Genomic DNA, 57671 nt, shown 5'->3' on the forward strand with positions numbered 1-57671 from the left:
ATCGCCCGGATGCAGGCTGCACAATGAACCGCCGGTACTGAAAGATCGGTCTGATACAGGTCGCCGCCCAGCGAACGGCTCGCCAGTTTGACTTCTTGGCTCGACGGCAAAACGGATGCGGCGCCAGCGACATCCAGCGCCATTTCGGCGCCCGGTGCACAGCAGCTCATTGCAGCACACCTTGGGAAATGATGATACGGTGAACTTCCCGATAGGGCTCCGCGAGACCGGCGTCGGCATCGACTTCGACGATCCAGACGCCGTCCTTGGGCGTGTGGTACGCAGCAAATTCCTGATCCGTTGCGAAAGTTAAAATGATGGACTTGTCCTCGGCCTCATAGGCAGGATGACGGAACAGGACGCTGACGCCGTGCAACGGGACCGGCTTGCCGACGGCGTCGCTGAGGCTGTAACGGACTTCGCCCGCCGCGATCGTCAGTTTGCCAGTCCAGCCGAGCGCGGCCTGCGCGCGCCCTTCCTCGGCCCTCCTGTTGAATTGCTGGCTGGCCACATAGGTGTTTTCGACGACGAGGCCGGTCCAACTCGTATTGGCGAGTGTCGCCATGGTCAGATTGACGCCGATGACCACAGCGAAAAAGGCGAGAATGGTGACCAACATATGCCTGCCGGTGAATTCGCGGGATTTCTGCGGATTGGCGCTCATCTGACGATCTCCGGTGCGTTGAAAGTGGCCGTGTATTCGTCCGACTCGAAGCTCGCCTTGTCTTCGACCCGGAATTTGAATGTTTGCGCTTGGCCCTTGATCTGTTCCGCCGGCTGGCGAACGAAAACCTTCAGCATCTTCAGCCGGTCGGGTTCGACCGGAATGGCAAAGGAGCGATCCGCAGGCAGGTCGATCCCGACGACGCTCATCTCGGCCTCCGGCAGGCCCTGCATGGTGACGACGATCGTCCTGGGCTCGGGGATCATGTTGAGCAGCTTGACGGTGTAGCCATTGCGGATCGAACCGTCGGACAACGCGACGAACTGCGGATTGCGGTCGTGCAGAACGTTGACCTCGAGCCGCTCGCGCGTCAGCAGCGAATAGAGCAGGGCGAGACCGACCGCCGACCACGCACCCATGTAGACGAACGTGCGCGGCCTGAAGATCTTGCGAATGTGGAAATGGGCCAACCTGTCGGCGAAAGCGCCGTCGGCAGTGCGCACCAGCGAAGGCTTCACCGCGCTGGAGCCGCCCCCGGTCGCCACCGCCATGTTGGCGTTGTAGTCGGACAGCGTCGCATAGGAGATCAGCCCGCGCTCCTTGCCGAGCTTGGCCATGACGCTGTCGCAGGCGTCGATACAGAGTGCGCAAGTGATGCATTCGAGCTGCTGGCCGTCGCGAATGTCGATCCCCATCGGGCAGACCGCGACACAGGTGTTGCAATCGACGCAGTCTCCGACCAGCTGCCCAGCGGCCTGAACCTTCTTGGCGTGACGCGAACGAGGTTCGCCGCGCCAATCATTGTAGGTCACCGTGAGAGAATTCTCGTCGAGCATGGCCGCCTGAATGCGCGGCCACGGGCACATATAGGTGCAGACCTGCTCGCGCATCAGTCCACCGAATGTGTAGGTAGTCGCGGCCAGCACGGCGATGGTGATGTAGCCGACGGGTGCGGCGGTGCCGGTGAAGACTTCGCCGATCAGCTTTGGCGCGTCGGCGAAATAGAAGATCCAGGCCCCCCGGTCGCCGTCCCTATGACCAGCCATATGGCGTGTTTCGATACGCGCAGCATAAGCTTGCGCGCTGTCCAAGGTCCGGCGTCGAGTTTCATGCGCGCGTTGCGATCTCCTTCGATCGCGCGCTCGACGACCAGAAACAGGTCGACCCATACGGTCTGCGGGCAGGTATAGCCGCACCAGGCCCGACCAACTGTGGAGGTGACCAGGAAAAGGCCGATGCCGGCCATGACCAGCAGGCCAGCCACGTAGTAGAATTCCTGCGGCCAGATTTCGATGAAGAAAAAGTAGAAGCGCCGGTTGGCAAGATCGACCAGCACGGCCTGATCAGGCGCGAACGGCCCTCGATGCCACCGCAGCCAGGGCGACAAGTAGTAAATGCCCAACGTGATTGCCATCACCAGCCACTTGAAGCGGCGAAAGCTGCCTGAAGCGCGCTTCGGGTATACCTTCTTGCGCGGGGCATAAAGCGGCTGACGGGCCTTGGCGGAGTTGACCGATTCGGCTTCGAGCCGTTCAATTTGCGTGTTTTCAAGCACGAGAAGCTCCAGTCACCAGCGACGATTTCGCGGCGGAAGCCCGACCGATCGGTTCTGGCTGATGGCCACGTTGAGCACGCTTTGCCGCATGGCGAATTGCACAGCGTTGATGCAAGTCATTCGCCGGACGCCGGAATGGTGTCGAGGCCCGGCGCAAGCCGGGCCCCGTCGCTTGGCGGGGAGGGCCGAGAATAGGCTTCCGTTCCTATTCTCCGCCGCCAAGCGAATGGACATAGACTGCGAGTTCTTTGACCTTGGCCTCGCCGAGACGCCCGATCCAGGCCGGCATGACGCCGTGCTTCGGCGCGCGGACCTGCGCAGCAATAGCCGTCTCGCCCGGTCCATAGAGCCAGATGGCGTCGGTCAGGTCGGGCGCGCCGAGTTCCCTGTTGCCCTTTGCTGTGTCGCCATGACAGGCGACGCAATTTTCCGCGAAAACCTTGGCGCCGGGCTCGATCAGACTTGCGTCCCGGACCAGGCCGGACAGGCTGGCAACGTAAGCGCTGACCTGTGCGATCTCGTCCGCCGTGATGATGTCGCCAAAAGCCGGCATTTCCGACAGGCGCGTATCCGGGTCTGACGCGAAGCGGATGCCGTGGGTGATCGTCTGCTGGATCTGCTCAGCGCTGCCGCCCCACAGCCAATCGTCGTCGTTGAGGTTTGGAAAACCCTTGGAGCCTTGCGCGCCGGAGCCATGGCACTGCACGCAATTGACCCTGAATGCCGCACCGCCGGCAGCGACGGCGAACTCGCGCAATGCGTCGTCGGCAGCAATCTCCGAGGCGGTTTTCGATTCCACCGCTGCGACATATTTGGCCTTGGCGGCTTCGGCGGCCGCCAGTTCATTCTTGACGTGGTTGCGGCTCGAATAGCCGAGCACACCTCTGGTCGCGGAAGTAAGCATTGGCCATGCCGGATAGGCGATGGTGTAGCCGATCGCCCAGACAATGGTGATGTAAAACGTCGTGACCCACCAGCGCGGAAGTGGGTTGTTGAGCTCCCGGATGCCATCCCACTCATGGCCGGTCGTTGAGATGCCCGAGACCTCGTCGATGTGCTCGCTGCTCATGATCAATCGTCCTTGAGAGGAATTCGAGCGGCTTCGTCAGCTTGCCTGCGGCCGCCGGGGCGAAGCGCGAAGGCAACGCATCCGACGAAGAAGAGCGCCATGGCAAGCAGGCCCCAGCTGTCGGCGAATTCCCGCATCAAATTGTAGTCCACGATCACACTCCTCAGCGGTAGCCGGCGGCTTCGTCGTAGGTCTTGAAATCGACCAATGTGCCAAGCATCTGGAGGTAAGCGACCAAGGCATCCATTTCGGTAACCTGCTGCGGATTGCCGTCGAAGTCGCCGAGCTTGGCCTTGGGGTAGCGCGCTTCAACGCCGGACGTATCGATGTTGGGATCCGCCTGCGCCATCAGATCGACATTGGCGTTTGCGATCATGTCATCGGAGTAAGGGACGCCGACACGCCTGTTTGCGATAAGATGCGTCGAGAAGTCTTTCACCTCGATCGGCGTATTCTTCAGGAACTCGTAGCTCGGCATGATCGATTCCGGCACCACCGAGCGCGGATCGGCAAGATGCTGTACGTGCCATTCGTTCGAGTAGCGGTCGCCAACCCGGGCGAGGTCCGGTCCGGTGCGCTTCGATCCCCACTGGAAAGGGTGATCGTACATCGACTCGGCCGCCAGGCTGTAGTGCCCATAGCGCTCGACCTCGTCGCGGAACGGTCTGATCATCTGGCTGTGGCAGAGGTAGCAGCCCTCGCGCACATAGATATTTCGTCCAGCAAGTTCGAGCGGCGAATAGGGCCGCATGCCTTCGACCTTCTCGATCGTATTGTCGAGATAGAAGAGCGGCGCGATCTCGACGATGCCGCCGACCGTCACCACCAGAAGGGAGCCAACGAGAAGAAGCGTGGCGTTCTTCTCGATGATGGCGTGTTTGTCCATCAAGCCCATTTTCTGGCTCCTGATCGCGCACGCTGGAGGGCGGGGATGGAGCCCGGCATCGGATCCTCCTCGCGTTGGTAGCCAAAGATGGTCATGGCGATGTTCCAGGCCATGATAAGGGCGCCGGACAGATACATCGCGCCGCCGATGGCACGCATGATGTAGTAGGGATGCATGGCGGCGACGGTTTCGGCGAAGGAGTAGATCAGGAAGCCCTGCTCGTCGTATTCCCGCCACATCAGGCCTTGCATGACGCCGGAGACCCACATCACCGCCGCGTAAATGACGATTCCGAGCGTCGCCAGCCAGAAGTGCCAGTTGACCAGCCGCAGTGAATAGAGCCGCTCGCGATTCCACAGCTTCGGCACCATGAAATAGATCGCGCCGAACGAGATCATGCCAACCCAGCCAAGCGCGCCGGAGTGGACGTGCCCGATCGTCCAGTCGGTATAGTGCGACAGCGAGTTGACCGTCTTGATCGCCATCATCGGGCCTTCGAAGGTCGACATGCCATAGAAGGCGATGGCCATCACCATCATGCGGATGATCGGATCCGTGCGCAGCTTGTCCCAGGCGCCGGACAGCGTCATCAGGCCGTTGATCATGCCGCCCCAGGAGGGCATCCAGAGCATGATCGAAAACACCATGCCAAGCGTCTGCGCCCAGTCGGGCAGAGCGGTGTAGTGCAGGTGATGCGGACCAGCCCAGATATAGAGGAAGATCAGCGCCCAGAAATGGACGATCGACAGGCGGTAGGAATAGACCGGTCGGTTCGCCTGCTTGGGCACGAAATAATACATCATGCCGAGAAAGCCGGCGGTCAGGAAGAAGCCGACGGCATTGTGGCCGTACCACCACTGCGTCAGGGCGTCCTGTACGCCGGAGAAGGCGGAATAGCTTTTTGAGCCAAAGAACGAGACGGGCATCGACAGATTGTTGATCACATGCAGCATCGCGATGGTCACGATGAATGACAGATAGAACCAGTTGGCGACGTAGATATGCGGTTCCTTGCGCTTCAGGATCGTGCCGAGGAACAGGATGAGATAGGCGACCCAGACGATGGTCAGCCACAGGTCCACATACCATTCGGGTTCGGCATACTCGCGGCTCTCGGTGATTCCGAGCAGGTAGCCTGTCGCAGCCATGACGATGAAAAGCTGATAGCCCCAGAACACGAACCAGGCGAGATCGCCGCCAAACAGCCGGGCGCGGCAGGTGCGCTGCACGACATACAGGGATGTGCAAAGCAGTGCATTGCCCCCGAAAGCAAAAACGACGCCCGACGTATGCAGCGGCCGCAAGCGACCGAAATTGAACCAGGGCTCGATGTTGAGATCCGGATAGGCGAGCTGCAGCGCGATGACCACACCAACCAGCATGCCTACGACCCCCCACATCACCGTTGCGACGGCCCCGTAGCGTATCGGCCCATCCATGTAAGCGGCGGGGTGGATCGGAACTGCTGGCGTGAACTCAGTGTTGCGCAACAGGATCGCAGTGAAGCCAGCCACGGCGAAGAACAAAACCCACATATGCTGGCGAAAAGGTTCATCTACGCCGAAGCCGGCAGCCACCAGGGCCGCAAAAGCAAACAGGCTTAGAAGGACGATCTCTGTGCCGAATTTCATCGCAAGTACCGATCTCCAATTCCGGCGGACCCAAATCCGCAGTGCATTAATTGCGCAGCCGCCGCCTGCTCGCACTGATCCATGTCAGATCGCACGATTTTGCTTCGGGCAGCATCGAGTTCGGTGCGATCAGAAGGTGGCGATTGAACGAGGAAACGCAGCACGGGCCGCCCCGCTCATGGACAAGTCCGGCGTCCGCGGGCCGGCCGGCGTGGAGGCGATTCCGTGTGATGTGATGAAGCGCGCGCACAGGGAAAACTGCAGCTCTGCAATGCTTAGTAAAATATCGCTGATGCGCTGCCGAGCGTCGATCGCCTGAAGTGCCTCGGCACGGCCAACGCAATCCTCCCATTGTTGCGCAAGCGTTCATCAATATGAAGAAACGATCGCCTTTCCCGCCTACGAGGCCGCTGTCGTTGGCGGCGACGCCAGCCTCGCTTCTACCCGGCGGTTGCGCGCCGAACACGTCGAAGACGAGTGCTTTGCTGGTGAGGTGACTGAATTCTGCTAGCGATCGGCCATGGCGAGACGGTGGAGAATGCGGACGCCGTCGGTTTCATTCTGCGCGGCTTCTTCGAAGGCTTGCGGCGACACACATCGCTTTCGAACGCGAACAAATCCTGCTGCGGGTCGGAGTAGGCGACGGCCCCGCGCGCTTAGGTCTCATCTAAAGGGCGGTTGCGCCTCGGCCGCCGCAGCGCTGCTCCAGCCGGCTGACGCTGTCCACCGTGACACGGCGATTGTTCTCGATCCGGATCACGCCGTCCATTCTCAGTCTGGTCAGCTGGCGGCTCACAGTCTCGTTTGTAAGTCCAAGGAAATCAGAGATCTCGGCACGCGTCAGCGGCAGATCGAAGCACGCCGACCTGGCCGCCGGGCCAACACTGGAATCGATATTCCGGGCGATCATGAGGAGAAAGCTGGCCACCTTCTCCGGTGCGGTCTTGCGCCCCAGAGTCACCATCCATTCGCGTGCCTCGTCGAGTTCGTTCAGCGTCTGCTTGAGCAAGCGATGCTCAAGTTCCGGTGATTCCTTCATCATCCGTTCGATGGCCGCCCTCGGAAACGAGCACAGCGAGACAACGGTTGCCGCTTCCGCATTGATCGCGCTTTTCACCTTGAAGGGCCGTCCCAGAAAATCCGGTGCGAATTGGAGGCCGACGATTTGCTGGCGGCCGTCCGAAAGGCTCTTCGTCAGCTTCACCACGCCTGAAAGCACGTTTGAATAGCTGTCGACGGCCTCGGCGTCGCCGATCAGTTCGACCCCCGGCTCGATCTTGTGCCGCGACGAAGTCTTGGCGAGCCGCGCCAAATCGTCTGGATCGAGCGCACCGCAGACGCCGCGGTGCCGTACCTCGCAAGGTAGGCAAAGAACGGGAATGCCGGAACTATGAATATCTTGCCGTACTGTCATTCCATCGCTCTACCGATCCCAAGTGCCGGCAGGGTAGCAATCGACGGTAGAAAAATCGTTGCGGCAGTTTGTCCGTGCTGGAGGTTGACCGAAATCAGGGCTTTGGCTCTTCGACGCGTCCAGAGTTCCGGCGACTCAAAACACGGTGGACCACGACATGCGACCGGAATTAACTGCCAGACTTGGCGAGAACGTCCCCCGCTACACCAGTTACCCGACCGCGCCGCATTTCCATCCGGGCGTCGATGCGGCGGTCCAGAAAGGCTGGTTGGAGGCCCTCGAAGGCGGTGACGAGATATCGCTTTACCTGCATATTCCCTATTGTGACAGACTCTGCTGGTTCTGTGCGTGCCATACCAAGCAGACGCGCCACTATGAGCCGGTGACCGCTTATCTGCGCTCGCTACGCGCGGAGATCGCGACGGTTGCCGCCCTTATCAGCGGCAAGGTCTTCGTCCGCGCAATCCACTTCGGCGGCGGCTCGCCGACAATGCTGAAGCCTGAGGATATGGTGGCTTTAGGCGCGTTCATGCGGGACAGCTTCGATTTTGTTCCAAATACGAAAATCAGCATCGAGATCGATCCGAACGATATGGATGAGGCACGCCTTGATGCACTTGCCGAAATCGGCATGACGCGGGCGAGCCTCGGCGTGCAGGATTTCGATCCGAAAGTGCAAAAGGCGATCAACCGCGAACAAAGCTTTTTGCAGACCAAGGCAGTCCTCGATGGAGTTCGTTCCCGCGGCGTCGAGTCCGTCAATCTGGATCTGCTCTACGGCCTGCCGCATCAAACCAGCGAGAGCCTGTGTTCTACCGTCGCGCAGGCGCTCACCCTGGAACCGGACAGGATGGCGCTGTTCGGCTACGCTCACGTGCCCTGGTTCAAGAAACATCAGACGATGATCGACGAGGCCTGGCTCCCCGGTCCCACGGAGCGGTTCGCGCAATCGCAACTCGCCGCGCGGGCGATTTTGGACAAGGGATATGAAGCAATAGGCCTCGACCATTTCGCTAAGCCGGGCGATGCGCTGGCGGTGGCGGCCTCCACAGGGGCCCTGCATCGCAACTTCCAAGGCTACACAGAGGATCGCTGCGAGACGCTGATCGGTGTCGGTCCTTCGTCCATCAGCCGGTTTCGCCAGGGCTACCTGCAGAACAATCCTTCGACCGCTGAGTACGGACGTATGGTCGCCAATGGCGGGCTGGCCGCCGTCCGCGGCATCGCCTTTTCCGACGACGATCGCGTCCGTGGCTGGATCATCGAGCGGCTGATGTGCGATTTCGCCTTCTCGGCGATCGACCTGGTGGAGAGCTTCGGGGAAGCCGGCCAAAAGCTCCTTTTTCAGGCAAGCTCAATCGCTCTTCGGGATCCTGCTCGACTGCTTGAACTCCAAGGCGACAGTTTCGTCGTGCTGGCGGAAAGCCGTCCCTTCGTGAGGAGCGTTGCGGCGAAGTTCGACAAATATCTTGAAAGTGGAACGGCCAGGCACTCGGTGGCAGTCTGAGCACCACAGAGGAACGGTCACGGTTTTCAATCGATCGTGAACCGATTGCGCTACGTTTTGACCATTCACCGGCTACCGTCGCATTGCGGACCAGATACGAAGGTCTTTGGCCATAAGCGTCCGGGCTGGCGCGAGGTCAAGGGCGATAGCAACTATATGTTCCGCCTCCAACAGGGTGAGAGGAACTTCTTGTCTCTAGGGGAGCTGGAGTTGTGGGCTAGCGCCGAATGGCCTGATCGCGCTGGTGGGTAGTGGGTCAGTTTGAAATTTGCCGGGATGCAATATGCATTTCACATATCGGCTCGGCCTCCTATATGCTGACCTGAAGCATGGGAGGTTTCATGTCATATGCCGTCGCGACATGCCCGGACGACGTTGAAAGGCTAAGAACGCTTCTCCACAGCCTGGGCGAAGAGGGAAGCCGGATCATCAACGTGATCTGGCAGCCAACGCGGGATATTTCGACGGAGAATGGACCATTAACAGAGCCGTCTGGCTACGTCATCGTTTTGGAGTACCCACGCTGATGCCAACCCCTAAGCGCCCGCGCGACGCAAACCAATTGGCAAAGTCGATTGTCTCGCTCGCCACGGGTGAGACAGAAGATAAGAAGCCGCTCGCCAGCGCCCGCAAGGGTGGGCTCAAAGGCGGCGTGTCGCGCGCCAAAGCGCTTACGCCAGAGCAGCGAGCCGAGATAGCGCGGGTCGCCGCCGCCGCCCGCTGGAAGAAGGGCTAGGCGGCCTCCTCAAGGCCGTTGGCGATCTTCAACTCCTCAATGTCTTCAGAGAAGTCAAAGGGCACCTGAATCGGCTCTTGGCCGGGATGGGCATCGTTGTAATGATCGACCTTCATCGCCAATGCGTAGCAGTCGCTGGCAATAGAGCGGCGTTCCTGTTGCACGCTCCTTTCAACATGCACAAACGGGGCATCATCGATGTCAGCCCACTTGAATAGAGGCACGCCATCCTTGCCGCGCTCTTTGACGGGAATGTTTGCCCGGTAGCGCCGGCCCTTGGCATCTATCCTGACCTCTTCCCGTAACACATCGGCGAGGTCTCGCGCAAAGCTGGTGTTGAGGTCGGCGGGCTGGGGAGCCCAAAGCCGATTCTTGATCGCCCACGCCGCGACTTCCTTCAAGTCCACCGGGTCAGGGGAGACTTCGTCACGATAGCGCTGCCAAAGCGTGCGCATCTGTTCTTTGTAACCAGCCATTATTTGGGGTTCCTATTTGTCCACGGGGATTGTGTCGCCCCAACCGTCCATCATCATCGCGCGGGCGAGTTGATCGCGAATGGTGACAAGGTGCCTGCGTAGCAAATCATATCGATTGAGCATTCGCTGCAGTTGGGCAACAACAAGGCCCGGGTGCGCGCCTACGCGCTTTGCAAATGCCATCACTTCGATTTCAGCGAAGAAGGGTTTTTTGCGAAGGAAGAATGATTGAAGCTTATCCGGGGGCACGCAAAATGCAGCCGCCTCTCTGTTTGCAATCGCCTCTTCCTCGTTCACTGAGGTCAGCATGTCGAGTTCAGAGTCGACGATTGCGGCGTCGCGACCATGGCCGTGCAGCACGTGTGCGCATTCGTGCATCAGGACAAACCAGAAATTGTCGATCCTGTCGAAACGAAGGGACATGCCGATCACCGGAGAGCTGTCATCAAGCCAAAAGCAGACGCCATCGATTTTGCTCCCGGGTAGGCTCTCTACGACTACAAAACGAACGCCAGCTTCATTCAAGAGACGTGGCACGTACCTCACGTCTGTTTCGTCGGCTCGCTTTTCGCGCATCGCCTCCACGGCACGCTCTAGCCCAACTTTACTGAACGGGACGACGGGCATCTCGGATGCAATTTGACGAACCCGAAAGAGCCACGCCAATTGCGATGGCGGCATGTCTACATCGTAGTCAGTCTTCTTCGCGGAATGGCGAATGCTCGGCACTGCCTCAATCGAATCAACGTTGAAGAAGCGACAGACTTGTTCCTCCACAGAACCCTTGCCGTGTTCAAGATCGATCCATCCGCGTTTGATCATTTCGCGAAGCGGGTATTTCGTGAGGACACGGGAACGGGCGGCAACATCGTCGGCCGGCGGTTCGGCGTTTCTCACATCCCATTCCGCCTGAACGCGCGCAAACGCCTCTGGGGCGCAGTCCAGAGCTGTTCCAAGCGCTCGCGCCATGTTGGCGCTGATCCCGCGCTTGTTGCTCAAAATCTGATTTACGGCAGCGGTGGTAGTGCCAAGCGCAAACGCCAAGTCAGTTTGTGTCCAGCCCTTTGCTGCCATAGTTGCCCTGACGAATTCACCAGGTGTTTGGTAGTCGGTCATGCTCTGCCTCATTCGATTTGGTCTAAATACAGGATGCCGGCGGAATCGTCAATATCGCGTTAACGCTTCCGTTAAACTGACCTTTATGCTTGACTATACGGTGGGGAAAGCGTAGTGTCGGCTCATGAACAAGCTCGACACCAAAACCCGCTCGCAAATCTTGCATATGCTCTGTGAAGGCCAATCGATCCGCGCCATCACGCGCGTCATGGGCATGAGCAAAAACACCATCGCGAAGCTCCTCTCGGATGCGGGCGCGGTATGTGCCGACTATCAGGACCAAGCCCTTCGTAACCTGACCAGCAAGCGCATTCAGGTCGATGAAATCTGGTCGTTCACCTATGCCAAGCAGAAGAACGTCAAGATGGACAAGGCTGCCCCGGAAGGCGCTGGCGACACATGGACATGGACGGCTATCGTTGCCGACACCAAGCTTGTCATGTCTTGGCTGGTCGGCGGGCGCGATAGCGAATACGCAATGAGCTTCATGGACGATCTTTCGCGCCGCCTTGCCAATCGCGTCCAACTGACCAGCGATGGCCACAGGGCTTATCTGGAGGCTGTTGAAGGCGCATTCGGTGGCGATATCGACTACGCCATGCTGATCAAGCTCTATGGCGCTTCACCTGACAGCGCCAAGGGCCGCTACAGCCCAGCCGAATGCACCGGCGCGCGGAAAGAACGGATCGAAGGCAACCCAGACATCAAGCATGTTAGCACGTCATTTGCCGAGCGCCAGAACCTCACCATGCGGATGCATATGCGCCGCTTCACGCGCTTGACCAATGGCTTTTCCAAGAAGGTCGAAGCCCACGCCAATGCAGTCGCGCTGCACTTCATGTACTATAATTTCGTTCGCATTCATGCTTCGCTGCGCATGACGCCGGCAATGGCCGCTGGCGTATCGGATCGGCTCTGGGAGGTCGCTGACATCGTGGCGCTGGTTGAGGCCAACGAAGCGCGGGCGGATCGGAAACGCGGTCCTTACGCAAAACTCAGTGCAGCTTGATTGGGTTAGGGACGCCAAATGCGGGCAATGGCGGAAGAAATCTGGTTTCGGGTTTTCTTCCATTTCCTACGAATTTTCGGGATCGCGTTTCGCGCTATCGCGGCCCTGATCGGCCTTTGCGCGTTAGCTGATTTGTTGCGATTGACGCACTTCGGCTACCCTGACGTTTCTCTGATCCTCTTATGCGGGTTCTATGCAGCCGGTCATTACATTTCTAAGTTTGCCCGCCTTATGCTTCGTTCCCAAGCCTAGACCTGGAATTTCAAACTGACCCACTACCCGCTGGTGGACCGCAACGTCTGCAGAACCTCAAGAGACGCCGTACCATCCATGCTTGGAAATCCGGCCCAAAACGATCTCCCAAGGGCTGCAAATGGCCGCTAAGACGCAAACTCGCATTTCCCGTCGACCAGAGGGAGTGGCCGGCTGCCAAAGGATCATCGAGGAACTCGGCGCGGGCGTCTCATGCGCCCGCCGGCGTTCCCTAGCATCGCCTCATGCAGCTAGTTGCCGGAAATCATTCGTCCCCCACAGCTCACGCTGCGCGAAATCGCCAACCAGCACGAAGGCTTCATGACGGGCACCGCGCGGCGCAAGGAAATGGGCGCCCTCATCCGTCAAGAACCTCCTCGACCGGGCGGGGCGGAACGGCTTGCTCAGTCAAGGCCTCGCTGCAAGGATCGAGAAGTGTTATGGCGCGAACGCAGTACCCATCGCGCATCTCAACCCTAGCCCGAATTGGGCAAACAAATCGTAAACGCGGGAGCGCGCATTGATGGAAACCAGGATCATTGACAGCCGGGACGATTTTGCGCAATGGGCGATCGATCGGGCCAATGCGATCCTGACGGATGAGGGTTCGGAACTCGCCACCGCCGCGCGCAACAGAAACGAAGCCCAAATGGGTGAGACGGCACAGGCGCTCGGCCAAGCGATCGTCGAGGCGCTGCTTGAGGCGTTCGACGGTCTCGTAGGCGACGAATAAGCCACCGGCTTGGCCTGCATGACTGGCTGCGCCAACGGAAACGGCCGGTACGCGGGCTCACACATCGATCCAGCATCATGATTCCTGCGCAGGCTCGGGACAAGCGTTTCCGAGACCCTCGAACCGCCCTTCCCTCCGATTGCCATCATCCGGCGGCCCATCGGTCTCCGCGGGCGTCTTTTCGGCATCGAGTTTGGCCGAAGCAGCGACGCCAAGATCATCGGCCAGGCCGAGGATTTCCCGTCCCCAGCGCGGTCCGTCAGGCAGCGCAAATAACCGCCGGCGCTGTTGAGCTGATCAGCGCGTTGATAGATCACGGCCAACGTGATCGCGGCCTGTTGCTCGCCCTGCACCTCGCAGGCCTCCCGCCACGCGCTCGGGGTGATCCCAACATGGGCCGGACAAGCTCGGCCGCGGCCAGAAAATCCCGCCGGTAGCGAATTTCGTCGCCGCAGGCGAGTTCCCGCATGCTCGGGCAGGCGGCCAGCAGGATCCCCATCGAGGCCGAAAGCCTGCTCGATCTCGCCTCCCCGACGCTACCTCGCATGTCTTTTGCCGTTGGGGGGTGTCCTGGCGAATGATCAGGCCGCATTCGACCAGAACCGCGAGATGACGGCGAAGGGTGGTCTGCGGCATGCCGTTGGCGCGCCATCGGGTTGCCGACCATATAAGAGACATAGCCCGGCACGACAGGCAGCACGCATGGCGAGAGGAACGAGATTGCACCGGCCGCCAGTGCTGTCAAAATGCCGATATTGGAATTTCAAACACCGTCTCAACCCTCCGGCTTTGCTCGCGCATTGGCGATGGAGCGTTGCAGCGTGGCAACATCGACCATCCCAGGGATCACTTCATCGCCGACCACCAACGCCGGCGTGCCGGTGATGTACAGATCGCCGGCGAGCGCGCCATTGCGCGCAATGGCGTCTGCGATGGCCGGGTCTTCCATGTCCCGCTTGAGCTGCTCAACGTCGAGGCCCACATCTGCTGCGATGGTCAAGGTGGACCTTTCGTTGACGAGGTCGTGGAAACCCATGAGGGCACGGTGGAACGCCTCGTATTTTCCCTGTTTGTGGGAGGCGAGCGCCGCCACCGCGGCGAATTTGGAAGCCGGTCCCAGGATCGGAAACTCTTTGAACACAAGCTTCAGACTCCAATCGTCCTTGATGGCTTGCTGGATATTGAGGGCTGCGTTCCGGCAAGGTGGGCAGTTGTAGTCAAAGAAGGTGACCAGAGCGACGTCGCCTTCCGGATTGCCAGCGGTTGGCGCAGCGGGGTCATTGAACAGTGCGTCGCGCCGCGCGGCAATGAGCATCTTCAATTCCGCGGTGAGCTGGCGTCGGTCTTCGAGCTGCTGCAGGTAGTCTATGACAGCAGGATGATGTAGCGCCCCCAGCGCGGAAAAAAGCAGGGCGAGGGCTAAAAGAGCGATCGTGACGACAAGGCCGGGGGTTGGCTTGGACATGGGGCGGTCTCCGATTAACAGTGAACAGCAGGGCAGCAACGGTGCCTTTGGCGTAAACCCGGGCATCGCTTTTTGATCGCTTGCCCGGCACTTCCCGGAGTACGGGAAGTTGCGGGGCTCTCTCGGTGCCGATGCCAGCTGGCAATGCCTCTAGGACGGCTTCACGCCCTGCCCCCAATGGCTGAGCGGCGCTCGCGCGAGCTGGCCGGTCGCAACCGCCCTTCGCCGGGCCAGACGTCTCGATCCTCCACCCTCAAAGCGTCGAGGGGCCGCTCGCGACGGCCTTTGCCGATCGAACTTCATCCGGCTCGCCCCCCAGCGGGCGAGGACGAGCGAAGCCACCGCGTTGCCAACGACATTCGTCAGCGCCTGGCATTCGGACATGAAGCGGTCGACGCCAAGGATCAGCGCCATGCCGGCGAGCGGGGCGGTCGGGATGACAAAGAGCGTTGCAGCCAAAGTGACGAAGCCTGCAGCGGTAATGCGAGTTGCTCCTTTCGAAGGGAGCATGGCGACGAGAAGCAGCAGGATCCGATCGCCAATCGAGAGATCGAAGTTCGTCGCCTGGGCGATGAAGAGGGCCGCCAGCGTCATGTGGATATTGGTGCCGTCCAGGTTGAAGGGATATCCGGTCGGGACGGCTAGTCCCACGACGGAACGCTTGGCGCCGGCCTTCTCCATCTTCTCCATGATCGAGGGCAGCGCGGCCTCCGAGGAGGACGTTGCCAGGACAAGCAGCAGCTTTTCCTTGATGTAGCGAATGAGAGAAAAGATCGAGAACCCGTTGTAACGGCAGACCGCGCCGAGAACGCCGAACACGAAAAGGAAGGCGGTGAAATAGAACGTCCCGACCAGCATCGCGAGGTCAACGATCGACCCGATGCCATATTTGCCGGTGGTGAAGGCCATCGCGCCGAAAGCCCCGATCGGGGCGGCCTTCATCAGCAGGCTGACGAGCTTGAAAATGGGGGCGATCAGTGCCTGAAGGAAGCAAACGACAGGCTTGCCCGTCTCTCCTACCGTGGCCAGGGCGATGCCGAACAGAACCGAGAAGAACAGGACCTGCAGGATGTCGCCTTGCGCGAAGGCGCCGACGATCGGCGACGGGATGATGTTCATCAGGAAGCCGGTGACGGACTGCTCGTGGGCCTTCGCGGCATAGGTATTCACGGCCTGGACGTCGAGCGAGGCCGGATCGATGTTGAGGCCGGCGCCCGGCTGAACGACATTGGCGACGACAAGGCCGACGATAAGTGCGAGCCTCGAGAAGGTGAGGAAATGGACCATCGCCTTGCCGGCAACTCGGCCGACCTTCTGGAGATCGTTCATGCCGACGATGCCGGTCGCAATTGTCAGGAAGATGACAGGCGCGATGATCATCTTGACAAGCTTGATGAAGGCATCACCGAGCGGCTTCGCGCTTTCGCCGATCCCCGGATAGAAATAGCCGAGTGCGACACCGAGGGCGATGGCGGCAAGCACCTGCACATAGGACTTGGCGTAGAAGGCCTTGCGAGGCGCCGCGTCCGCGCTGCGGACATGTGGAGCTAACACCATTTCTCTCCCCAACCGGATAGGGGCCGGGCGCTTCGTCCCATCCCAGGCTTCTCGCATCGCGGCACTCCGGTCGAACGCCACTGCCATGTCGGTCGCACGCGCCGTGCCAAATTGCGGCGGCGCGAGACACGCGCCGGACCTCACGCCGTGCTTGTGCGGATTTCTGCAGACGCCGCTGGCGCGTGACCTTATCGAGAGAAGGGCCGAGTGTCGGGGATTGGAGGTCGCTCTGGGCGTTACAGGCAGCCTGGCAGCGGCCAAGCGATTGCTGCTGCGACCCCGTATAGTCTGGCGCTCCACAAAATGACGGAAGTCGACCGGCCGTGTCGCGACATAGGCCCCAAGGCTGCGCTCCTGGCGCGCGATCGCTGTGCTGCCGCCGCACCGCGGTAGCGCCGCGCCAACCTTTGGGTGGGCGCAGTGGTTGTCATCACCGCTTGCAGGTCCACGACCGACGACATGGAGTTCTCGCGCCAGGTTGCCAACGGTCTTGTGATTTGTGCCGTGGCGTCGGCCCGCGTCCTCAGGCCGTCTTGACCATGATGTATTGCTCGATGGATCACCTCTGTCGTCGTGATGCTCCCATGCACAATCTGGCCCATCGCGCATCCCTGAATTCGGACCACAAGGATGCCGCATCAAAGTCGGATCAAACTCGGCTGGCCACGCTCTTTGTGCCGGTATCATAAGTCCGCAAGTACCCCGACAACGCCGTCAATGGGGGCCGACCCGGCTAACCGAAGATCCGCAGACGCAGTTCCAGTGCGAAAGACGCAGGCTAGACGGCCCTCTTGTTGCCCCACAGCAGAACGTGCAGCTGCGGCAGCACGCGGGCGTCGAACCACCTGTCGCCGGTTACCTTTTCAACCAGCCACTCCATGCGTTTCATTATTCCGTCCAGATCGACAGACGCGTCTTCGTTGCCAGGACGGGGCGGCGTGTGATTGCCGGGTTGCAGGTAAACCGGAAGGCGCGGAAATCGCTCCGCGGCGCCTTTCGCGTAGGCGTAGTCGCTCTCGTCGAAAACAACGAGCTTGAGCACGATCTGCGGCTTCTCCTGCGCCGCATCGACGCACGCCTCCAGAGTGGCCCAATCGGTCCTCATTTCGCTTGAAGGCGGCTTAGGGCTGAGGACCAGCACGTCAAGGTCGGCAAACCAGTCCCTGACCACCGAACCTTGGGTCTCGAGCGCAAAACGGTAACCTTCACCATGGCCTCGCTCGATGAGCGCACGAAACGGCTGAATGGCCGGATTGCCGCCTGACAGCGACACCATCACTGGCCGGCCACCGGAAAGCGTAACGACGGTTTGCCATACCGCGTCGATTGGCATCATCTCCCATTCATGGCGGAATTGATTGTCCACCGCATGGAGACTGTCGCACCAGGAACAGCGATAGTCACACCCGCCGGTTCTGATGAAGACCGTCGGCAAACCGATGAGCACGCCCTCGCCCTGGATCGTCGGCCCGAAAATCTCGCTCACGCGGATTGCGGGATGCGTATCGGTCATGGCCGGTATTCCGCCCAGGTTTTCGGCGTTTCGCTCACCCGCACGGCCGAGGTTTCGGGCAGGCGTGCCTTGCACCATAGATAAAAATGTCTGGCCAGGCATTCCGCGGTGACTTGCTCATGTCCGAGCACGTCGTTGAGATGTCGGTGGTCGAAGCTCTCGTCGATATAGCGTTTGAATGGCGCCAAATCGTGATAGTCGCGCACGAAACCGTTGTCGTTCAGTCCATTCGCTGAAAGCTCCACTTCGACGATGTAGTTATGCCCGTGCAGGCGCGCGCATTGGTGATCGGGCGGCAACGAGGTGAGCTGATGCGAGGCCGAGAAGTGGAACTCCTTGGTGATGCGGAACATTATGCGGTCCTCCTTCGCAGCGCATCGAGCCAGAAGTCGGAGTCCTCGTAGTCGGTGGGGTCCAGGTGCCCAGAGAGATGAAACGCCTCGCGCCGCTCGACGCAGGTCCCGCACCTCCCGCAGTGACGCTCGGCGCCCTTGTAGCAGGACCAGGTCTGTGCAAATGGCGTGCCGTATGTTGCTCCATCCCTAACGATGTCCGCCTTCGTGAGATTCACATAGGGCGCATAAAGGCGAACCTTCGCGTAGCCGTCGAGCGCGCGGTCTTGCATCATCTGGAAAGCGTCGAGGAAGGCCGGACGGCAGTCGGGATAAATGAAATGATCCCCACCGTGCACGGCAGTCGCCACCGCTTCGACCTTGTGTGCGGCGGCGAGACCGAAGGCGGTGGCCAACATGATGGCGTTCCGGTTCGGCACCACCGTGACCTTCATCGTGTCTTCGGCGTAGTGCCCATCCGGCACATCCACACCGTCGGTCAGCGCGGAGCCGGAAAGGCCGCGGCCGATTTGGCGGATGTCGATGCTGCGATGCGGGACGTTCAGTCGTTCAGCGCAAAGGGCGGCGAATCCCAATTCCTTCCGGTGCCGTTGGCCGTAATCGAAAGATAGGAGGCCGGCGAGCTCGTACTCCGCTGCCACCTTGTGAGCAAGAGTAACGGAGTCCAATCCGCCGGAGCAGACGACGAGAGTTTTCATGTTAGGTCCTTGTTTTAACCGGGTAGGCTGCGACCGGAGATTTCTCTGCGCTCCCAGTACTTCAGGAAATCCATTTTGTGAAGTGAACGGGGGACAAGTTTCATGCGCGGACGTGCCGCTGTGTGCAAGGCGCGCTCAGGCGGTGAGCCTACATGGAACACGGACTAGAAACGGACGCTTCAGTGGATGTTCAAAGGCGAGCGTACCAGAATATGCTCTGAAGGACGTCCCGGATCTTCGGAAAACAGGGTTTTCGACGCTTCGATCAAGCGCCTGGCGGTGCCGAGCTTCGAGGGACGCCACGCGAGGGTTTCATGTACAAGACGGCCCGAGGATGGGCTTGCCGCAAAGAACGGATTTACCAGGTGGGATTTTTTCGCAGCCGCGCCGAAATGCAGATGTCTGGAATGATCGACATCAATTGTCGCGGCAACTTGGCTGGCCGGCTCTTCGGGTTCCGTAGATCCCGCGCATTCCGCTTCAGGATCGGTTCGAACCGGAGCACTCCCTCGGTCAGTGGCCGACCGGCAAACCCAAACTAAATGATCGGTCGTGAGCCGACATCTGTGAACAAGCCGTGTGCGTCGATTGCAATGACCCCTGTGTTGCGCGCAGTTACCTTATGGCTGTGGATGAACTGGATTTGATGGTTTTCCAGATGGCGGTCGAAAGCGTCCGCTCTCTCTCCTTAAGCTTCGCTGAAAAGGCCGCGGAGATAGCCACCAGGAGCCGCGGTATCCTGCTTTTCGACGTGCGCGTCGACGGTGACGCGGAGGTCCAGCGGGTCGCAGCCATCCGATATCAGGGCGACCAAACCGGCGTGCTGGCGTTGGACAGACAGGGCCTTGTTACCCACCATTGCATCGTCAATGGTACTTTCTCACATTTCATTGCGCCATTGGAAAACTGGAACAGCATGCCTTTGTCGATGCAGGCCAAGATCGATGCCAACGGCCATGCCAGTCTCTTCCTAGGGGCCTTGCGAAATGCCGGACATATGCTGGGCAGCTAGCATTTGGCTAGAACCATCTGTGGATTTTTGCATGCGGCATCGTTGCCGGCACTGCCGGCATGATTGTCGTGCTCGAAAACGGCTCCGGCGGCCTATTTTTTTGTAAAGTCGAATGTCCCGATTCCGAGCCAAGGAAGGCACCAACAGCGGCGACGCAAGCTGCCCTGCCCTTTTCAAGCAGGGAGGTGCTTCCGGTGCTCTCACCGACACGAGATCGCAAATGCCCCGCGGGTCACTTCAAATTCCCCCGGGTAGGGTCAGTCAAAATCCCCCACCCGCAAGACAGGACAGAAGTGGACTTGTTAGTTTGACTTTGTTTCCCGAGCAAGGGCTTCAGCGGCCTCTTTGAGGCGATAGCTGCGTCCATCGAACTCAAGCAGATGGCAATGATGCATCAGCCGATCGAGTATCGTCGTGCTCATGGTGTTGTCTCGCAGATATGTCCCCCAGTCCTGCACGACCCGATTGGAGGTGACGATGACGCTGCGGCGCAGTTTGTAGCGCTGATGGATCAGGGTCTGCAGCCATGCGCCGGCGTCGTCGGGGATGGCGCGTGCGAGGAACAGATCGTCGAGCACGAGGAGATCGCAGTCGATGATTGTTCGCATCCGGGCCTCGCGTTGCGCGGGGGCGTTCAGAGCGTGGCGGTGGAAGAAGTCATCGGTCTCGAGATACTGGACCTTGTGGCTGTGCAGGATCGCCTGATAGGCAATCGCCTTGGCGATGTGGGATTTCCCGGTGCCCGGTTTGCCAACCAGCATCGCGTTCTCGCCGGCGGCGACGAACGCCAAGGTGTGGAGCTGGAAGCAAGTTTGGCGCGGCAATTTGGGATTGAAGGACCAGTCGAATTCGGCGAGCGTCAGTTTTTCATCGAGCCCGGATTGCTGATATCGCCGCTCGATAAGGCGGGATTGGCGACGATCCAGTTCGTCCTGCAGGATCAGGGAGAAGGTCTCGAGGAAGGGTTGGTTTGCGCCCTGCGCCTGCAGCACGCGCGTCTGCAGCGTGTCGCGGACGCCCGACAGGCGCAGCTGTCGCAGGCAGCGTTCAATTTCGGGTATGGTCATCATGGGGTTGGGTCTCCAGTTTGAGGTGAGAAGGGGTAGCGGGAGCGCTCGTGGCGGCGAAGCTGGTCGGGGTTGCGCAGGCGCCACGAGTGCGGGGTGGAGAGGCGCGGTCGTCGTCAGCCCCGGCCTGCCGGCCATTGTTGCCGGCATCGTGTCGCACAGCACGGCTGAAGAGGTCGCCATATTCGGCGGGGGCGCGGATCAGTGGATGATCCTGGGTGAGCTGCGATGCCGGCTGTGGGACTTCTTCAACCTGTTGGAGCGCCTGCTCAAACAGCCGCTCGACAGTCGCGCGTACGTGCTTGTAACGGTAGATGCGGTTGCTGATGGCATGAGCACAGGCCTGCTCGACCATCCGTGTCGGATACTTCCGGCTCAGCCCGACAATGCCCCACATCGCGCGCTGTCCGGGGCGTCCCTCGGCATCGAACATGTGTTGGCACAGGGCCTTGGTTTGTGGGCCGATGCGACCGGCGTTCGCCAGCAGCACGGCGGTTTGCCGTGACGGATTGAACGGCCGTTCGTTGATCGGCAGGACGACAGAACCGGGGTGCGTCATCCGGGGATGAATCCGCAGCAGCGCATGGGTGTGGCGATCACGGATCTCGATCGTGGAAGTGTAGATGCGCACGACGACCAGACTGCCGATGGCCGCGGGCCGCGCGGCGTAATAGCTGCTGTCGACGCGTACGGTGGTGTCGTCGCAGACGGTCCGAACGACTTCAGTGAAGATGCGGAAGGGTGCGACAGGCAGCGGCCGCAGGTGCGGCTTCTCTTCCTGGAACATGGCCTCGACCTGACGGCGAGTGCTGCCGTGGATGCGCTTGGAAGCCCAGTTCTCCTCCCAGTGCCTCAAGAACTCGTTCTGGGCTTCCAGCGTCTCGAAGCGCCGTCCGGCCAGCGCGGTCCCCTGGGTATGTTGAATCGCATTCTCGACGCTCCCCTTTCGATTGGGGTCCGCCACGCGGGCCGGATCGGCGACGACGCCGTAATGAGCCAGCATCGCACTGTAGATCGGATTGAGCTCGGGCTCGTATAGATCGGGCTTGAGGACGCCTTCCTTAAGGTTGTCGAGCTTTTGTGTCCCGCGCGGTTATGTGCCCTGCCGCCTGCTGATCCAGTGTTCTCGCCGACGGCGGGGCACATAACGATTAGAGGCCGGCGAGCCATTCGAGAAGTTTTGGCTCGCTTTGCCAGACTGGTCTTCGGGGCGGTCCCACCGAAGAAGTTGAAGGCACTTGGCAAGCCTCAAGCGCCTCCTGCTTCATCTTGATGTTGATCTCGGCATATCGGTTGGTCGTATCCAGGCTGACGTGGCCAAGCCAACCTCTTATGACGTTCACGTCGACACCGGATTCGAGTAAATGGACGGCTGTCGTGTGTCTCCAGACGTGCGGAGAAATGGACCTCTGCCCGTTACCGATGCGAATGTCCGAACCATGACGCCGGACGAGCTTGTACAGGCCGAATCGCGTCAGCGGTTTGCCGACGTTATTGAGGAAGACCGAACTTTCCGGCGTGGCCGGCTGGCGTCGGTCACGCAGCATCTTGCCAAGCAGGTGGGCGGTCTCGGGCCACAGTGGGCAGGCCCGCCATTTGTCGCCTTTGCCGTGCAGGTTCACCCGCGGCGAGGAGGTCAAAGCCAACTGATTGACGGTCAGTCCGATGACTTCTGTTGCGCGAGCTCCGGTATTGTACATGAACATGAGCAGCGCCTTGTCACGGGTGGCCAACTTCCCGTCGCGCGGCAGTCCGTCAAAGAGTCGTTCGACCTCGTCGCGCTCGATGTAATAAGTGGCCGCTGGCTGCGTACGCTTCCTCGGAATGGCGGCGACGCGTTCGGCCTCCGGCAGCACCATTGGTTCCTGGCCCGCGGCATAAGCAAAGAAACCATGCAACATTGCGAGCCGGTGATTCCGTGATCGGATGTTGTTGCCGCGCTCGGCTTCAAGATGGGCGAGAAAGGCCCGCACATTGTCGGCGTTGAGATCGGTCAATTCGAGCTTGCTGATGGGACGTCGGTTCTTCGTGGCCAGGAAGAGAAGGAACAGTCGGATCCCATCGCGATAGCTCCGGATCGAGGTCGGCGCCAGACCTTTCTCGGCTTTGAGATGGTGTTCAAAAAACTGGTAAATGAGACTGCCGACGGTCTTCATGGCCGACCTCCACGCGATAGCGGCGCAGCAAAGCGCTCGAAGCGCTGACCGGCGGCTTCCAATAGATCGGCGGTAATGGTGAGGTAGACCGCGGTGGAGGCGGGATCGACGTGCCCCATGAAAGTCGACAGCTTGACCAGCTTGTCGTTGGCATTGCTTCCGTCGCGATACCATCGCAGAAGTCGCCCGACGGCAAAGCTATGCCGAAGATCATGTACGTGAGCCGGAGTTCCTCCTGGCGGGATCGCTATGTCCAGTTGATCGGCCAGCGAGCGGAAAATGATACTGATCGTGCCCGGGTTCACAGGCCGACCTCGCAGGAAAGAGAACAACGGTGTGTCGGCAGTCACCGCAACCAGGTGCTGTGATCGCAATGCCATGAACGCATAGAGGCGCTGCGCCAGGTGCGGCCCGATGGGAATGAGCCTCGACTTGGAAAACTTCGTCTCACGGATAGTTAGGACGTTACGACCCTGATCGACATCCCGCCAGCGCAGGCGCGCAACTTCGCCTACGCGCAGACCAAGCCCGAACAGTAGGCTGAAGATGGTGGCATAGGCGGGACCGCGAAGCGGGGCGTTGTTCTGATCCGGCAGCTCGGCGGCGCGATTGATGAGCTGTTGAGCGGTCCGCAGATCCAGGATGCAGGGAGGTCTTGGATTACCTCGCCGGCGTGGCTTCATCGTCACAGGAGAGCGATCGATAACGTCATGTTCGACCATCCACTCGAACAGCCGGCCGACGACGCCGATAAGATGGTTGAAGCTTCTCGGCCGCGAGCGCGGACGGCTCAGGAAAAAAGCATCGAGGAGCGCCGGCGTGATCTCGGTCATGCTCGTCACCCCTTGAACGTTCAGATAGCCGTCGAGCATCCGCAGGACCTTGTCTTCGACGTCGTAGCGCCGGTTGAGCGCGCGCTTGTGGCGAACGAAAGCGACGATATGGCGCGCGATCGGGCTTGAGGGCTCGGGAAGACGCGGGCTCATTGCAGATCCTCCCCGTCACCCAGAGCTACTTCACGCAAGCCATCGACCTGGACCTTCGCGTAAATCATGGTCGAGGAGGCAGCGCGATGCCCGACATAATCGCCGATGGTCTTGAGCGGAAAGCCACTATCCACCAACCGTTGAACGCACGCATGTCGGAGCGTATGGGAACCAGGGCGAGATACAGGGATGCCTGCTCTATGCAAATATTTAGTGGCCATGCACGACACCGCTGACTGTGTCAGCGGCGATCGTGGGGCCAGATGGCGCCAGAAAAGCTGCCGGCCTGGCACCTCGGGGCGCCCGTTCTTGAGATAGTCTACGATCGCTTCGCCGACCACGGGCGCCAGCGGATAGGTCGTGCTGTGCTCGGCCTTGCGCTCGCGCACATGCAGCCGGTCTCGCTTCCAATCGAGGTCGTCGAGCGTCAACATCGCGACCTCGCGGGCGCGCAGGCCATATGAGATCATCAGCAACAGCATGGCGTAATCGCGTCGGCCAACGACGGTGCGGCGATCGACCTGGTCGAGCATCTTCTGGACGGAATCCCAGCTGATCGATCGGGGGATGTCAGCCAGCCGATAATGCTGGGGTATCTCGACCAGCTTGCTGATGTCCCGCGGCAGAACACCCTCTCTGTGTGCGAATCGCAGGAAAACCCGCAGCGTGCCAGCCAGGTTGATCATCGACCTTGGCCCGAACTGTTGGGCCATCGTGGTGACGTATCCCGTGACCACGGGCAATGACAGTGCTCCAAGGTCGTAGCATCCAATCTGGTCGAGATACACTTCGAATCGGCGCAGATAGTGCCGGTAGTGACGAAGGGAACCGGGGCGCAGGCCGCGCTCGTCACTGAGATAATCGAAGAAGCCGGGCACCCGCCTTGCGAATGGGTTGTCCAGTGCAGTCCTGTCAGGGTGGTACTCGGACTTCGATATGGCCAGGCTGAAGAAATGCCGCACAGTAACACGAGCGAGGTTGCGGTCGCGTCGACATGCATCAGCGGATCGGCCCGCGCGCCGAGCGGATAGCCAGTCGGCAACGAATGCATCAATGAGGGCTTCCGCCTGCTCGATCTTCTCGATGCTGCGGATCGCGGTGAAATCCGCGAACGCCGTCAATATCGGAACCCGCCGATAGATGGTGCGGGCGGCATATCCCCGCTCACACAGTGCGGTCACATAGAGCTCGATTTGCGGTCCAAGCCAGCAATCCTTGATCCGATCGACCGTCTGCGGCTTGACGAAAAAGCGTTCCAACATGGCAACCTCCATTCCAGTTTCGGGAAACAGAAGATGCGCTCTGGGCTTCCTTCACGCTATGTGTCGTGCAGGTCGACAATACTGTTCAAAAGCAACGTCTTGTCGGCGGCAGGGAACATAATCGCGCGGGACACAAAAGCTCGATTACGTGCCCGGGCACGTAATCGTAGACCACATAGCTGACCACCCCGCCAAAATACCGAAACGCTTCTTCGTGAAGCTGCGCCCAGACTTGCTGGCTGGATTGCCAGACCACCCGCCGGAAGCTGCGCCGCGAATAGCGCAGCGTCATCACGAACAGGCGGGGGCGACGGTACCGGCCGCTCTTGGGATCGATCGTCAGCGCGCCCTCGCCATAGTCGACCTGAGCCTCTTCGCCGGGGAGGAACTCAAGACGATCAAACTGCTTGGGATCGCTTTCTCGCAACGTGCGCACAAACCGCTTGACGCTTTGATAGCTGGACGGAAAGCCAAACTGATCGACCAGGTCCTGGTAAATCGCCTGTGCATTTCGCTTCAGGCGGACCTGTTCTTCGATCCACGCCCGATGCAGTTCGCAGGCCGAGCGGGCCAGGCTGCTGGTGACCGTCGCTCCCGACACCCCAAAAGCCGGTGGTCGGGGTGGAGGAATTTGGTCCTCCGCGCTTGCCGAGCCGGTGGTCACTTCCCCGGGGGAATTTGCCTCCGCACCAGCCCGCTGCGCTCCGTAACGCCGAATCGTCTTGCGGTCGACACCCGTTAGCCTTTGAATCTCGCGCTGGCTGGTGTTGCGATCAAGTAATGTTAGTACGGTGCTTTGCAGATGTGCCTTCAAGACGTTCAACTCCCGGTCCCCTCGCTGTATGAAAGGGGATGAAAATAAACGTCCTGCCTTACCGGCTACCGCTGTTCAGTAGCGCTGCCGGTGATCATCAGGTGGGGGAGTTTCAAGTGACCATACCCGGGGGATTTTGACCGACCCACGGGGAAATGGCACGTGGGTGAGCATCAGAACTGGCGGCACCCATGGTGATCGGCTTTCCTCGCTGGAGGAAGCGCCTCGGGCGCCAGGCAGAGGCGGAAGCGACGGTCGAACACTGGCTGGCAGCTCGGGATCTGATCGAGGCGTAAGTCGGACAAGGAAACGTTGTGTCCTATGTCGACGTTCCTAGAAGCGCGCCGGCAGCCTGGGCGGGGGGCTTGGGGTTAGACTGCCGGCGCACGCCACTCATGAAGAGCGGCCCCTTTTCGCGGTTCCGACACCCATAGTCAACCCGGCAGTTTCTGGGTGCCCGCTGTGCTCTTGTCAGAGCGGCGCGATGTCGGCCGTGTCGGCCGATCCTGCCCAACTTGGTGGGCCGCTCTCGTCGGCCAACCTGATGCTCCAGCCAGTATCGCGTTGCCGACCAGCATGAGTTCGCCGTTAGCAAACCTTCGTCACGAGCCGATGCTATCGTGCACATGTCGCAGCACTCCGGGCGGCGATATCGCCTAAGACAGTATGAAGAAGCGTTCCAACTTCATATTCGGCGAACCCTTGTGCAATTCCTGACTCGGACAGTTGGACGAGAATTCTCTTGGCGGCACTGCGCCAGAAGGCATTCGCGTCTCCCCGTTCCTCGTTTCCAGGACCCGGGCGCTCTTTTTTTGACGTTCGACTGTCAGTCGCAATTACACATCACAAGGAGCGGATCTTCCACTCATTTGCAGATATCCGACATCACGCGGCGTCCGATATGTCCGACTCTGCCTCAAGAATTCCCCCAGGTATGGACAGCGATCTCGCTATCCGATCCCGATAGCCCTTGTTGTACCTCAGACCCGACTCGATGTTTTGGATTTCCTCAGCGGCAAGCCCGCACGCCACTGCGAGGTCCTCGATCGAATATCCAAGGTGCTCACGATAAGCGCGGATGATGTGGGTCCCCTGCGACATAGCCGTCAAGACTGGCTCGGGACTGCGCGAATCCTTCATAGACACCTCCAAGAAGATAAGGGGCGCCTGATAAATCGGGAGATTTCCTCCCGGACCTGGCGCGCACCCAGCAAATCAAAAAAATGGACGACGATTCGGCCGGACCGGCCTCATCCATAAAATGGGCCACCTGAAATGGACAGCCAGGTTGGAATATGGCGGCTCACCTGCATCTGATCAAGTTCAAGAACCTGCCTGCCCTGAGATGGCCCAATCAACTGTACCGCATTCGTCCTGCGATCCCACGCGACTCATCCTCGCCGATGGCATTCTTGAACAGCAACGCGAACTCCACCTGCCTCCGCCTCCAGCACCGTCCACCCAGCCTAGCGGACGCTGATACCTTTGACCAATGTCCGCCACCGATGCAGCGAAAAACGCGCTATGTTTGAATCACACATCGATTAGCGCTGTTAACCAAATTTTTTAAGCCGCCGATGCTTATTCGCAGACTGAAAGGATGGGGCGGCCGAGGATACAGCCGAAAGGGCCGCGGGCTTCTGTGCTGACGTCGGCTTGAGCAAGCTCAATCCGGCTGCCCTGCGCAATTGCCCGACCTGCCGAAAAAAGGATGGCGATTGTTGGATTTCATCCGAGCTTCAGTTCTAGACACGTGTTGGCGCTTTCGGATGGACGAGCATCGCCACCTATAAAAACGTCACAGTCATTCGACGGTGACCGATTTTGCGAGATTGCGCGGCTGGTCGACATCTGTGCCAATGAAGAGCGCCGTGTGGTAGGCAAGAAGCTGTATCGGCAGCGAGAAAATCATCGGAGCGATAATCTCGTCGACGGCCGGCAGCACGATCGTGTGCATAGTGTCGAGTGTCGATGCGGCCGCCCCTTTTTCATCGGTGATGAGGATAATTCGCCCGCCACGGGCAGCCACTTCCTGCATGTTGGAGACGGTCTTTTCGAAAAAGCGATCATGTGGCGCGATAACGATAACTGGCATGTTCTCGTCTATCAATGCGATCGGACCGTGCTTCAACTCACCCGCCGCGTAGCCTTCGGCGTGGATGTACGAAATCTCCTTGAGCTTCAGCGCACCTTCCATCGCCAGCGGGAAACTGGTGCCGCGGCCAAGATACAGGACGTCACGACACTTTGACAGTTGACGCGAGAGGAACTCGATCTGTGGCTGGATGCTGTTGAGTACCTGGCCCATGACGCGCGGCACTTCGGCGAGGCTCCTGACGAGCGCCTGCACCTCGTCTTCGGTTACGGTTCCGCGGGCCCTGGCGGCCGCGATGGCGAGTGCGGCAAGAACGGCAAGCTGGCAGGTGAAAGCCTTGGTGGAGGCGACGCCGATCTCCGGTCCGGCAAGGATCGGGAAGACCGCATCGGCCTCCCGAGCGATGGTCGATTCGCGGGCATTGACGATGGCGCCAATTTTCAGCCCAAGCTCCCTGCAGTATCTCAGCGATGCCAGCGTATCGGCGGTTTCGCCGGACTGCGAAATGAAAATAGCCGCCGACTGCGGCGACAACGGGATTTCGCGGTAACGGAATTCGGACGCAACGTCGATTTCAACCGGCAGGCGCGCATAGCGCTCGAACCAGTATTTTCCGATCAGCCCGGCGAGATAGGCGGTGCCGCAGGCGGAGATCGCCAGGCTCGGGATCTTGGCGAAATCGATGCTAGAAACCGTATCGACGCGATTCTCTATGATGTTGATATAGTGACCGAGCGCATGCCCGATGACCTCGGGCTGCTCGTAAATTTCCTTCTCCATAAAGTGGCGATGGTTGCCCTTGTTGGCGAGATCGGCCGCGGCCGTGGAGGTCTGTCGCGGACGCTCGACAGGATGGCCGTCGAAATCGAAGATATCGGCGCCCGTCTTGCCGATTACGGCCCAGTCGCCGTCGATGAGATAGGTAATTTCATTGGTGAAGGGAGCAAGCGCGATCGCATCGGAGCCCAGGAACATCTCGCCGTCCCCGTGACCGATCGCCAGCGGCGGTCCATTGCGCGCCGCCATGATGGTCGACGGATCATCCTCGAAGAGAATGGCAAGCGCGTAGGCGCCCCTGACGCGTTTCAACATGGCATGCATCGCCTCACCTCGCCCCATGCCCTCCCGGCGGTGTCTTGCCAAGAGATGCGCGACGACCTCGGTGTCGGTGTCGGTCTGGAACTCGGCTCCCGCAGCCGCCAATTCGTCCTTCAACTCGGCGAAATTCTCGATAATGCCGTTATGGACGACGGCCACACCATCGCTAAAGTGCGGATGCGCGTTGCGTTCAGTCGGTGCCCCATGGGTTGCCCAGCGCGTGTGGCCGATGCCGATGTTGCCGCTCAGCGGCTCTTCCTTCAGTCTCGTCTCGAGATTGACGAGCTTGCCCTCGGCGCGCCGGCGGTGCAAGGCGCCCTCGGTGATCGTCGCAACGCCGGCCGAGTCATAGCCGCGATATTCCAGACGCTTCAACGCGTCGACCAACCGCTCCGACACCGGCTGTTGCCCAGCAATGCCAACAATCCCGCACATGCTCGTCTCCGCATTCTTCCCGGCAGCTTCAGCCCACGTGAGACGACACCCACCCGGCCCGCTTTCATTCAGGATCTTGTAGTAGTATTTGGTAATATAGGTACAATTGATTGTAAGGATAGCTACCATCCACCCTATGGATAGACCAAGGCGCGGCCCCTGATCTAAACTCCTCGTTGCGCCTGACACTCTCATGACCGAACGCAAGCTCACACCCGCGGCACCAAGCAACAACCTCGGTCGGCCGGCCATGCGCGGCCATCCCGGCTACGCACCTCCCCACACAACCGCCGACGCAGTCCTTCCCCTGAGGTTTCCAATCCACTCGCGTCGGCAGATCGTTGAGGCGCGACGCGCGCTCTGAAGACGCTTTCCATCCAGCTTGACGACGCGGGACTTGAAGACGACGCGCGCTGCCGGAAGTCGGCGAAGCGGTCGCGCCAGCAAGCACGCGGCCGACGCCCGCACCGCGCCCGATCCGGTTATCGTTACAGGCGCCCGTACGCCTGCGTTAGCCCCGCGCCGCCGCGCGCGAGATCGGCCGTTGGCAAGACCTGATGGGAATATTTTGGCGCGAGAGGAGCCGGTTGCATGCATCCTTCCGAGCTCGGTTTTAGGTCGTCGTCGCGCATCGACGCCCGGTTTGAGATCGATGCATTCAAGTTTGGCAGCTCAGCCGGTCCGCGGAAATCGGCGCCATCGCACCTCGATTCGAACATGCGCTGGCTGGCGCCATGGCGAGACCCATAGCGCCAGCCACATCCAACGGATGTGCAGACAACCGCTTTGGCGCCGAACAGACTGGAATGGCGCCATAGCCTTATTCTTTTCGTGACTTTTCGAAATCAGCGGATCACAGGCTCGCCATGGAAGCGGCGGCGCGATGGAGGAGAAACGCCGAAGCCGACTTCCATCATCAGCCGTGGCCTGCGGGCCGGCACGGTGCCCATATGGAAGCCGAACGGATCCTCGACGAAACCGAGACCGGCCTCCCCGGTCAGCGTGACCGGGCTCTGCTCCCCGTAGACGTCCAGAACCTCTTGCGCGGGATGGCCGACGAGAAGCGTAAGCTGGTGCTTGAGGGCGCGGCGGTTATGACTGCCTCGGACATAGACATGGGGGCCGGTGCCCTCGTCGACGGGCATCAGGTAGAAGAAGAACTTCAGCATCCGCCAGTCGTCGAGGTCGAAGTGGTATTTGCCAAGCGAAGCCAGGTTCTTGTCGGCGTCGGAGGCTTGGCCGGTCGGGAAACTCCACCAGACACGCGTGGTGATCAACTTCGCCTGGCCGCCGAGATAGTGCGCGGCGATATCCATGAGCAGCGGATCGTTCTGGATCGCGAGTGCCGCCTTGCAGCCCAGAATGCGCTCGAAATAGTGGCCGCTGAGCAACGGACGGCCAAACCGGACCTCAGCCTCCGCATGCTCCGTCGGCATGAATTCGAGGCGGCGGTCGAAATTGCCGAAGCAAGGTGTGCACCTGGCGAATGCGGCTACATCTTCAGAGACCATTGTTGGCAAGACGAGACCGGAAAAAAGCCCATCCGACCGCAGAGCGTCGACAACATCCTGGCGATTGACGCCAGCAAACATCGTGTCCTGGGCTTTCTGCGACACTCGAACAGGCTTTGCACCACGCCAGTGCATTCTCCGTGCCGGCATGGTGCGGGCGAGCATGAACATCGGCAGCCACGCCGGGTTCTCTCGAAAATCCGAGAGATAGGTCGGGATACGCACAGCGATGCGATGGAGCATGCTGCCGTTTCGCGCGATCGCCTCAAGGCTTGCAGCGCCGGCTTTGTCGGGGTGCGTATCGGTCATCAGGGTCCTCGGGGTATGAATGCACTATCAACGAAGCCTTGGTTCTCAGTGCTTCGTCCGTATTACCCAAACCCAATTCCCGCAGCGGAAAGACTAACCGCGCGTCAGGTTTTGTGCAATGCACAATAAGCCCGTCATGGGCGGATGCGGACAGATCCCTGCGTGTTTTGGAATAAGCCAAAATACCAGGCTGTCACCACAATTACACCAGGACCTGTCTGTAGCCGCCGCCCATCAGGTAGCGGCCACTTTGGACGGCGCGACGCACCTGATCGCGAAGATGGCTGCCCGGATGAGACCAATCTTCTTCGACACGCCGTCTCCCGAACAGGGCAATGGCGATCTCCTGGGATGCTCCGGCAAGCGAACCATCCAAAGCCTGGAGAACGATACGAAGACGCCCTCTGCGGGGTTCCGGCGGAAGGCAAGCAGCTGCCAGGCGGCCGCAACCATTGATGTCATTCAGAAACTACGGGCAGCAACATGGAACTTCAGGTGCCGCGGCGGCACGATTGCGTCGACATATAGCCGCAACGGGCGGAGAACGGAGGCACCGGAAACGGCGCTCTGCAGACTCCGACAGTCCTCCCTCAGCAGCACGTGCTGCACGCCGGCAGGTGTCAGCAGGATGTCCTTGCCGCATGAGAGCGGAGAAAGATCAAGCGGTTCAAAATCGTGTCGAGCCCAACCGGCTCCGCGGCCGCTCGTAGAATACGGGCGCAGTCGTGCGGATCCCAAAAGAACCTTGCCGACGTGGCGTCCGATTGTGACGCGTCCGCGAAAAAGGAGGAAGCGATCTCAACGCTTGGACGCGGCCTGTGCGCGGTGTCTTCCTTGAGGATGATGTTCAAGTGAACGACTTTCACCGCCGTGTGAGAGCTGATCGCAGGCCTTTAAGAGATTGAGGAATCTCGTGCTTTCTTCGCCTCAGGAGCAGATTTTGTTGGAGGCCAATGAACTTCCGCGTTTGGCGCAAGTGGTGCTTACTAGACTATAGGGCTGCGAATCTGGACGTTATCTGATCTCCCCGCGCCCCGGCATTGACAACTTTTACCGCAGTTTGTCAGTGCTGGGAAAGTTGGACAACGTATGATGCTCGAAGTGGGCTTGGATAGCTGCCTTTGCCGTTCTCGACTCCGGCCAAGAGGGATCTTTCGCAGGGCGCGTTGATCGGCTTAGCGACCGTCCGGCGTGCGCAGGCCGATCCACGTGTCCTTGACCGCGTTGTAATGGTCTTCAGGCTTGTACTTTGTCACGTTCAGGCCAAGGCGCTCGACCGACAGACGGCCGGTCGCCTGTAGGATGGCATAGCTCGCTACCACCACGTCGTGCTCGGCGCTGGCAAGATCGATCTTGCCGGTGATGAGGTCGTTCTGGGCGTTCAACACGTCGAGCGTAGTGCGCTGGCCGACATTGCGCTCCTCGATGACGCCGTTCAAGGCAAGCTTCGCGGCCGCGATCGCCTGCCGGTTGGCCGCGACGCTCTGCTGGGCGGCGGTATAAGCGGTCCATGCCGCGGTCACGGCTTGGCGCACCTGGTCGCGGCTGACGTCGACCTTGATCCTAGCCTGGCTGAGCGATTCCTTGGACTGGCGCACCAGTGCTGAAGTGCGGCCACCAGAATAAATGGGGACGGTCAGCGTCGCCCCGATGCTGGCCGAATTGGTTGTGCCTTCCGTTCCCGAGGTGATCACACCGGGCACGGTGTTGCGATAAGCGCTCGAGACGCCGGCGCTTGCGGAAAGCTGGGGCAGCAGCGCGCCTTCGGCCGATTTCACTGAAAACGCCGCCGCGTCAACCAGAAGCCGGGTGGCGAGGATGGCCGGATGCTCGGCTGATGTGATCGCGATTGCCGCATCGAGGCTCGACGGCAGCAATTTTGCCACCGGCGCCGCCGGCCTGAGCTTCCCCGGCTCGTCCCCGACGATCTGACGATAGGTTGCCGCACTTGCCAGCGCCCGCGCGCGGACGGCACTCAACTTCGCCACTGCGTTGGCGCGCTGGGCATCGGCCTGCGCGACGTCGGTGCGCGTGCCTTCCCCAACCTCGAAGCTCGAACGCGCAGCACGCGCCTGTTCGGCCAGGAACTGCAGGTTCTGCTGCGTCAGCACGGCAACTTGCCGGTCGCGAATTACGTTCATATAGGCCTGAGCCGCGTTGAACAGGGTGTCTTGTTCGGCGTTGCGTAAGCTCTCGACCGAAGCGCCGACCTGCGCTTCGGCAGCCGCGACATTGTTCCTGGTCTGAAAACCGTCGAACAGGGTCTGATCGATTTCGACGCCGAAGTTGCCTTGGGTTAGGCGCACGCTCCGGTTCGAGCCGTTAAGGTGGCTGCTGGAATACTCGATGTCCGCGGAGCCGGTGATGGTCGGACGCCAGCCCGACTTGGCGATGGCCACGCCCTCGTCCGTGACGCGTGCGCCGGCGCGGGTCGAATTCAGCGAAGAATTGTTCTGATAGGCCTTAGATAGGGTTCCGAAGATAGTCTCTGCCGACGCCGTTAACGGTGGTAGGATGGTAGCAGAGCAAAAAATAATGGCAAAAATGCTGTTGCGTACAGTCGGCACAAACATATCCCTCATTTTATTTCGTCATGGCAACTGCGCCGCATCGGCGGTCGCGATTAACCAGCCGACCCGACGTCTCGGGGCCCTTCAGGCTCTATGCTTGCGCATAGAGAGAGAGCCACCCGAGCACCCTTTTCATTCCGGTCATTCTGCGTAAAATCGATTGTTTTGATGGAAACCCATCTACATGATGGATATCAACGGAACCAACCGCAAGCTGGAGGCATGGCGGTACAGCGGATCGGCGATCGCAATAAAGTTCACTATCCGGGAGACCGTCATTCGCCTCCGACGGCGGGACTGGTTCGAGAACCAAGGTCGCCAAAATCGCCGAGCGCATTGCCGCCCGCTGGGCCGATTTTCGCAAGATGCCGCAAATGCCTTCAAGCGGGACGGAACAAAGCACCAATCTTGCCGACAAGGCGCGCAAGGTCGGTATCCCGGTGTGGCGCATCGGAGGCGGCAGCGCTTAGCCTTGGCCTTGCACTAAGTGCCGCCGCCAAGAATCTGCGAGCTTCTGCTGGCGATCAGCCAGGTGCGGGACGCTTCGGCGTAAGTTCACGCTTTGCTGCCCTTCGTGAGCCCAATTCACCATCTGGTCGCCTCCGTGCGGGATGTGTTTCCGCAATCGAAGGACAAAGCCGCCGGTGATGCAGTCTGTAGACGTTTACAGCTATCGCGGTGGAAGGGATCAGAACTCGCCTGACCGGAGGCAGCCAGCCGTGCGACGGTCTGGTTGACCGTTCCCACGCCGAGCTTTGCTTTGGCGTTTTCAGATGGAAGGTCAGGTGCGCTTTGAGACGCCGAGGATCTGGCTGACGCCCCAAGGCGACTTGCCGCGCGCCGTCCATTTCAGGCATTCGAACTCTCGCGGGTTGAGCGTTGCGCCATTCACCACGTGATCGTTGGCGAGCCTGCGCCGCACATGGATATGAAAGTTGATCGCCACCAGCTGCGATGCCTTTTCATAACGTGGCAGTGACCGCAAAGAGGCGGACGCGACTCGTCGGAAGCAAAGGTCAGCGCCTGCAAACCGGCCGCGATGATCATGCATTGACATCGTCAATCCGCCGCGGATGCCAAACTGAGTGGCACCCTCCAGAATTCGTTGCTGTGACGTCGGCAGACACTGCCGAGCGCGATCCACGCCCCAATCAAAAGTATCCCAGCCTTGCAGCCCGCGCAGGATCACCGGATCAAGGCTGTGGTTCCGCTGCTGCAGATAACGTGGCCAGCGCGAAGGGTAGTTTGAGATCAAGCGCGGTGCATCGCCGGGGACCGACGGGTAAACAAAATAGGCGAAGAGCGGAAAGTCGAAGCCCGCGGCGGCGGACGCCATGTTGCGGCGCGCTACTGAACGCCGGGTAATCATCTAATTTCTCAAAAAACCGGTGATGTTCTGACGTTGTCGATGAGCCGTGTTTCGCCGAGCCACGCTGCAAGTAGGCGCGCCGGTCGGTCAAGGCTTGTCATTGGCTGTAGATCTGTTCCCCCGCGAAGCTCCAGGTATTGGGAGAGCCGCGCGCAAGCCGCTCAGCCGTCTCGATCAGGACCGATGCGAGTTTTGGGGCAATGGCGCGCTCCGCTGGCGAGAGCGGGGCATTGCGCGACGATAGCGCAAGACCATCGGCTTCGAGGACTGTCGGACAAGGCACCACGGTGATCGGAATATCCAGATCCTGGACTATGCGCCTGACGAGCTGAAGCTGCTGGAAATCCTTTTCGCCGAAAAGGACGAAATCAGCGCCGGTTTGCAAGAAGAGCTTGGCAACGACGGTCGCCACGCCATCGAAATGGCCCGGCCGAAACGCGCCGCACAGGCCCTCGCTGATAGCCGCCACCGAAACGGTCGTGGCGAAGCCCGCAGGGTGCATCTCCTCTGCATCCGGCACATAGAGGAGGTGTGCGCCCCGCGGCACGAGCTTTGCCGCGTCTTGGTTTTCCGTCCGGGGATAGGCGGCAAGGTCGGCAGCATTGTTGAACTGCTGGGGTTGACGAACAGCGTCACGATGACCCGATCAGCGCTTCTGAAGCGCTGCACACACGAGGCTCAGATGTCCTTCATGCAAGGCCCCATGGTCGGTACCACTGCGACACTTGCGCCCGAGCGGCGCCATCCTGCAACAACAGTGCGAAACTCGGCAACGGTTCGAACGATCGGCACGCTCATGCGTGGGTTAGCCCTTCTTTGCGCCGGCCATCTGGCCCGCAAATCGGCCTTTGTACCCCTGCACGGGCGTCCCAAGAGTTTGCTCGAAGATAAGTTGGCAAACCCGCATACCGGTCCGCAGTCGAATTGGCATAACGTTATGATTGACCATCTCAAGCCGGATGCGTCCAGTAAATCCAGCGTGGATTGTGGGAGCGGTGAGATGAACCCCGATTCCAAGTCGAGCAAGGGAACTCTTGCCTTCGACTCTGGCGGCGAGTCTCGAATGGAACGTGAGAGCTATATATTCTTCCGTCCAGCCTAAAACCATATCGTTAGGTTGAAAGTCGTAGCCCTTTTTATCATCAATCTCAATCTCGGTAGAGATATCACCAAATACAGCTTCGTGATCGTATTCTCTGTTAGATGGATCGATACAGATGTCTACGCCCCCTTTGGGGCGCTTAAAGATAGTCAGTATCTTATCTAGGCGTAGGTCGAGGCTGGTTGAACTGTACTGTTCCTCGCCAGGGGTCGGCTCGACTATGATGGCCTTACTCTCTAGAGCAATTTGAATTTCCCTGTCTGTAAGTATCATTGTCGTGCCTCCCCCAAGCGGCTTTTTGCTTAGATCACGGATTCAACCGGAACCCAAACTCTCCATGACCCTTTTAACGTTTCGCGGGGTAGTTCCACTAGGTATTTGTGATCGGAATGGTTGATCGGATACCCGATATCAAGTGTATCGCTTTCAACTGCGCGACGGCTGACAACCAGTCGTTCCTCCCCCTCCATTGTCTTTACGGAAACCATCACCTCGCTAGGGTGACCTCCACTTCCCAATGTTTTGACCTTAACCCGCATGTCTTTCTCCCTTTTTGATTTTTTCCAAGTTGATCAGTCCATCAGTGATTCGGATACGCTGCCGCCATCATCACGTCACATTCTCCTTGTGCGTGCCTTTCGAGTCACAGGGAACAGAACAAGAACACTTTGATCTAAGTTTGTCAGTTAGGCGAATCACAACGTGTTTCAAGTGTCGCCGCTGCCGGGTTAATGGACCGTTCGAGGGATCGCCACCCTTAAGATGAAACGTAATCGACCCGCCTTGTGGAGGGGCGGGTCTTGTAGCGCTCTTTCCACAACGGGAACAAATTGGCAACGGAGCGCGTGCGGGCCTCTGACTTGTGACGATGGTTGAGCGTCGTTCGCAGCGGTCCTCAATGATCTCCAGGAGATCGCGACGTTGGTTGTCATTGAGCTTTTTCGGTCCCCGGTCATCGAGAATCAGGAAGTCGGTCTTGGGAAGAGATTTGAGGATCTTGCCGTATGGCCTGTCGCCATTGCACCCGCGAGGGCGGCGAACAGGAACCCGATGCTCGGCGACGGAGAAATCTTCGCGGCAGGCCTTGTGGCCGAGAGCAAGCCATGGCTACCATCTCGAGCCGCGTGTCCGATGGCAGCGGCGGCGAAGCCTAATACATATGAGCTGCCGCCTGCCGTTATGTCGAGAGATCGTCACTTACTTGTTTCGCCGAGATGTCTGCGCTACTCTGACGGGCAAGTCTTTCAAAGTCTCTACGGTGCGCGCCGCCGTCTGTACCCGTGGTTTCTCTCACCTAATACCCCTGGCGTCCATGGTCGTCTGATCTCGGGGCAAGGAACACCGGAGCGGAGGTCTCTTATTCCACCATGCGATCGGATTCAGCACTTGCTGAAAACTGCCAGTTCGACATGTATCACTGGATAATTGAAGCCCTTGCCGAGGCTTGCAAGTCTCGGGCGCATGTCGCACCCGCCGCCAGCTCTCATCTGCTGCGCGCTTCGGCCTGTGGACAGCAGACAGCGAAGCCTCCACGGCCGCGAAAATCTCGCGACGGCGGCTCGATACCGGGACCGGACCGCCATTTTGGGGAGGTGATCTGTGCAGGTACCTGGCGTGGAACACGCCATCCATCTCCTGACCGCATCATTGCCAACGCCCTCCTACAGTCCGGCCGAGCCTCCCGACCGCCGGATCGGTGATGACGATCCCCTTTGAAGAATAGCCTCTTTTGAAGAGTGTGACGGTCTGCGCCGTCTTACCGTGTTTCAGCCCTTGCCGTGGCCTCCTGACGCACACGGCGAAGCGCTGTCATTGTACCGTGCAACACCCACTGAAAATACGACAGGCGGATCACAATAATCAGGTCTGGGCTAAAGATTTTTCGCGCAGACCACGAAAAAAGAAACGACAGCTCCTGGTCTTCACGCCGCCGCTTGGACTTAGTTGGAGAGAGGCCGGCCATTCCGAAGTGGCTTAGTTCCCGCTCTTTGACCCGGCATCGTCGCCGAGATGTCGACGGGCGTGTTGTAGAGCGCGCCATTTCTACAATTAAGTAGCAACTGCCACCGGCGAGCGGAGGTGGCTAAGCGTGAACGTCCGGCAGCGGGAGAGAGCAGGAAGTGCTGGTTGCCCCAATATTTCCACCTCCAGATCGGGCGCGGCTTTGCGAGGCTGTGGAATGACGGCGTGCAAGTTGTCGGAGACCACGTTCAGTTCCCTGGAAGATACGCGATATGAGGAAACGTCGCCGGGGTCGGCGAGCGGAAGGTCAGCGTTGTCGTAATCGTATGGCCCTGAACTGCGGCGGACCATACCAGGGGCATGGATGGGAGCGGATCGGTTTCTAAAGTTGGTGGAAGTGATCACCTGGCGATCGTTCAGATAACTGACGTTTTGTCCTTTTATCTGAACGGCGAGAGCCCTAACGGCGTTTTGTTCGGCGGTTGGACGACCTCGAACTGACCGAGATGTTCTCGCACGATGCGGTCTACGGCCTTCGGAGTTCGGAGCGTCTTACGGTCGAAAAGGACTGGTCAAGGGTTCGGACGCGCTTGTCGCGCCAAGCATGGCACGCAACTCATCACAGACCTCGCGGAGAAAGCCCGAGGTCGTTGCGCGCGGCGATGACCTGGAATTCATCGGATAGAACCCGCTGGATAGCCTTCGATTGAATACACCTCGTCGCCGACCACGAGAACGGTTGAGAGCGAGTTCGTCATCGCATAGTGCTCCTACCGGTCCGAATGGTCGGCGTTCGCGCGGTGGACAGCGAGCGTGACGGGCGTACGGGACTTGGGCGTCTTGCGGATGAAATTGTAGCGCGCCACGTGATAGCTCGGGTCGAAGCCAAATTGCGCCGCATCCGCCGCAGTTCCTCTTCCCTATAGGCGGCAAGCGGTTTCTCGGCCTCGTCGCCAGCGCGGCGCGCCCGTTTGGCAGCAATCCGCCGGACAAGATCGGGAGAGGCCGCGAGTTCGGCGGCAGCGCGGAGCAGTTCCCAATCGGCCGAATCTACATTTCCCGGCAAGCGCCGGGTGGCAAGCCCCAGTTCAAGCGCCTCGTCGACCCCCATCGGCAGCCTTGCCTGGGTCACGCGGCGGGCTCGGTCCTCGCCGACCCGAGCCGGCAGCAGATAGGTCCAGTATTCCGAGCCGTAGAGATTGCCCATGTCCTTGTAGTGCGGATTGAGGATGACGCCCCCGCGCATCCAGACTTCGTCGGCGGCAAGCGACAGGAAGACGCCGCCAGCCCCGGTATTGCCGAGCACCGCGGCAATAACCAGTCGGTCATCGGTTTCGATGATCTCGCGCACCAAGTCGTTCATCGCGTTTATGCTACACCAGGTTTCGTCGGCGGCGCTGTCGGCGCCCTCGATGATGCCGAGATGGATGCCGTTCGACCAGCGATCCGCGTCGCCCCGCAGCACAAGAACCGGAAGCGTGGGTGCCTTGGCCTCGTGATCGCCTTGCGCAAGGTATCGCAATCTTCCGACCACATCGCGCCGTTGTGGAAGCGGAATTCGTCCGACGCCGTTCTCCTCCCGGTAACGGCAGGGTTCCGGACCTTCGATGATGGGCTGATCGTTTGCTTCGGCACCGAGCAGCCGGAGCGCCGGCAGTTTCAGCGAGCGGGAATCCGGTCGCCGGAGATGGCCGATCCAAAGCGCCCCCTCACGTAAGGCCATGGCGAGGGCGTGCCGCGAACGGCCGATGAGCACGCCGGCAGGCCCCGGAACTCCTTCCGCACGCTCGGCGTCAAACACCAGGAAAGTCTGTCCGGCGATCGTCATCGTAGCGCCGGGATCTCCGTCCGACGCCCGGATGATGCGTAGCGCTTCCTCGGCCGAGTGTCGGGTCGAGGATACGGTCGGACCTCCGGCAGGCGGGTCGCTCGCACCCCGTGCCCCAGTTCGCCGGCAGTGCCGCCCCTTCCCTGCGCTCGATGCGGCCGATCGCTTCGAAGACGCAGGCTACGGCAGCCTGGGTCACGTCATGTCGGTAGAGGCTCGACTTCCGAGCGGGGCGCATCGGAAACTCCGCCCAAGCCCAGACGGGCCCCGCATCCATCTCCTTCTGGGCCTCGATCAGTGTGACGCCCCAGGTCGCTTCGCCGTCGAGGATCGCCCAGTCGAGGGCGCTCGGGCCGCGATCGCCACGGATGCCCGGATGGACGATCAGGCAGAGCGTTCCGCGCCAGACAACGGCCGGGATCGGCCGCTTGAGGAAGGGCGCGATCACGAGGTCCGGCGAAAAGAGAGCGACCGCCTCGCGAGTGAAGTCGTCATGGATGTCGAGCTCGACCGTCACTTCGTGACCAGCCCGTCTCAGGTCGACATGCAGGCGCTGGGAGAGCGAGTTGAAATTGTGGCAGAGAAGCAGGATGCGCATCACCCTCTCTTAGCAGATCCGGGGCAGTTGTTCGCCCGACAGCCAGTCGACAATCCGGCCGCCGCCAAACGAGGTCGTCATCTGGACAAAGCAGTTGTCGTCGGCCACCACGTGGCCGACCAGCGCCGCCTCACTGCCAAGCGGATGGGCGCGCATCGTCGCGAGCACGGCGTCAGCGCCCTCCGGCGCCACGACTGCTACCAGTTTCCCTTCATTGGCGACGTTGAGCGGATCGAGGCCGAGGAACTCGCAGGCTGCAGCCACTTCCGGTTTGAGCGGGATCTTGTCTTCGTCGATGCGGAAGCCGACCCGCGACTGGCTGGCGATCTCGTTCAGCGTCGCGGCGATGCCGCCGCGCGTCGGATCGCGCATTAGCCGGATATGCGCCCGGCCAGCCGCGACCATGTCTGCTACCAACCCGTGCAGGGCCGCGCTGTCGGAGGCGATGTCGGTGTCGAATTCCAGGTTCTCGCGTTTCGACATCACGGCGACGCCATGGTCTCCGATCGAGCCGGAAATGATCACCGCATCGCCGGGCCGGGCGGCGTCCGACCGGAGATCGAGCCCGTCCGGAACCATGCCGACGCCGGCGGTCGAGATGAAGACGCCGTCGGCCTTGCCTCGCTCGACGACCTTGGTGTCGCCGGTGATGATCGGCACGCCGGCCTCGCGCGAGGCGGCGCCCATGCTCTGGGCGATGCGCTCGAGATCGGCGAATGGAAAACCCTCCTCGATGATGAAGCTTGCCGACAGATAGAGCGGTACCGCGCCCGCCATGGCGATGTCGTTGATCGTGCCGTGCACGGCGAGGGTGCCGATATTGCCGCCGGGGAAGAAAAGCGGCGAAACGACGTAGCCGTCCGTGGTCATCACCATCCGCCCGCCAGGCACCGAAAAGGCCGACTGGTCGTTGCCAGCCCTCAGCCAGTCATTGTCGAAAGCCTCGTGGAAAACGCCCTCGATCAACTGGCCCATGGCGCGCCCGCCGGCCCCGTGCGAAAGGTCGACACGGCCGTTCGCGACATCGAGCTTGCGCCTGTAGGCCTTGATCATCAGGTTCATGCGACCGCCCTCCCCCCATCCACCTGCCGCGCCTTCTCGCGGAAGCGGCCATAGGTCCAGTGCGCGGCGCAGGCGCCCTCCGACGACACCATGCAGGAGCCCATCGGTGTATCGGGCGTGCAGACCGTGCCGAACAGCTTGCAGTCGGCCGGCCTCTTCACGCCGCGCAGGATCGCGCCGCATTCGCAGGCCGGGTTGTCCTTCGCGGCGGGCGTCACCATCGAAAAGCGCTTCTCGGCGTCGTAGGCCACATACTTCGGCCGGAGCCGCAGCGCGCCATAGGGCACTTCGCCGAGACCGCGCCATTCGAAGCTCTCGCGCAGCTCGAAGAAATTCGCCACCTCCGCCTGGGCCTTTTCGTTGCCGAGAGCAGTCACGGCGCGAATATACTGGTTCTCGACCTCGTGCCTGCCGTCATTGACCTGGCGCACCAGCATCAGGATCGCCTGGATGACGTCGAGCGGCTCGAAGCCCGCCACCACCACCGGCTTCTGGAATTCCCCGGCGAAGAATTCGTAAGGTTCGGTGCCGATGACGGTCGAGACGTGGAAGGGCCGACGAAACCGTCGATCTTGATCGTGCCGAGCTTGCGAACGTCAGGGCTTTCCAGGATGTTCTGGATCGCCGGTGGCGTCAGCACGTGATTGCAGAAGATCGAGAAATTGCCGAGCCCCTTGGCTATCGCCGCCTTGAGCGCGAGCGCGGTCGGTGGCGTCGTGGTCTCGAAGCCGATGGCAAAGAACACCACTTCGCGTTCGAGCTCGGCCTCGGCGATCCTGCGCGCATCGAGCGTCGAATAGACCATGCGGATATCGGCGCCTGCCGCCTTGGCCTTCAAGAGGCTCGATCCGTTCGAGCCCGGCACGCGCATCAGGTCGCCATAGGTGCAGAGCGTGATCTCCGGCCGCATGGCGAGCGCGATCGCCGCATCGATACGGCCGATCGGCAGCACGCAGACGGGACAGCCCGGTCCGTGGATCATCCGCACACTGGCCGGCAGCAGGTCTTCGAGACCATAGCGGGAAATAGCATGCGTATGGCCGCCGCAGAACTCCATGAAGTGATAGGAACGCGCCGGATCGGCGAGAGCGGCGATCTGCCGGGCGATATCCTTGACGAGCCTGCCGTCGCGATATTCGTGGATATATTTCATGCCGCATCTCCCATGGCAGCAGCTTCTCGGATGAGGGCGAGCGTCCTTTCCGCCTCCTCCGGATCGATCTTCGCGAGCGCATAGCCGACATGAAGGAGGAGATAGTCGCCCGGCCGGACATCGTCGATCAGCGCGGTCGAAACGATCTTCGAGACGCCGTCGAGCGTGACCTTCGCCATGTTGTCGAGCAGTACTTCCTTGACCTGGACCGGTATCGCTAGGCACATGCCCGACTCTCCTGCGCTGATGCATTCTCGTTCATGATGACCTGCCGCGCATGGGCGGCCTGGCCGAGCGCGATGCCGCCGTCATTGGCCGGCGCGAGACGTGGCAAATTAGGCTTGAGACCGCGGTCCCGAAGCGCTTGCGCAAGTCCGGCCGCAAGGACCCGATTCATCAAGCATCCGCCGCCGAGCGCGACCTGCGGGATGCCGAGGGGTGCCGCTTCCCTCGCGGCCCATTCCGCAAGTCCCGCGATCAGCGTACCGTGAAAGACATCGGCCGCGTCAGCGCCGCTCAGTCCTCCCCGCGCAAGATGCAGGATGAGGGGCCGGAAATCGAGCACCCCGTCCCGGATTGCATAGCCGTCGCAGAGACAGCGCGGCGCCCGGACCAGGGCCTCGAGCTCCATCGCCGCCTGCCCTTCATAGCTCTGGACGAGCCGAACGGCTGCTATCGCCGCGGCGGCATCGAAGAGCCTGCCGAGGCTGGTTGTCCGGGACGGCTGCATACCGCGTTCGAACATCGCCGTGAGCTGTACAACACCCCGATGACCTGGCCAGAGCTGCGACGCGAAATCAATGCATCCGGCCTCCTGCAGGGCTGCCACCCCCATGCGCCAAGGCTCACGCGCCGCGCGGTCGCCACCGGGCAGCGGCAGCGATGTAAGCGATCCCGCTCGGCGCCAATGATCCCCATCGGCGATGAGCATTTCGCCCCCCAACTCGTGCCATCGGCGCCGAAACCGTGGCCATCGAGCGCAAGCCCGAGAACCGGGCCGGAAAGCCGATACTCCGCCACCACGGCCGCGACATGGGCAACATGATGCTGGACCGCCACGACCGGCAGGCCCAGGCTCTCTGCCATCCGCACCGAACGGAAATCCGGATGCAGGTCCGAGGCCGCGAATTCCGGCTTTACGTCAAGGATTGAACAGAGATGGGTGATCGCCTCGCGCTGGAAACGGATCGCCTCGGCATTGTTGAGGCCGCCTATATGCTGCGAGAGAAAGGCCTCGCGCCCACGTGTGACGCAGATAGTGTTCTTGAGGTCGGCGCCGGTGGCGATCACCGCTGGTCCATCCTCGCCGAGATCGACCGGCTCGGGCACGAAAGCCGCGGGCGCGACGGATGAACGCGGGAGCGCCATCGATGACCTGCATGACGGAGTCGTCGGCGCGGACGGTGATGTCGCGATCATGGGTGACGATCAGATCCGCAATCGCGGCAAGGCGGCGCTCGGCGTCGGCGTTGTCGGCCACAAGGGGCTCACCACCGGGATTGGCGCTGGTCGCGACCAGCGCTGCAGGGCGGTGCGGCGAATGGCAGGCGAGTTCGTCGAGCAGCACATTATGCAGTGGAGCATAGGCGAGCATCAGCCCAATCCGCGCGAGGCCGGGCGCGATGAGGTTGGAGAGCGCACCGGCACGTGCCTCGACCACCACGATCGGGCTCGCGGGCGAGGCCAGCAAGGCTTCTTCGGCTTCGCTCAGTCGTGCGAACTGCCGCGCCGCCTCGATGCCGGCAACCATGACGGCAAACGGCTTCTGGTCACGAGCCTTGCGCAGCCGGAGGAGATCGATCGCTGCATCGTTGCGGGCGTCGCAGAGCAGGTGGAAACCGCCTATGCCCTTGAGCGCGACGATGGCGCCGCCTTCGAGCCGCGCCGCAATCTCCGCGATCGAATGGCTGAGACTCGGGCCGCAATCGGGGCAGGCGACCGGCTCGGCATGGAAGCGCCGGTTCTCCGGATCGATATAGTCCGAGGCACAGGCCCGGCACATCGGAAACGATGCCATCGAGGTCTGCGTGCGGTCATAGGGCAGCGCGCGGGTGATGGTGAAGCGCGGGCCGGCTCGCGGGATCGGTCAGCTCACACCGGCATTCGGTGCAGGTCGCGGCATCCGCGCCGATCCGGGTCGCGCTCTTGCCGCCAAGGCTGTCGAGGATCTCGAACCGCTCGCCACCGGCTGGCAAGAGTTCGAGCACGTGGATCGAGTCGATGCGGGCGAGCGGCGGCGCCTGGGTGCGGATCGCGTCGGGAAAGCGGCCCGCATCCGGACCCTCGATCTCTATCAGCACGCCGGCACTGTCGTTCAGCACGAAGCCAGAAAGCCGCATAGTCCGCGCGAGCCTGTAGGCGAAGGGCCGGAACCCGACGCCCTGCACGGCGCCGCGCACCTGGAGCCTGAGCCGCCGGATCGGGTTTTCTATCGGTCGTGCGAGCGCCCTCGCCATGGTTCATGCCACCTTCGGTCACGCGGCCCGGTGGGCGGCGGATGCCTCGAGCCAGGCATAGAAGGCTTCCATGCCCTCTCCCGTGCGGGCGGAGACCGTCAGCGTCTGGAGGCGCGGATTGACGCGCAGGGCGTTGGCGATGCAGAGGCCGACATTGAAATCGAGATGCGGCAGCAGGTCGGCCTTGTTGAGGATCATCAGGTCGACGGCGGCGAACATGTTGGGATATTTGAGCGGCTTGTCCTCGCCTTCGGTGACTGACAGGACTACAACCTTGTGGGCCTCGCCGAGATCGAAGGCGGCGGGACAGACGAGGTTGCCGACATTCTCGATGAAGAGCGCAGAGCCTGGTTCAAGCGCGAGATCCTCAGCCGCGTGGCCCACCATGTGGGCGTCGAGGTGGCAGCCCTTGCCCGTGTTGATCTGGATGGCGCGGGCGCCGGTCTCGCGGATCCGGGCCGCGTCGTTCGAGGTCTGCTGGTCACCTTCGATAACCGAGATCGTGAGGCGGTCCTTTAGGTCATTGATCGTGCGGACCAGCAGGCTGGTCTTGCCCGAGCCGGGGCTGGAGACGAAGTTGAGCGCAAAGATGCCCTGGCGCTCAAAATATCGCCGGTTCTCTTCCGCATAAGCGTCATTCTTGGAGAGGATGTCTCTCTCCACCTGGATGATCCGCTCCTGGCTCATGCCTGGCACATTGAAGCCGGCGATCCCCTTGCCATAGTGGACGCTGCAGTCCGCGGCATGGTGATGATCATGCCCGCCATCGCCTTGGTGGTCATGGTCGTGATGATGGTCATGGCTGTGACGGTGCCCGCCCTCCTCGTGCTTGTGACCCTCGATGGAAGAAGTCTCGCAACCGCATACCGTGCACATCAGCTCACCTCCATATCCCTGATCTTCAATTCGTCGCCCGCCGTCATCTGGACCCGATGCCGTCCGCAGTCCGGGCAGGCGCCGAACCGCTCCTCCAAGGCGACCGTCTTGCCGCAGTCGAGACACCAGCCCTCGCCGGCAATGCGGTTGATCTCGAGCGTCGCCTCGTCCGCAATCGTGCCGTGTCGCACGGCCTCATAACAGAACATCAGCGCGTCCGGCTCGACGTGGCTCAGCACGCCGACATCGACCCGGACCGACTTGACGCGTGTCGCGCCGTTCTGCCGCGCCGTGTCGCAGACGATCTCGATCACACTCTCCATCAGCGACATTTCATGCATGTGCGGCCTCGCGAACACTAACCTCAAAGGCCACGCAGGGATCGAACAGGACCGCGAGCCGCGACACCGATCTCACGGCGGCCTCATCGGTCCCGACGGATGACGACAGCAGTGTCTCGACGAAGGGGCCGGCGGGATGAAAATTCCATTCGGTCGGGGCGAGGATGCGATAGGACGAAAGCCTGCCGTCGCCGCCGATCTCGGCCTGATGATAGAGCCGGCCACGCGCGCATTCCACAGCACCGTAGCCACCGGCGCCCGGCGTGGCCCCGCCGCAGGCGAGTGATGCTCCGTCGTGCTTGCCGGTTGCTGCGAGAGCGGTCAGTTGTTTGAGGCAGAGGCGCACGTCGTTGATACGGGCTAGCAGTCGTTGGACCAGATGGGACGCCTCCACGTCACCGGCGGCGAGCCGGGCATACGCGCCCGTCTCCGCGACGCGGCCTTGGAGATGCGGGAGGCTTGCATAGCCGGGCTCGGCGCAAAGCCGGGCGATGACTTCCGGATCGTCATTGATGGTCAGGGGATCGGGCCGGCGGCCATTGAAGACCCGATCGTTGCCTATATCCTGCAACATCGCGGCGCAGGCTGATTCCGGCAAAGGTGTGTCGCCCTGGCTCGGGATGCCGAGCGCACTGGCCGCCGCAGACAGCCGCGCAGCGGCGGCCGCCAAATGCGCCCTGTCGATTTGCCCGGCCTTGGCCGCGGCGATGATCTCTTGCGAAGCGGCCAGCGCTTCGCGGAGATGTCTACCGGCGGTTGCGCCGAGCGATGCCGGCAGGGGGCATGGCCAATGGAGGATGAGCGCCCGCAAGGTTTCGAAAATCCGTTCGGCGAGCAATCCGGCACCGGAGCCGATCCGTTCGTCCACCTTCATCGCCATATCCGCTGCATTCAGGACGGCGAGCCGCGCCGCTACGGATTGCGCAAAACCGCAGAGCGAAAAGACTTGACCGGCAAGAGGGGGCGCCTCTTCGGGCCTGCGGCCGATGAACATGCGCGTCAGCCCGTGCGGGCGGTTCGCCTTCACCGTGACGGAACAGGCAAGCGCGCGCGACACGGTTACGTCGATCCTTATCGTGCCTGCCCCGAGAAGGAATGTCATTGCGACGCTTCCTCGCGCCTGCGGACATACCCGCGCAACAGGTCACGTCGGTTGACCGCCGCGGGCGGGGCGGGTGGCGGTTCGAGCGTGGCAGGATCAAAGAAGGCCCGGGCTGCTTCGTCCGCTGTTTCGAGGGCAGCCTCCATCGTCGCGAACTCGAAGACCGGCGAAAACAGCGAGCAGGAATCGACACGGTCAATCGCATCGAGTTCACCGGCAATGAACCCGACCTCACCCGCCGGCAGGCCGACACGGAGGGTCGTACCGGTAGCAGCTGGGGCGGAGGAAGGGCCCTGCGGCAGATCCGCTGCCACGAGATTCATGAACCATGGTGTAGTCACGATGCCGAACGCACGACCGCCGTAAGTCCGAAAACCGGTCGAGGCAATACCAAGCGCGGGATTGCAGATCGGCACATCGGCCATGGCGGTCGCGTAAATGTGCCGGTAGCAGGCCTCGAGCCGCCGGCCGAGCGCCTGCGCGGGATCGATCTCGGCCCTCTTTGCGACGTCAGCGTCCATCACCCAGCCTCATGAACTTCGATTGCAGCGCATCGCAATTTGGGCAGCGCCAGTCTTCCGGCAGGTCTGCAAACGACGTCCCCGGAGCAATCTGCCAGACCGGGTCACCCTCAGCGGGATCATAGACATGCCAGCAGATACCGCATTCCATCTGGTCGTCGTCCGACACGGTCTCGCGCTTGCCGAAATTCTCGAAGGCGCTCATTTGAAATAGGCCTCCTCGATCTCACGCAGCCTCGCCTCGGAGTCGCGGAAATCATCCTCGGCGGCGATCGCGACCGAGGGAATGTCGCAGATCTCCAACGTATCAAGGATGATCGCGTCCATGGCGTTATAGAACTGAACCGACCAGACATTGCGCGCGCCGGTCACCACGATGCGGCAGCTGCCATAGCCGCGCGAGGTGAGCTGCACCGGCCCGGCACCCAGCGTTTCCTGCAGGAAGGCCATGTCTTCCGGGCTCATCGGGAAGAGCGAGAAGGTGATGATATGGCCCGGATCACCCTCGCTGTAACGGGCGACGCGATCACCGATCTCGGTCAGCACGGGCATGACGTTCATGGCGCCGGTCGGCGCCGGCCCGTGGCTGATCGAGCCCGGCAGCGCCGAGCACGCCTGTTTGACAGCGGCGGGAATGCTCGCGACCTCGACATAGTCGGCAATGAGCCGGCCCTCACCGTCGACGAAACGGACGCGCCAGACGCCAGCCATCACCGCCTCCTGCATCCGGGCCGTGATGCCGTTCGCCAATGCCGCAACGCCGGCGACCTCGCCCTCGCCGAGAGTCTGGGCGATCAGTTCCTTGTCGTCGTCGGGGAAATCGGTGATGTCGAATAGCCGGCCCGGCCGGTCGGCCTTCTGAACGGCGAGCGCGTCAGCGAGCTCCCGCAGGAGCATCGCCGTCCGCCGACATCGGCGGATCATTTCCTCGGCGCTGCTGGTGGCGAGGAAATTGAGCTTGCGGACACGCAGCGGCGGCTCGGCGCCGATCGGCATCACCGTCATCGCCGCATCCTCGCCCTCGGGGGCCACCCAGAAGCCGGCCTTCAACGCACGATCTTCTTGCCGGCATGGGTGATCTCGACCTTCGGTCCGCCCGAGGGCACCATGACCGGCGTGGCGGGCGCGAGCCAGGCGCTGATCTTCTCGACATATTCGGACCAGTCGCGGATATTGCCCAGCACGCCGACCGGTTGGTCTCGACGAGTGACGGTGAGGCTCGGCATCACAACGACGTTAAACCGGGCCTTTAGCTTGTCTTCGGCCGTGCGCAAGACCACGGCGCCGCGCAAGCGGCCTTGGAAGGCCTGGAGGATATGCGGGAGGACGACGGCGACGTCATCGGCTTCCGGCCGCTGCGACGGATCGCCGGTGAAGAACAGCACGGCATTGTCGGGTTCACCCGCCGCCGGAGCGAGGAAGGTATCGATATTCGTCTCGTCGATGAGGGGTAGGCGCGCCCGCTCGCTCAGGGCGCGGACCAGGACAGATGGCATAGTCTCCTCCACAAATCACGCTGCGAAACATTCCAACGAAATGAGGAGCAAGCTGCGTGCCAGACTTGGGAAAGTCAGATTCCTTTGATCTGGAAGACAAATTTCCCGCCTTCACAAAGTATCGCGGGCATCTGGATGGAAAGTCCTTCCACTTTGGAAATTTTCTTTTCACTCGCTACGCAGATGCGGCGGCAGTTCCGGCTCGCGCGAGGTGAGATCGGCAAAAAGGGCGTCGAAAGCCCTCCCCTCGACAGCTTCAGCAAGACCCGCGAGTGCGTTGTCGATGGCGCGGGCCTCGTCGGCGTCCAGCACCCGGATGGCGGAGCCGAGATGGGTGAGTAGGTAGGTTCCCGGCGGTTGTGGGCCGACCAGCATGAGGGAGATCGAGGATATCCGGCCATGTCGCTCGCAGTGCGCGACGAACTCATTGCCGGCGACGGTTCGCATGGGAATGCCGATGCACATGATGCTCCTCCTCCGTCGTCCAGATCTTATGAAATCGGGAGCCGCGGTACGCAGGGTGCCCACACGGACTCCCGACCGGCCTCAGCCCTGGGAGAAGTTCAGCCGGCCAGCAGGACTGCACCGGCAAGGGCAATGGCCACGCCGGCGGTCCGCGCGGCAACTCGCCGGGCGTTGCCGAACCTCAACAAGGCCAGGCAGAAACCGGTGCGATGCAGGATGACCGTGGCAGCAATGAAGCCCGCCACATATCCGCCCGCATGCGTCATCGCCGGAAGTTCGGTGCCATGGGCATGGCCATGGAAGAGCGCGCATATTCCAACCACCGTCGCCGCGACCGACGTTGAAACCTTCACTTCGAAAGCAACCAGCAGACCGAGCAGGGCGACAGTCAGCGCGATCCCGGTTTCCACCATTGGAAAAGCGAGGCCGTATATGCCCAGGGCGCCCCCCACCGCCATGACCGTCACGAAGGCCAAGGGAACGATCCATCGGGCTTTACCGCCCAGCGTCAAGGCCCAGAAGCCGACCGCGACCATCGCCAGGATATGATCGAGACCGCTGACGGATGGCTGAAGCCGGCAAGCGCGCCGTCGGTGTGAAGGCCGACATGCGCGTGGGCGATGCCCGGTAGCGCCATCGCGACGAGCGTCGCCGCAACCCTACGAAAATTCATGATATCCTCCTCAATAGCGCAATGCGGCCGATTCGGCTCGGCGCTCGTAACGTTCGAAATCGATGTCGTTTTCAAGTAGTGGCGGAACCGCTGCTAATTCCGGTCGCGCAGTGACGACGACGCCCCAGTCCCGCAATATTTCTACTGCCGTTTCGATTACGCGCGGTATGACTGCCTTGACCGGCGTCGTCAGCGGGCCGCCCCAGTCCTCGAGATCCAGCGGCTGGCACCCGATGAGAACCAGTCGATCGGGATAGTGCCCCATGAGGTCAGCGGCGCTCAGCACCTCCTGGAAGCCGGTCTGATGCAGGCTCATCTTCTTGGCGCCAGTAAATTTCGGCACCTCGTCGTCTTCCACGATCTTCATCGTGCCCGGCTCGAGGCCGTAGTCGATGGCGTCGAACACGATCAAACGATCGTGTTCATTGACGAACTGCACGAGATAGAGCCCCTGCGTGCCGCCATCGAGGACGGTGACGTTGTCAGGCACCCGATACGCCTTGTGGAAGGTTTCCACCGCGCGCACGCCGAAGCCTTCATCGGCCCAGAGGATATTGCCTATGCCAAGCACGAGAATCCGCGGGGAAGGCGAAGAGGCCAAGGGACTTGGGGCGACCATCTAGTCCTGCCTGTCCTTGAAGAGCCGTTCGCCGGAAATCATCGACGAGATGATGCTCTGTCGGCTCATGATGTCCTCGCGGATCGCCACATAAATGTGCACCATGACGAAGACGAGGATTACCCACATGCCGAGATGGTGGAATGTGTGGATGTCCTGGCTGTTGGGCCAGATCGAGAACACCCAGCCGAAGAGCGCATATTCCCAGCCGTCGCGGCCGGCACCCTCGCTATAGAGCGCAAAGCCGGTGATCACCATGAAGAAGAGCGGCAGGGTGAACATCAGGAACATGGTGAACTGGGAAAGAGGATTGTGACCGACATACTTCGGCTGCCGGGCTAAGAACATGTACCACCGCAACTCATGCAGCCATTCCTTCCAGAAGCGGCCGCTCCAGAAGGGCACATAGAAGATCTGGCGGGCATGGATATTGCCGACAAAGGCCCAGTAGACCCTGAGGATAAGGAACACAGCAAGGACCTGCCCCGCCGCGAAGTGGATGAAGCGGATATACCCCATAACGAAATTGGCGATGGCCTCGCCCGGCATGGAAGGCAGCGGCGAGCCGATGAAATAGCCGGTTAGCGCGAGCGTCAGGATCGAGACGGCGTTGACCCAGTGCCAGATGCGCACCGGGGCTTCGTAAACATAGATGCTGTGGCGCTCGACGGCCTTTTCGCCGTGGGCGTCGGCGGCTGCGAGAGTTTCATGGATAGTCATGACTTATCCTCCTCACCGGACCTGAACCTTGGCCATTTCCTGACCGTCCGGGCTCATGACATGCGTCGAGCATGCTAGGCACGGATCGAAGGAATGGATGGTCCTGAGGATTTCGAGCGGTTGGGTGGGGTCCGACATCGGCGTATCCATCAACGAAGCCTCGAAGGCGCCAATATTTCCTGCCGGATCGCGGGGGCTGCCGTTCCATGTGGTGGGCACGACGCACTGGTAGTTGTCGATCTTGCCGTCCTTGATTTTGATCCAGTGCGCGAGCGCGCCGCGCGGGGCCTCGGTAAAGCCGACGCCCTTGACCTCCTTGGGCCAGGTTTCCGGCTTCCACTTGTCGACATGGGCCGTAGAGAAGTCGCCGGCCTTCATATTGGCAATCAGCTTGTTCCGGAAATAGCGCATCTGGTGGCCGGCCCAGCTCGATTCAAGCGCACGGGCTGCCGTGCGGCCGAGTGTCGAGAAGAGGGCTGAAACCGGAAGGCCGAGATCCTTGAGCACCTTTTCGACCGGGTCCTTGAACTCCGCCTTGTTCTGGGCGTAGCCGACGACCCAGCGGGCGAGCGGCCCGACCTCCATGGCATGGCCGCGCCAGCGCGGCGCCTTGATCCAGGAATATTTAGCGGCCTCGTCGAGCTGCTCGATATTGGTCTTCGTCCCCTTGGCGTTGGGGCCGAGTTCGTAGTGTGGCTCGGTAACCCCGTCCCAGGGATGCAGGCCCTTTGTCTCGTCGGGATATTTGTACCAGGAATGGGTAACGAATTCCTGGATCTGCTCGGGATCCTCATGGTCGACCGGCAGCGCTTCGGCGAGATTGCCATTGATGATCGCGCCGCGCGGCAGCTTCAGGCTTGCCTCGGAGTAGTCGTTGACGTGCTCGGGTACGTCTCCATAGGCTAGCACGTTCTTGCCCGACAGACCGCCTCCATAGAGCCAGTCCTTGTAGAAGGAGCCGATGGCCATGATGTCGGGAACGTATACCTTGTCATTGAACTCGATAATCTGGTCGATGATCGAGGTGACCATGTTAAGCCGTTCCATGTTGATCGCGCCGACCGCACCAGTACCGTCGATATTGATCGGACACGGTACCCCGCCAACCAGCCAGTTTGGATGCGGGTTCTTGCCGCCGAAGATCGTGTGGATCTTGACGATCTCCTTCTGGAAGTCGAGCGCCTCCAGATAATGCGCCACCGCCATGAGATTGGCCTCCGGCGGCAGCTTGTAGGATGCATTGCCCCAATAGCCGTTCTTGAAGGGTCCGAGCTGGCCTGACTCGACGAATTTCTTAAGCCGGGTCTGGATGTCTTTGAAATAGCCTGGAGAGGAAAGCGGCCAGTCGGACGCGGACTGCGCGAGCGCGGAGGTCGCCTTCGGATCGGCCGAGATCGCAGAGATCACGTCCACCCAGTCGAGCGCATGAAGATGGTAGAAGTGCACGACATGGTCATGAACCTGCAGCGCCAGCTGCATCAGGTTGCGGATCGAATTGGCATTGTCCGGGATGGTGATGCCGAGCGCATTCTCGACCGCGCGTACAGAGGTCAGCGCATGCGTGCCGGTGCAGACGCCGCAGATGCGCTCCGTGAAGGCCCATGCGTCGCGGGGGTCGCGGTTCTTTAGGATGACTTCGATGCCGCGCCACATGGTGCCCGTCGAGACCGCATTCCGGATGATGTTGTTTTCGTCGACATTGACCTCCACCCGCATATGTCCCTCGATGCGGGTGACGGGATCGACGACGATGCGCTTGCCCGAATTGTCCAGTGTGAAGCCGTTGGGTGTCTGAATTGTCACAATGCTGTTCCTCGCCGAGAGTGATTATGATGCGTCGGCTTTTTCGCGCTTGGTGGTCACGCGCTTGAAGGCGGTCACCGCAGCATGAGCGGCGATTGCACCACCCACGATGCCGGCGGCGGTCATGCCGACCTTGTCGGCGTTGGCCTCGACGCCGAACTGGTGGAGGTTCGTCAGCCGGTCATAGAAGCTGCCGTTGTCCCAGAAGCCGTCTTCCGAGCAGCCGATGCAGCCGTGGCCTGACTGGATCGGGAAGGAAACGCCACCGTTCCAGCGCACGGTAGAGCAGGCATTATAGGTGGTCGGGCCCTTGCAGCCCATCTTGTAGAGACAAAAGCCCTTGCGTGCGCCCTCATCGTCCCACTCCTCGACAAACTGGCCCGCATCGAAATGTGGTCGGCGGTAGCATTTGTCGTGGATGCGCTGCGAATAGAACATCTTGGGCCGGCCCTGCCGGTCGAGGTCCGGCAGCTTGCCGAAGGTCGTGATGAAGGTGACTACCCCGGTCATCACCTCCGCGATCGGGGGACAGCCTGGTACCTTAATGATCGGCTTGTCGAGGATGACCTTGTCGATCGCTGTCGCCCGGGTCGGATTCGGCTTGGCCGCCTGGACGCAGCCCCAAGAGGCGCAGGCGCCCCAGGCGATAATCGCCATGGCATCCTCGGCCATCCACTTCAGCTTCTCAACGAAGGGTTTGCCGCCGTCGATGCAGAACATGCCGTCCTCGTTGAGCGGCGGATTGCCCTCGACGGCGAGGATGTACTTGCCTTTGTACTTCTCCTTCGTCTCTTTGAGAATCGCCTCCGCTTGATGGCCGGCGGCCGCCATAATCGTATCGTCATAGTCGAGCGAGATCATCGACAGCACGACGTCTTTGACGAGCGGATGGGCCGAGCGGATGAAGCTCTCCGAACAGCAGGTGCATTCGAGCCCATGCATCCAGATGACGGGAACGCGTTCCTTGGTTTCGAGTGCTTCAGCCATCGCTGTCGCGGCACCCGGGCCGAAACCGAGGCTCGCGGCCGTCAGGCTGCAGAACTTGGTGAAACTGCGCCGGGTGATCCCCTGGCGACGAATGACGTCATACAAGGTTTGGGCAGCTGCCATTTTGCTCCTCCAGCAATTTCATCCCCATCGCGTCGCCCGGATAGACCCCGGGCTCTGCCAGAAATGCTTGCTGCAAGAAGCGGACCAATTTAGTAGGGGTCAGAGGGATAATCACCCGGTTCGGGATAATGCTGTTTCCGACCCCACCGCGGACGTTGGGGGGTCCGCTACCGGGTCGCAGCGCCAGCTCGCGTAGTCACGATTCAAACGGAAGCCAATAGCTGCACCCGGTTACCCAAGGCGGCCCTAAGCCCCAGTGGCGAAAGCTCAAGATGAATTAGGGCATACGCCTCGGCTCACGCCTTTGCGAGGAGCCCTGGATGCGAGATAGTTCGAGGAACCTCGGCCAAGCATTGGAAGTCCACAGCAGGCGCGAAGGGCCATGTCTGCGCCCGAACCACAGTCACAAGCTCAGATTTCAAGGGCTTGCGAATGCTGGCAGACGCATGCGGAGACCGTTTTGTCTCTGGAGTGGTGCTATTAGACCACGATAAGATTGTCCCATTCGGAGAGCGCCTCCAGGCGGCACCGCTTTCGGTACTTTGGGGGTAGAGCAGGTACGGTGCCGGATGGCCGTTGCTGCCGAATGCCGGAATTCTTCGCTCGCAATTGCTAGCCCAACATCAACACAACGCGCCGACTGCCGTTGTATCTCGCCGCGAACCGTCTTGCGTTTGTGGCCCCCTCGCCCTCACGGCCGGTTCAGCGTCGAACGTATCGTGCCGCGATGCATTCAAGGCCGCGACCAGAACGGCACCCGTGCGACTGCGGCAGAAGCCAGGGGTTACGTGCATCACGGCAAGACAATGGCGCCGGCAAGCCCGCCAGCATCGTCGCCAGTGCGGGCCTGGGAACCGCCATTGTCGAGGCGCTGGTCAAGCAGCTGGAGGCCAACATCGAGGTCATCAGCGACAAGAACGGCACCAGCGTGTCGATGACAAGGGCAACGTTCACCTCGCGCGTGTCGCGGGCGGCGTAGCGTGATCCATCCGGTGGCGGGAGCCGTGGGCGCAGGTCCGGCGTCCGGTTGGATCGCGCCAAGGCGCGGGATCTAGTCAATATGTCCAGCGTAGTCGCCAAGTCCGAAGAGCAGAAGAACGCCGAAGCCGAAGTCGAGGGCTTCCAGGACGACTGGGCCGTTCGTCGTTGTCGCCGAGACAACACATGGTTTTCACCGACGCAAAAGAACCCGGCAATCCCATCATTTTTGCCAATGACGCCTCCCTCGGCATGACCGGATACGTCAGGGAAGAGGTCCTCGGTCGGCACTTCAATTTCCTCATGGCGAACGGCACGACGCCGGGGCGCTGAAACGCATCAAGCTCGAGTTCGAAGCCAATGCGGAGGCGGGCACGGAAATCCTTTACAGGCGCAAGGATGGCAGCGAGTTCTGGGCGGGTCTTCGCCAGTCCTGTCCACGACAAGAGCGGCGCCATCGTCCAGTATTTTACCTCCTTTGTCGATCTGACCAGACACAAGGAGGAGCAGGCGCAATCCAAAATGCTCATCGACGAATTGAACCATCGAGTGAAGAACACGCTGGCAACGGTGCAGTCGATCGTCTGGCAGGCATCGCGAGCCAATTCCGATCCGCGGGCGATCCGCGAAACGGTCGAGTCCCGGCTGGATCGGCCAGAAGGCGATCTGCCTTTCTGGCCGTAGTCCTCCTCGACCAACCAGGCCCAGCGGACCCATCGGCCGGGATTTTGGCGCTTTGAAAGCGGTGTCTTTCCAGTGGCCTGTCCCGGCTTTGGTGCTTTGTACTTACCAAGCTGCCTGACCGCCCTTGCTTTGGCACTCGGTTAGTGTAACCTTGATTACCGTAATCAGGATTACACTAATATTCGTAGGTCGCGCTCAAGAGCTCTCCCGCCTCCGCAAGGAATTCTCCCTCGCTAGGCCCTCTTTGCTCGTGGTATATGGACGGCGCCGGATCGGGAAGTCCGCGCTGCTCAAGGAAGCTGCCAAGGACCGTCCCCACGTTCTCTATCAAGCGACGCGTGTCACCCCCACTCTGAATCTGGAGGGCTTCAAAGCGGAAATCGCCCGCTCGCTCGGCGCCGATCCCCTGTTGGACGGCCTCGGCGATTGGCTGAGCGTGCTGACATACCTCGCGCGTAAGGCCGAGGGAACGCTTGGGCTGATCGTTGTCCTGGACGAATTCCCCTACCTTGTCGAGGGCGATCAGGCCCTGCCATCGATCATCCAAAAATTCTGGGACGCGGTCGTCGGCGCCGAGGGCAAGCTGAACTTGGTGCTCTGCGGGTCGATGATTGCCCAGATGGAGGATCTGTTGGCCGAGAGGAATTCACTCTACGGGCGCCAAACCCTACCCCTGGAAGTCAAGGCGCTGCCGCTGCGGGACGCGGCCGGGTTCTTCCCGGATTACCCTGCTGTGGATCGTATCCTTGCCTATGCCATCTTCAGTGGTATCCCCTTTTACCTAAGGCTCTGCGATCCAAGCGC

The 57671-nt window shown here is 61.0% G+C and carries 43 protein-coding genes and 15 pseudogenes (2 of these 58 cut by a window edge); 8 read left to right on the forward strand and 50 right to left on the reverse strand.

The genetic code is table 11. The annotated features are described in order from the left end of the window. From cadA to HB777_39235, 8 genes and pseudogenes are all read right to left on the reverse strand, one after another. Window positions 1-170, reverse strand: partial view of a cadmium-translocating P-type ATPase gene (cadA, locus tag HB777_39200; GenBank protein ID QND69611.1) — the beginning only. Its footprint begins 2116 nt before the window's first position; 170 of the gene's 2286 nt are visible here — the first part of the coding sequence; it begins with the start codon at window positions 168-170; the stop codon falls past the left edge of the window. Beyond that, window positions 167-664, reverse strand: coding sequence for a FixH family protein (locus tag HB777_39205; protein QND69612.1), 498 nt, complete (start codon window positions 662-664; stop codon window positions 167-169). The genes cadA and HB777_39205 overlap by 4 nt, the downstream gene beginning before the upstream one ends. Beyond that, window positions 661-2219: pseudogene (gene ccoG, locus HB777_39210) on the reverse strand (cytochrome c oxidase accessory protein CcoG). Before ccoG ends, HB777_39205 begins: the two are co-directional and overlap by 4 nt. 205 nt (window positions 2220-2424) lie before the next feature. Next, on the reverse strand, window positions 2425-3288 hold the full coding sequence (gene ccoP / locus HB777_39215) for a cytochrome-c oxidase, cbb3-type subunit III (GenBank protein QND69613.1): 864 nt from the start codon (window positions 3286-3288) through the stop codon (window positions 2425-2427). Window positions 3289-3290: 2 nt separating this feature from the next. Beyond that, window positions 3291-3440, reverse strand: a complete 150-nt coding sequence (locus HB777_39220) for a cbb3-type cytochrome c oxidase subunit 3 (protein ID QND69614.1) — start codon at window positions 3438-3440, stop codon at window positions 3291-3293. Between the two features lie 11 nt (window positions 3441-3451). After that, complete coding sequence (gene ccoO / locus HB777_39225; GenBank protein ID QND69615.1) at window positions 3452-4183, reverse strand: cytochrome-c oxidase, cbb3-type subunit II; 732 nt, start codon at window positions 4181-4183, stop codon at window positions 3452-3454. Next, on the reverse strand, window positions 4174-5805 hold the full coding sequence (ccoN, locus tag HB777_39230) for a cytochrome-c oxidase, cbb3-type subunit I (protein QND69616.1): 1632 nt from the start codon (window positions 5803-5805) through the stop codon (window positions 4174-4176). Before ccoN ends, ccoO begins: the two co-directional genes overlap by 10 nt. 667 nt (window positions 5806-6472) lie before the next feature. Beyond that, entirely contained in the window at window positions 6473-7219 is a 747-nt protein-coding gene (locus HB777_39235) for a Crp/Fnr family transcriptional regulator (protein ID QND69617.1), read from the reverse strand. A 157-nt stretch (window positions 7220-7376) separates the two neighbouring features. Between HB777_39235 and hemN the strand changes: the two genes are divergently transcribed. After that, the gene (gene hemN, locus HB777_39240) at window positions 7377-8726 is read left to right on the forward strand and encodes an oxygen-independent coproporphyrinogen III oxidase (protein ID QND69767.1); all 1350 of its coding nucleotides are present in this window, start codon (window positions 7377-7379) and stop codon (window positions 8724-8726) included. 526 nt (window positions 8727-9252) lie between these two features. Next, window positions 9253-9462, forward strand: a complete 210-nt coding sequence (locus tag HB777_39245; GenBank protein QND69618.1) for a histone H1 — start codon at window positions 9253-9255, stop codon at window positions 9460-9462. Here the strand turns inward: HB777_39245 and HB777_39250 are convergent. Together HB777_39250 and HB777_39255 are read right to left on the reverse strand one after the other, a co-directional pair. After that, window positions 9459-9938 (reverse strand): hypothetical protein, encoded by a 480-nt coding sequence (locus HB777_39250; protein ID QND69619.1) that lies wholly within the window; start codon window positions 9936-9938, stop codon window positions 9459-9461. The two genes, HB777_39245 and HB777_39250, sit on opposite strands and share 4 nt — an antisense overlap. A 12-nt stretch (window positions 9939-9950) precedes the next feature. Next, the gene (locus HB777_39255) at window positions 9951-11054 is read right to left on the reverse strand and encodes a helix-turn-helix domain-containing protein (GenBank protein ID QND69620.1); all 1104 of its coding nucleotides are present in this window, start codon (window positions 11052-11054) and stop codon (window positions 9951-9953) included. 124 nt (window positions 11055-11178) lie between these two features. On the opposite strand from HB777_39255, the gene HB777_39260 reads away from it, so the two are divergent. Together HB777_39260 and HB777_39265 are read left to right on the forward strand one after the other, a co-directional pair. Further along, a complete protein-coding gene (locus tag HB777_39260) occupies window positions 11179-12063 on the forward strand; it encodes an IS1 family transposase (protein QND69621.1) in 885 nt (294 codons plus the stop codon). 775 nt (window positions 12064-12838) lie between these two features. Next, the gene (locus HB777_39265) at window positions 12839-13048 is read left to right on the forward strand and encodes a hypothetical protein (protein QND69622.1); all 210 of its coding nucleotides are present in this window, start codon (window positions 12839-12841) and stop codon (window positions 13046-13048) included. Between the two features lie 203 nt (window positions 13049-13251). Here the strand turns inward: HB777_39265 and HB777_39270 are convergent. From HB777_39270 to queC, 7 genes and pseudogenes are all read right to left on the reverse strand, one after another. After that, a pseudogene (locus tag HB777_39270) lies at window positions 13252-13434 on the reverse strand (replication initiation protein RepC). Then, the gene (locus HB777_39275) at window positions 13362-13802 is read right to left on the reverse strand and encodes a hypothetical protein (protein ID QND69768.1); all 441 of its coding nucleotides are present in this window, start codon (window positions 13800-13802) and stop codon (window positions 13362-13364) included. Before HB777_39275 ends, HB777_39270 begins: the two are co-directional and overlap by 73 nt. Window positions 13803-13823: 21 nt before the next feature. Beyond that, window positions 13824-14513 carry a DsbA family protein gene (locus tag HB777_39280; protein QND69623.1) on the reverse strand — a complete coding sequence of 230 codons (690 nt, stop codon included), beginning with the start codon at window positions 14511-14513 and terminating at the stop codon, window positions 13824-13826. 150 nt (window positions 14514-14663) lie between these two features. Next, on the reverse strand, window positions 14664-16070 hold the full coding sequence (locus HB777_39285; protein QND69624.1) for a dicarboxylate/amino acid:cation symporter: 1407 nt from the start codon (window positions 16068-16070) through the stop codon (window positions 14664-14666). A gap of 778 nt (window positions 16071-16848) precedes the next feature. Then, complete coding sequence (gene queE / locus HB777_39290; protein ID QND69625.1) at window positions 16849-17583, reverse strand: 7-carboxy-7-deazaguanine synthase QueE; 735 nt, start codon at window positions 17581-17583, stop codon at window positions 16849-16851. After that, window positions 17580-17936, reverse strand: coding sequence for a 6-carboxytetrahydropterin synthase QueD (gene queD / locus HB777_39295; protein QND69626.1), 357 nt, complete (start codon window positions 17934-17936; stop codon window positions 17580-17582). Before queD ends, queE begins: the two co-directional genes overlap by 4 nt. Then, window positions 17936-18634 (reverse strand): 7-cyano-7-deazaguanine synthase QueC, encoded by a 699-nt coding sequence (gene queC, locus HB777_39300; protein ID QND69627.1) that lies wholly within the window; start codon window positions 18632-18634, stop codon window positions 17936-17938. The genes queD and queC overlap by 1 nt, the downstream gene beginning before the upstream one ends. A 622-nt stretch (window positions 18635-19256) precedes the next feature. Between queC and HB777_39305 the strand changes: the two genes are divergently transcribed. Further along, window positions 19257-19646 carry a hypothetical protein gene (locus tag HB777_39305; GenBank protein ID QND69628.1) on the forward strand — a complete coding sequence of 130 codons (390 nt, stop codon included), beginning with the start codon at window positions 19257-19259 and terminating at the stop codon, window positions 19644-19646. A gap of 302 nt (window positions 19647-19948) precedes the next feature. Here the strand turns inward: HB777_39305 and HB777_39310 are convergent, their stop codons facing one another. The 33 genes and pseudogenes from HB777_39310 to HB777_39470 form a co-directional block, all read right to left on the reverse strand. Continuing rightward, entirely contained in the window at window positions 19949-20716 is a 768-nt protein-coding gene (locus HB777_39310; GenBank protein ID QND69629.1) for an ATP-binding protein, read from the reverse strand. Continuing rightward, window positions 20694-21851, reverse strand: a pseudogene (locus tag HB777_39315) (IS21 family transposase). The gene HB777_39310 and the pseudogene HB777_39315 overlap by 23 nt, the downstream one beginning before the upstream one ends. Before the next feature lie 13 nt (window positions 21852-21864). After that, window positions 21865-22882: pseudogene (locus HB777_39320) on the reverse strand (tyrosine-type recombinase/integrase). Next, window positions 22866-23855 (reverse strand): tyrosine-type recombinase/integrase, encoded by a 990-nt coding sequence (locus HB777_39325; protein ID QND69630.1) that lies wholly within the window; start codon window positions 23853-23855, stop codon window positions 22866-22868. Before HB777_39325 ends, HB777_39320 begins: the two are co-directional and overlap by 17 nt. After that, window positions 23852-25117, reverse strand: coding sequence for a tyrosine-type recombinase/integrase (locus HB777_39330; GenBank protein QND69631.1), 1266 nt, complete (start codon window positions 25115-25117; stop codon window positions 23852-23854). Before HB777_39330 ends, HB777_39325 begins: the two co-directional genes overlap by 4 nt. Before the next feature lie 169 nt (window positions 25118-25286). Then, a pseudogene (locus HB777_39335) lies at window positions 25287-25940 on the reverse strand (transposase). 876 nt (window positions 25941-26816) lie between these two features. Next, window positions 26817-27071 (reverse strand): helix-turn-helix transcriptional regulator, encoded by a 255-nt coding sequence (locus HB777_39340; protein QND69632.1) that lies wholly within the window; start codon window positions 27069-27071, stop codon window positions 26817-26819. 664 nt (window positions 27072-27735) lie between these two features. Then, a complete protein-coding gene (gene glmS / locus HB777_39345) occupies window positions 27736-29559 on the reverse strand; it encodes a glutamine--fructose-6-phosphate transaminase (isomerizing) (protein ID QND69633.1) in 1824 nt (607 codons plus the stop codon). Between the two features lie 845 nt (window positions 29560-30404). Further along, the gene (locus HB777_39350; GenBank protein ID QND69634.1) at window positions 30405-31379 is read right to left on the reverse strand and encodes a hypothetical protein; all 975 of its coding nucleotides are present in this window, start codon (window positions 31377-31379) and stop codon (window positions 30405-30407) included. Window positions 31380-31581: 202 nt separating this feature from the next. After that, window positions 31582-31988 (reverse strand): annotated as a pseudogene (locus HB777_39355) (DUF2285 domain-containing protein). A gap of 566 nt (window positions 31989-32554) precedes the next feature. Then, complete coding sequence (locus HB777_39360) at window positions 32555-33946, reverse strand: TolC family outer membrane protein (protein QND69635.1); 1392 nt, start codon at window positions 33944-33946, stop codon at window positions 32555-32557. 588 nt (window positions 33947-34534) lie between these two features. Next, window positions 34535-35318: pseudogene (locus HB777_39365) on the reverse strand (LuxR family transcriptional regulator). Window positions 35319-35326: 8 nt separating this feature from the next. Further along, window positions 35327-36116 (reverse strand): annotated as a pseudogene (locus HB777_39370) (pantoate--beta-alanine ligase). Window positions 36117-36123: 7 nt separating this feature from the next. Next, entirely contained in the window at window positions 36124-36693 is a 570-nt protein-coding gene (gene dcd, locus HB777_39375; protein QND69636.1) for a dCTP deaminase, read from the reverse strand. 336 nt (window positions 36694-37029) lie between these two features. Then, window positions 37030-37518, reverse strand: a pseudogene (locus HB777_39380) (ATP-binding protein). 1634 nt (window positions 37519-39152) lie between these two features. Then, window positions 39153-40808 (reverse strand): annotated as a pseudogene (locus HB777_39385) (hydrogenase maturation protein). A 9-nt stretch (window positions 40809-40817) separates the two neighbouring features. Continuing rightward, a complete protein-coding gene (gene hypE, locus HB777_39390; protein ID QND69637.1) occupies window positions 40818-41870 on the reverse strand; it encodes a hydrogenase expression/formation protein HypE in 1053 nt (350 codons plus the stop codon). After that, window positions 41867-43023, reverse strand: a pseudogene (hypD, locus tag HB777_39395) (hydrogenase formation protein HypD). The gene hypE and the pseudogene hypD overlap by 4 nt, the downstream one beginning before the upstream one ends. Further along, window positions 43020-43250 carry a HypC/HybG/HupF family hydrogenase formation chaperone gene (locus HB777_39400; protein ID QND69638.1) on the reverse strand — a complete coding sequence of 77 codons (231 nt, stop codon included), beginning with the start codon at window positions 43248-43250 and terminating at the stop codon, window positions 43020-43022. The pseudogene hypD and the gene HB777_39400 overlap by 4 nt, the downstream one beginning before the upstream one ends. Next, a pseudogene (hypF, locus tag HB777_39405) lies at window positions 43241-45479 on the reverse strand (carbamoyltransferase HypF). Before hypF ends, HB777_39400 begins: the two are co-directional and overlap by 10 nt. Before the next feature lie 18 nt (window positions 45480-45497). Then, window positions 45498-46355, reverse strand: a complete 858-nt coding sequence (gene hypB, locus HB777_39410) for a hydrogenase nickel incorporation protein HypB (protein ID QND69639.1) — start codon at window positions 46353-46355, stop codon at window positions 45498-45500. Further along, window positions 46355-46696: a hydrogenase maturation nickel metallochaperone HypA gene (gene hypA / locus HB777_39415; protein ID QND69640.1), complete on the reverse strand. Its 342-nt coding sequence runs from the start codon at window positions 46694-46696 to the stop codon at window positions 46355-46357. Before hypA ends, hypB begins: the two co-directional genes overlap by 1 nt. Beyond that, window positions 46689-47798 carry a hydrogenase assembly protein HupF gene (locus HB777_39420; protein ID QND69641.1) on the reverse strand — a complete coding sequence of 370 codons (1110 nt, stop codon included), beginning with the start codon at window positions 47796-47798 and terminating at the stop codon, window positions 46689-46691. The genes hypA and HB777_39420 overlap by 8 nt, the downstream gene beginning before the upstream one ends. Further along, window positions 47795-48319 carry a [NiFe]-hydrogenase assembly chaperone HybE gene (gene hybE / locus HB777_39425; protein QND69642.1) on the reverse strand — a complete coding sequence of 175 codons (525 nt, stop codon included), beginning with the start codon at window positions 48317-48319 and terminating at the stop codon, window positions 47795-47797. Before hybE ends, HB777_39420 begins: the two co-directional genes overlap by 4 nt. After that, complete coding sequence (locus tag HB777_39430; GenBank protein ID QND69643.1) at window positions 48309-48524, reverse strand: rubredoxin; 216 nt, start codon at window positions 48522-48524, stop codon at window positions 48309-48311. Before HB777_39430 ends, hybE begins: the two co-directional genes overlap by 11 nt. Further along, window positions 48521-49369 carry a hydrogenase expression/formation protein gene (locus HB777_39435; GenBank protein QND69644.1) on the reverse strand — a complete coding sequence of 283 codons (849 nt, stop codon included), beginning with the start codon at window positions 49367-49369 and terminating at the stop codon, window positions 48521-48523. The genes HB777_39430 and HB777_39435 overlap by 4 nt, the downstream gene beginning before the upstream one ends. Then, window positions 49366-49815, reverse strand: a complete 450-nt coding sequence (locus HB777_39440; protein ID QND69645.1) for a hydrogenase accessory protein — start codon at window positions 49813-49815, stop codon at window positions 49366-49368. The genes HB777_39435 and HB777_39440 overlap by 4 nt, the downstream gene beginning before the upstream one ends. A 168-nt stretch (window positions 49816-49983) precedes the next feature. Beyond that, on the reverse strand, window positions 49984-50280 hold the full coding sequence (locus HB777_39445; protein ID QND69646.1) for a HypC/HybG/HupF family hydrogenase formation chaperone: 297 nt from the start codon (window positions 50278-50280) through the stop codon (window positions 49984-49986). A 98-nt stretch (window positions 50281-50378) separates the two neighbouring features. Then, window positions 50379-50953 (reverse strand): annotated as a pseudogene (locus tag HB777_39450) (HupE/UreJ family protein). A 10-nt stretch (window positions 50954-50963) separates the two neighbouring features. Next, window positions 50964-51572, reverse strand: coding sequence for a HyaD/HybD family hydrogenase maturation endopeptidase (gene hybD, locus HB777_39455; protein QND69647.1), 609 nt, complete (start codon window positions 51570-51572; stop codon window positions 50964-50966). Next, on the reverse strand, window positions 51573-52292 hold the full coding sequence (cybH, locus tag HB777_39460) for a Ni/Fe-hydrogenase, b-type cytochrome subunit (protein QND69648.1): 720 nt from the start codon (window positions 52290-52292) through the stop codon (window positions 51573-51575). It lies immediately after the preceding gene. Between the two features lie 12 nt (window positions 52293-52304). After that, the gene (locus HB777_39465) at window positions 52305-54095 is read right to left on the reverse strand and encodes a nickel-dependent hydrogenase large subunit (protein QND69649.1); all 1791 of its coding nucleotides are present in this window, start codon (window positions 54093-54095) and stop codon (window positions 52305-52307) included. Between the two features lie 24 nt (window positions 54096-54119). Further along, entirely contained in the window at window positions 54120-55205 is a 1086-nt protein-coding gene (locus HB777_39470) for a hydrogenase small subunit (GenBank protein ID QND69650.1), read from the reverse strand. 802 nt (window positions 55206-56007) lie between these two features. Between HB777_39470 and HB777_39475 the strand changes: the two are divergent. From HB777_39475 to HB777_39485, 3 genes and pseudogenes are all read left to right on the forward strand, one after another. After that, a pseudogene (locus tag HB777_39475) lies at window positions 56008-56184 on the forward strand (histidine kinase). Window positions 56185-56265: 81 nt separating this feature from the next. After that, window positions 56266-56831, forward strand: a pseudogene (locus HB777_39480) (PAS domain-containing protein). 205 nt (window positions 56832-57036) lie between these two features. Then, window positions 57037-57671, forward strand: the start of a protein-coding gene (locus tag HB777_39485) for an ATP-binding protein (protein ID QND69769.1). The gene runs 772 nt beyond the window's last position; 635 of the gene's 1407 nt are visible here — the first part of the coding sequence; its start codon is at window positions 57037-57039; the stop codon falls past the right edge of the window.

Source organism: Mesorhizobium loti, from assembly GCA_014189435.1.
In the GTDB taxonomy this organism is placed as follows: domain Bacteria; phylum Pseudomonadota; class Alphaproteobacteria; order Rhizobiales; family Rhizobiaceae; genus Mesorhizobium; species Mesorhizobium loti_G.

What these genes read in the sequence shown, in the direction of transcription:
- hybD (QND69647.1), bottom strand. Translation starts at nt 51,572, where the DNA reads ATGGTCGCCCCAAGTCCCTTGGCCTCTTCGCCTTCCCCGCGGATTCTC.
- hypB (QND69639.1), bottom strand. Translation starts at nt 46,355, where the DNA reads ATGTGCACGGTATGCGGTTGCGAGACTTCTTCCATCGAGGGTCACAAG.
- queC (QND69627.1), bottom strand. Translation starts at nt 18,634, where the DNA reads ATGAAAACTCTCGTCGTCTGCTCCGGCGGATTGGACTCCGTTACTCTT.
- ccoP (QND69613.1), bottom strand. Translation starts at nt 3,288, where the DNA reads ATGAGCAGCGAGCACATCGACGAGGTCTCGGGCATCTCAACGACCGGC.
- hypE (QND69637.1), bottom strand. Translation starts at nt 41,870, where the DNA reads ATGAACCTGATGATCAAGGCCTACAGGCGCAAGCTCGATGTCGCGAAC.
- HB777_39285 (QND69624.1), bottom strand. Translation starts at nt 16,070, where the DNA reads ATGGTGTTAGCTCCACATGTCCGCAGCGCGGACGCGGCGCCTCGCAAG.
- HB777_39255 (QND69620.1), bottom strand. Translation starts at nt 11,054, where the DNA reads ATGACCGACTACCAAACACCTGGTGAATTCGTCAGGGCAACTATGGCA.
- HB777_39470 (QND69650.1), bottom strand. Translation starts at nt 55,205, where the DNA reads ATGGCAGCTGCCCAAACCTTGTATGACGTCATTCGTCGCCAGGGGATC.
- HB777_39420 (QND69641.1), bottom strand. Translation starts at nt 47,798, where the DNA reads ATGACATTCCTTCTCGGGGCAGGCACGATAAGGATCGACGTAACCGTG.
- cybH (QND69648.1), bottom strand. Translation starts at nt 52,292, where the DNA reads ATGACTATCCATGAAACTCTCGCAGCCGCCGACGCCCACGGCGAAAAG.
- HB777_39350 (QND69634.1), bottom strand. Translation starts at nt 31,379, where the DNA reads ATGACCGATACGCACCCCGACAAAGCCGGCGCTGCAAGCCTTGAGGCG.
- queE (QND69625.1), bottom strand. Translation starts at nt 17,583, where the DNA reads ATGACCGATACGCATCCCGCAATCCGCGTGAGCGAGATTTTCGGGCCG.
- HB777_39340 (QND69632.1), bottom strand. Translation starts at nt 27,071, where the DNA reads ATGAAGGATTCGCGCAGTCCCGAGCCAGTCTTGACGGCTATGTCGCAG.
- HB777_39430 (QND69643.1), bottom strand. Translation starts at nt 48,524, where the DNA reads ATGAGCGCCTTCGAGAATTTCGGCAAGCGCGAGACCGTGTCGGACGAC.
- HB777_39250 (QND69619.1), bottom strand. Translation starts at nt 9,938, where the DNA reads ATGGCTGGTTACAAAGAACAGATGCGCACGCTTTGGCAGCGCTATCGT.
- HB777_39260 (QND69621.1), top strand. Translation starts at nt 11,179, where the DNA reads ATGAACAAGCTCGACACCAAAACCCGCTCGCAAATCTTGCATATGCTC.
- dcd (QND69636.1), bottom strand. Translation starts at nt 36,693, where the DNA reads ATGATACTTACAGACAGGGAAATTCAAATTGCTCTAGAGAGTAAGGCC.
- ccoO (QND69615.1), bottom strand. Translation starts at nt 4,183, where the DNA reads ATGGGCTTGATGGACAAACACGCCATCATCGAGAAGAACGCCACGCTT.
- hybE (QND69642.1), bottom strand. Translation starts at nt 48,319, where the DNA reads ATGGACGCTGACGTCGCAAAGAGGGCCGAGATCGATCCCGCGCAGGCG.
- HB777_39280 (QND69623.1), bottom strand. Translation starts at nt 14,513, where the DNA reads ATGTCCAAGCCAACCCCCGGCCTTGTCGTCACGATCGCTCTTTTAGCC.
- hypA (QND69640.1), bottom strand. Translation starts at nt 46,696, where the DNA reads ATGCATGAAATGTCGCTGATGGAGAGTGTGATCGAGATCGTCTGCGAC.
- HB777_39325 (QND69630.1), bottom strand. Translation starts at nt 23,855, where the DNA reads ATGAGCCCGCGTCTTCCCGAGCCCTCAAGCCCGATCGCGCGCCATATC.
- HB777_39245 (QND69618.1), top strand. Translation starts at nt 9,253, where the DNA reads ATGCCAACCCCTAAGCGCCCGCGCGACGCAAACCAATTGGCAAAGTCG.
- queD (QND69626.1), bottom strand. Translation starts at nt 17,936, where the DNA reads ATGTTCCGCATCACCAAGGAGTTCCACTTCTCGGCCTCGCATCAGCTC.
- HB777_39305 (QND69628.1), top strand. Translation starts at nt 19,257, where the DNA reads ATGGCTGTGGATGAACTGGATTTGATGGTTTTCCAGATGGCGGTCGAA.
- HB777_39400 (QND69638.1), bottom strand. Translation starts at nt 43,250, where the DNA reads ATGTGCCTAGCGATACCGGTCCAGGTCAAGGAAGTACTGCTCGACAAC.
- HB777_39265 (QND69622.1), top strand. Translation starts at nt 12,839, where the DNA reads ATGGAAACCAGGATCATTGACAGCCGGGACGATTTTGCGCAATGGGCG.
- hemN (QND69767.1), top strand. Translation starts at nt 7,377, where the DNA reads ATGCGACCGGAATTAACTGCCAGACTTGGCGAGAACGTCCCCCGCTAC.
- HB777_39330 (QND69631.1), bottom strand. Translation starts at nt 25,117, where the DNA reads ATGTTGGAACGCTTTTTCGTCAAGCCGCAGACGGTCGATCGGATCAAG.
- HB777_39235 (QND69617.1), bottom strand. Translation starts at nt 7,219, where the DNA reads ATGACAGTACGGCAAGATATTCATAGTTCCGGCATTCCCGTTCTTTGC.
- HB777_39310 (QND69629.1), bottom strand. Translation starts at nt 20,716, where the DNA reads ATGATGACCATACCCGAAATTGAACGCTGCCTGCGACAGCTGCGCCTG.
- HB777_39440 (QND69645.1), bottom strand. Translation starts at nt 49,815, where the DNA reads ATGCCATCTGTCCTGGTCCGCGCCCTGAGCGAGCGGGCGCGCCTACCC.
- HB777_39445 (QND69646.1), bottom strand. Translation starts at nt 50,280, where the DNA reads ATGTGCATCGGCATTCCCATGCGAACCGTCGCCGGCAATGAGTTCGTC.
- glmS (QND69633.1), bottom strand. Translation starts at nt 29,559, where the DNA reads ATGTGCGGGATTGTTGGCATTGCTGGGCAACAGCCGGTGTCGGAGCGG.
- ccoN (QND69616.1), bottom strand. Translation starts at nt 5,805, where the DNA reads ATGAAATTCGGCACAGAGATCGTCCTTCTAAGCCTGTTTGCTTTTGCG.
- HB777_39205 (QND69612.1), bottom strand. Translation starts at nt 664, where the DNA reads ATGAGCGCCAATCCGCAGAAATCCCGCGAATTCACCGGCAGGCATATG.